The following is a 57,671-nucleotide window of genomic DNA, read 5'->3' as shown; positions in this document are numbered from 1 at the left end:
TGATGTCCAACATGTCACCGCGCTCCTTTAGAATAAAATGCAAAAAACGCCCTCGTCTTCATGGGACGAGAAGCGTTTTTTACTCGCGGTGCCACCCAAATTGACCGAACAGACAGCTCTGTCCGATCCTCTTTAGTTCCGCGATAACGAGCGGCTACGGTTAACTTAGGGAAGCTGCCCGGCTTAGCCGAACGACTTCCTTGACGGGAACGCCTCCGAGTTGGATGCTCTTCATAGGCATAATGTCGATCATTTAATTTGTTGTAGTATAACGTAATCCAGCCACTCATACAAGAGGAGCATGCTGTAAACTACTGGGTATTCACATTAAGAATCGCTTCGTACTTTATGCTCAATACACTACTTTACCCTACAATAGCTTACGTCTAACGGAGGTGGAAGCCGCTATTTTGCTAAAAAAGGTACTTTTCAAAATCTAACGGAGATGAGCGCTCTTATTCGAGTGTTTCCCCCAGAAAAAATGCCATCCGAGCCTAAATAGCGGCGTCCAGCGCCGTTAGAACTCAAAAACACTTGTTTTCGACTAAATAACGGCGTCCAGTTCCGTTTATAAAATAAGCCCGGGACAATTAATTAAAGCGTTACTCGGTTATGAAGCAAACTAATGCGATTACCCCGCAGCGAATACACCATTTTCCGCATAAAGCCATATCTTATTTCTGGCGGGCTATCGCCTAATCCCCCTTGTGCGAGGAATGACATTCTCATGACCCAGTCAACGATTGAAATCGTTGGAAGATACGATTCGAGAATCGGAGTCAAAGTATTGGCGATCGGAGCCGGTTCCTTTTTGACTTCGTTGGTTAAGGCATTGTTCGAATCCGGATTATCGGACAGCCATGTGACGTCTATGGACACGGAATTAATTGAATGGACTACGTCCCAAAATACCGTAAGCGCTTGGAGAGCAAGAGTTCAGCCGTTTGATTGGATTTTGTATTTCGGTCAGCAGATGAAAGTCGAACAAATCCAGGCTATTCAAGAAGCCAGCATCGCTGAAAAGAAATCTCTGCTCATCGCCGCCTGCATCGGGCAAACGGGCTTTGTGGGACCTTTGGTGAATTCCGACTCCTTGGGGAGTTGGGATTCTGCACGGAGGCGCCTCCATCGAGCCGCGATTCGTATCGACCCAATGGCTTCAAGAGTTAGCCTAGCGGCAACGGCAATGCTTGCCAACGTCATCGTATTTGACATGTATAGAACGATTACAACAACGTCGGAGTCGGAGTCGAAAAATAGATTTTTTTTGTTGGATTTGCGCACGCTTGAAGGTAGCTATCATTCCTTCTTGCCCCATCCGTTAATAACAAATGAAGTCACGATTGAACGTGTTCGAAATTGGGAGCAGCGACTCGGAAGTGATAGGGTAAGCAGTATGGATGATAACGAATTCCTATCGTTTACGAGTCGGTTAACATCTCCGCACTCCGGTATATTTCACCTTTGGGAGGAGGGAGACCTGAGCCAGCTTCCTCTCTCGCAATGCCGGATTCAGCCGGTTGATCCGTTGTCGGAAGGGCTTGCGGAAATGCTCCCGGTAATCACTAGCGCAGGTCTGACGCATATGGAAGCTCGCAACGAAGCGGGGTTAGCTGGAATAGAGGCCTACGTAACTAGATTAAGTCGATTGTCGTTTTCCCGATTCTTGACGGACCAGCAATCCGAATCCATTGATATCGGAGCGGGGGCAACTTTCGAAGAAGCCGTTTGTCGCGGATTGCAGAAGTGTTTAACGCAACTATGGAGGAAGCAAGGTGCTAAACGGATCTCGCCGAAAGTCGGGATACCGCTTAGTCATGTCGAGGATCCCCGCTCCCTCTATTACTTACGAGCACTAGAGACTTTGCATGGAGTACCGAAGATCCGATTGGGCGAAGACGTACACGGCTTTCCGGTCGTTTGGATCGGTATGGGCGAGAGCTGGTACAGCTGCGTCGGATTGAACAGGACATTGGCGCTCAGAACGGCTCTTCAACAGGCGCTTCTGAGCATACAAAATCAAATGGAGCCCGCCTTGCAGCGCGGAGATGAAATGCCGACTCCAGATTCGGAAATTGCCATGGCATCAGACTTGAGAATTAAAGACGTCGACGACACGACAAACGCCGAGTTGATACAACGCGCTATATCCGTCTTAAAACGTAATCAAAAGCAATTAATCGTATTCGATATCAAGGCGGAATTCTTTTTGAATGAACATCTGGGGGGCTTACTTGGCTTTATGCTTGGAGAGGAGGAGGTATCCGGGTGAATGATCTCGTTGCGATCGTCGGTGAAGGACTGTTGGCACAATCTGTTAGCGATTTATTATCCGAACAATATCAAGTCAATCGTCAAATTGATTTCAACCTGCCCATCCCGGAATCGGCGAAAATGGTATTGGTGCTATCCGATGAATGGCGACCTTCCGTATATGAGCTTGCCGAACAAGTATTGCATAGGACCGCCATTCCTTGGTTGAGGGGATTTATATGTCATGACGAAGGCGTGGTCGGACCGCTGATTCAACCGGGTAAACCGGGCTGTTCCCAATGTGCCGAGTTAAGGAGCTTTACGGCCGGGCAGGATCGAGAGAATAGTATTGAGTTACAAATGACTCTATTGTTGCATGGCGCAATTCCGCGTGATTCATCGATCTCGAGGTTTGGAATTATGCAGATGAGTTACTTGATCGCCGCGGAAACACGGAATTGGATTCAGGGATTACCTGCTCTAACGGATTGCGGGGTGTATTTCGTGGACTTGCAAACGTTGGAAAGTTCGCTGCATGCGTTTATACCAGACCCTCTGTGTCTTTATTGCGGCAATCCGCCTCTCGATACGCCGGAGAACGCGATCGTTTCATTGCAGCCAAGCCCTAAGATCAATGCCGATACGTATCGAAGCAAATCGGTGGATGACCTCGGGCGAGACTTAGTTAAACATTATTTAGACGAACGGACGGGCATTTTCAATAAAAAATCTATGGATCTGTTATCGCCATTTTCCAATATATACGTGAACCTACCATCAACGACAGGCAATGAAACTTCGGGAGGCCGTTCTCATTCTTATGAGAGAAGCGAACGAATAGCCATCTTGGAAGGCTTGGAGCGTTATTGCGGAATTTCGGCGCGCGGCAAGAGAGTCGTGATTCATGATTCTTATCAGAATCTGTCCAATAGAGCGCTCAATCCCATGGAGGTGGGGGTATACTCGGCTGATCAGTATGCGCAAGAGGATTTTCCGTTCAAACCCTTTGATCCCGAGTTCCCGATGAACTGGGTGTGGGGTTACTCCTTAACGGCGGAGCTGCCGATACTGGTTCCCGAACAGCTTGCTTACTATAGTTTAGGATTAGGAGACGGCTTTGTTATGGAGGGCTCGAACGGCTGCGCGTTAGGGGGGAGCTTGGAGGAAGCGATTTTCTACGGCATTATGGAGGTGGTCGAGCGCGATTCGTTTCTAATGACTTGGTATTCGCAAATCCCGGCCCCGCGACTAGATCTCTTTTCGTCCAACGACAAGGAATTACTGCTCATGGCAGATCGTTTACAGGCCGTATCAGGTTATGATTTATATTTGTTTAACGTGACCATGGAAACCGGAATTCCTAGTATTTGGACAATAGCCAAAAATAAGGGGAATAGCGGATTAAATCTCATTTGCGCGGGCGGAGCCCACCTGGATCCGATAAGAGCCGCCAAAAGCGCGGTTCATGAAGTGGCGGGCAACCTGATCTATCTTGGAGAAACGTTGCAACGGAACAAGGATGAGTATTATCGAATGCTGGATGATCCGTACTTAGTAAAGCGGATGGAGGATCATTCCTTGTTGTACGGCTTACCTGAAGCGGAGAAGCGTTTGTCTTTTATACTGGATCAGAATCGTCCTCTCCAAACTTTCGAACAAGGATTCGAACCTAGACAATGGAATAAGGATTTGACGGATGATCTCAAGGATATCCTTCTGAAATTCCGGTCATTAAATCTCGAAGTCATCGTGATCGACCAAACGACTCCCGAAACTTTAAGTAACGGACTACATTGCGTTAAAGTTCTGATCCCCGGGATGGTGCCCATGTCATTCGGTCACCGCCTTGTTCGTTTGACGGGGTTGGAGAGGATGCTTAACGTTCCGGCAATGCTTGGTTATACGAAGGAATCGCAAGGGGGACAAGGGATTAACCCTTATCCTCATCCTTTTTTATAGGCGAATCGGTAGTTATTCGCGGATATCTTAAAAATCTGTGCGAATGCACTGACGGTATAAGTATACCTGCATATTTTAGCAGGGTAATAAATAATCACAGACAAAAAGAATCAGGTGGTGATGAAGATGAGTTACGGTGGATCTTGTGCAGGTTATGGCGGTATGCAAGCTGCTGCATTTGTACTTGTACTTTTCATTCTGTTGGTTATCATTCTGAGAGCCGGTTACTAATCACGAATGAAAATAAACCACCATGCTGAAAAGCATGGTGGTTTTACTTATAACAGCAAAATGGGACTAGTTGTGCATTAGCGGATTTTTGCTTGGATCTGTGCGAATGTACTGACAATATGATTAACCATACATAATCTAACAGGGTGATAAACAGTCACAATAAAAAAACTGGTGGTGATACTATGGGTTATCCAGTTGGCGGTGTAGGTGCTGGTTCTTGTGCAGGTTATGGCGGAATGGGAGCTGCGGCATTCGCTCTTGTTCTCTTCATACTGTTGGTCATCATCTTGAGAGCCGGAATCGGGATCTACTAATCCGTATTACCCGTTAAGGTTTGCGTGCGTAACAACAAATCTATCCGGAAGCACCCCTCCTTACTCCGTTAATAAGATGGCGAAGCTAATACTAGCACAACCCCGCTCAGCCTCGCGGCTAGCCGGGGTTGATTTTTTTATGAAAAATGGCAAGCATAAGTCGATCTTCGGATTCGGAAATAATCCGAGATTGTTCTGTATAGTCACAGTTCTGCATAATCAAAGTTGACTTCCTGCGCCGCATCGTATACAGTGATTCAAACGAATAATTTAGCATTAGCGATGAAGGGGATCAGTAGCGTTCGTATCCCGTGTTTCAGAAAGCCGGCGGTCGATGCAAGCCGGTACACGAGCAAACGCGAATTACGTCCTGGAGCATCTTGACCTGAAACCGTACCGGTACGGAAAGGCAAGACGGTCGTCAACCGTTACGAGACAAGAGTGGAGAATGCGCCGGAGCGCATTTTCAATTAGGGTGGTACCGCGATGACTCGTCCCTGTCTATAGACAGGACGGGTCTTTTTTGTTTTTACATGAAAAATAGGAGGAACGATGACCATGACCGCAATCAATGAAGCCAAAGGCACCTACGATTTGCTGGAGGAACTCGAATACAGAGGATTAATTCATCAAATGACCAACCGCGAGGGCTTGCAAGAAAAGCTGGGCAAAGAGCGGGTCGTACTTTACTGCGGATTCGATCCGACTGCAGACAGTTTGCATATCGGTCATTTGCTGCCGATACTGATCCTTCGTCATTTTCAGCGTGCCGGACATAACCCGATCGCGCTAGTCGGAGGCGGTACCGGAATGATCGGAGATCCGAGTGGACGTTCGACGGAACGATCCCTCAATACGACCGATACGGTTGCGGGATGGACGAATCGGCTGAAGGATCAGCTCTCGAGGTTTCTGGATTTCACTCCGGATGCCAATTCGGCGAAACTCGTGAGCAACTACGAATGGTTAGGCCCGATGGATATCATTACGTTCCTGCGCGACATCGGCAAAAACTTTACCGTCAATTACATGCTGGCCAAGGACTCGGTCGATTCGAGACTCGCGAACGGTATTTCTTTTACCGAGTTCAGCTACATGATCCTTCAATCGTATGACTTCTACAAGCTGTTGACCGATCATAACTGTACGCTTCAAGTCGGTGGCAGCGATCAATGGGGCAACATTACGGCAGGACTTGATCTGATCGGAAAAATGGGCGGCGGCGACGCATACGGGATGACGGTTCCTCTCGTTACGAAGAGCGACGGCAAGAAGTTCGGTAAATCCGAGTCCGGAGCGATCTGGCTAGATCGCAGCAAAACGTCGGTATACGCCTTCTATCAGTTCTGGATTAATACGGACGACAATGACGTAATCAAGTTCTTGAAATACTTCACGTACCTTGATCGTGCGCAAATCGCGGAATTAGAAGCCGAACTTGCCGAGCGTCCAGAGAAACGCGTAGCTCAACGCGAGCTGGCTCGACAAGTTACCGGTCTCGTTCACGGCGAAGAAGCCGTCGTAAGCGCGGAGAAGATCACGCAAGCGTTGTTCTCCGGAGACGTTACGCAGCTTAGCGAGTCCGAACTCGTCGAAGCATTGCAGGATATGCCGACGACCGTTATTTCCGGGCATGAGGAAACCGCGCTTCTGGATCTTCTGATCGAGACGAAAGCTTCTCCTTCGAAGCGCCAAGCGAGAGAAGATATCGAAAAAGGCGCGGTGTATGTAAACGGCGAAAGACAGCAGAATGTTAATTTCGTCGTAACGAAGGAACAACGGCTGCATGACAAGTACACCGTCCTGCGTCGCGGCAAGAAAAATTACTACTTGGTGAAGTTCGAGTAGGGGTTGGCTTACGCGGATAAGCGTAATGTAGAAGGGATTGGGCATCTGCCCAATCCCTTCTTTTTGTTTTTCGCTGAAAGTACCTTATCCGCCGCAGGGTGGGTTACGAACCAAATAAAGCACTGAGTACCATATCTTAGCTGCTGGAAGGGCAGATCGCCGCCGGCGCATCCAATAGAGCACTGAGAGTACCTTATCTCCGCCGCAGGGTGGGTGACGAACCAAATAAAGCACTGAAAGTACCTTATCTTAACTGTTGGGAGACAGATCGGTTAGACCCCCTAAATCCGGAGTATTACTGATGAAATACGTTGCTGTCGTAAAAATACTTGGTTTACTAGCGTTTTCCTCAGGATTTCGATTCTTAAACGGCTCGAGTGTACTTTTCTAAAGAATCAGTCGTTTGCTCCACCCACTTCATGAAAGCCGTTGGGGACCGTTTTCCCAGGCTTCTGTGCATGCGGCGGTTGTTGTAAAAATCAATGTAATTCCGTACAGCTTCGTGTGCCTCCTGAAAAGATTCAAAGCTCTCTTTTCCAAGCAGATCTCGCTCAAGGGTGGCATGAAAGGACTCGATGTATGCATTCATATTAGGTGTCTTTGGAGGAATGCGCTCATGCATAATTCCCTCTGCTTCGCATAACTCTCCAAACGCCTTGCTGATAAATTGGGGGCCGTTATCGGTGCGAATGATCGGCTTGCTCTCTTCGGGCTTTAGACGTGACTGTAACGCCTTTTTCACAGCTTCGCATACGTGTTTGGCTTCGCAATTCGTACCGATATGGATGCCGACGATACTGCGATCGTAAACGTCGATCATATCTGCGATGTAGAAAAACTGATCATACCCCGCAACGTATCCATACTTAATATCGAGCTGCCAGACTTGGTTGGAACCTGTTATCGTGTGATTGCGTGCTAGGCGCCTTGGATAGTGAACCTTCTTACGTCGTTGCGGATGAAGAATACCGAGCTTCTTACAGAGGCGGTACACTTTTTTCTTATTGATGATGAGTTGGCGCTGTACGTGTAAGCATTCTGTTAACAACAGATAGCCGTAGCTATGCTCTTCGCCAGACACCAGCTCCATTAACCACTCTTCAATCTGTGCATTACTTATTACGTTTCCGCAAACCGTTAGAGAATGCTTAGTTACAGGGCGTCCTCGGAGTGGCATTTTTGTTTCTGTAGTTGTATCCTCACGTGATGCTTTCTTTCGTTCGTAGTACGTCGAAGACGCGGCCCCCACAATGCTTAAGATGTTAGCTACTGTATGTCCCTGCTCAATGAACGTCTGGGCAACGTCGAGTTTGTCATTGAGGCAGGGTTCGTCTTTTTTACGAGTTCGCGCAGCACCTCGATCTCTAACTCTTTTTGCCCTAACGCCTTTAATGCACGCTCGTACTTTTCTTCCAGATCTGCAAGTCGCTTGGACTCCATAACTCGTTCGTCGATCGTTGGCAATGAATCTGCCCCAAACGTCTCTTGATATTCCACTACCCATGCTCTAATTGTTTTCGGAGTCACGTCATACTTTCTGGCCAGCACGCCTGCTTTCATTCCCGCAAGAGCCTCTTGTGCTGCTTTGTAACGTACTTCCTTAAAGGCATTATTTCGCTGTCTCATTTCCGCTCGCCCCCCTAATGAAATACTACCTTATTTCCCTAGCCATTCTCCAATTCATTTAGGGGGCTTAATAGAGATCACCGCCGGCGCATCCAATAGAGCACTGAGTGTACCTTATCTCCCCCGCAGGGTGGGTGACGAACCAAATAAAGTACTGAGAGTACCTTATCTCCTATGCAATTGGAACACGCAACCTCATAGCGCACAGAAAGTAACTTACCGTCTAACCTTTAAGTACGCGAAGCCGACCGGGAGCGTAAAGCGCGGGTCGCCCAAATGCAAGTCATAAACAACAGCACGCCGGACAACACGAACAGTCCCTCGATGCCGATGAAACCCGATAACGCGCCGCCCATAATCGGACCCATCATGTTGCCGAGGCTGAGGGCGCTGCTATTGAAGCCGAAAGCCCGGCTTTCCATTCCGTCCGGCGTGTACCGGCGAACGAGGGAGTTGACGGTCGGGATAAGTCCGCCCATGAAGCAGCCGAGCAGAAACCGGAACACGAGCAGCTGGCCGACCGAGCCGACGAAAGCCTGCGGAATCAGCATGACCGCCGCGCCTGCCAACGATACGAGCAATATTCGGGTCGCCCCGATTCTATCGCTTAACTTTCCGAGAAGAGGCGCGCATATCATGTTGGATATTCCGGTTACCGAACCGACGAAGCCGGCATAAAAAGCCAGGTTCTCGGTCGTTCCGTGCAGATCCTGCACGTATAGCGGGATTAGCGGCATCGGGCTTAACATCGCGAATTGAATAAGGAAAGTCACGGTTAGCAGCACCGGCAACTGTCGGATTACCATCAAATCGCGCAACCCTTTGAAGACGCTCATTTGTTTCTTCAACGCCGCGGCAGCTCGGTCGAAGTTTTCTTGGACGAGCAGCCACGAGATAACGGAAGCAAGAAACATCAAGCTTCCCGTAATATAGAAAATCGGCCGGAATCCGAAATTATCGGCCAGCAACCCCCCGATAAACGGACCGAGGATCGTCCCCGCCGTGCCGCCGGACTGCAAAGTTCCCATCGCGAAGCCCATTCGGTCCTTCGGCGTAGTGGCCGATACGAGCGAAACCGCCGCGGGCGTATAACCGGAGATGACCCCGTTCAGCATCCTCAACGCCAACAAATGCCAAGGGGCGGTCGCGAACCCCATGAGCACCATAACGAGGGACATTCCGAAGCCCGATCGCAGCAGCATCATTTTACGGCCATACTTGTCCGATAATTTACCCCACAGCGGTTGAAAGATGAACGAGGTAATAAAGTTAGCCGCGAAAATAAATCCGGCCCATACCCCGATCTCGTGTCTATCGGTCAATCCTAGATCTTGTTGCAAATATAGGCTCAGGAAGGGCATGATCATCGTCATCCCCGCCATAACCAAGAAATTGCCGCCCATTAAGACGAACAAATTGATTTTCCAACGTTGCATGAGCTACTCCTTTCCCGAAGCTGCCTACGTACAGTCAGTATATCATAGGCTAAACGAGCGCCTAATAACAGCATTGTCAAACTATTGTCATACTCCGCGGGGAGTCCGAGGTTGTTCGGTCGGGATAAAAGGGGCATAATGAAAGCAACGAGAAAGACAATCCGATACATAAATGAGGCAAATAAAATGAAAAACGATCTTTTTTTGCGAGCAAGCCGGGGAGAAGCGGTTGAACGAATACCCGTATGGTATATGCGTCAAGCCGGTAGGTACGATCCCGATTACCGTAAAATCAAAGAGAAATATTCGCTGTTAGAGATTTGCAGACAGCCCGAGCTTGCGGCGGAAGTGACGTTAATGCCGATCAAGAAGCTAGGGGTCGATGCGGCTATCCTTTATTCCGATATTATGAATCCCGTAGCTTCGATCGGAATCGATTTCGATATCGTGAAGGATATCGGCCCCGTCATTCATAATCCGGTGCGCAGCGCGAGCGACGTAGAACGATTAACGCCGATCGATGTCGAACGCGATCTGTCCCATGTTCTCGAGACGATCAGAATATTGGACCGCGAGCTAGACGTTCCTTTAATTACGTTTGCCGGAGCGCCGTTTACGCTTGCCAGCTATATTATCGAAGGACGTCCGACCAAATCGTATATCCGGACGAAGACCCTCATGTACAGCGAGCCGCAAATCTGGCATCGCTTGATGGGCAAGCTGGCTGACATGGCAGCGACTTATTTGCGCGCGCATATTCAATCGGGCGCCAAAGCCGTGCAATTGTTCGATAGTTGGGTAGGCTCGCTTGCTCCCCATGACTTCAAAGCTTTCGTGCTTCCTCACGTGGAAAGCATTTTCGCGAGCCTGTCCGATCTGGACGTTCCGAAAATTTATTTTCCTGGCGTTAGTTCGGGAGAGTTGCTGCCACAGCTTACCGGCTTGAAGGCGAACGTCATCGGTTTGGATTGGCGGGTTCCGCTGTCGGAAGGAAGACGCCGTCTCGGCGGCAAGTTTGCCATCCAGGGCAACCTCGATCCTTACGTGCTTACGGCTCCGTCGGAAGTCATTCACGAACATGCCCGTATGATTCTAGACGACGGGATGAAAGAGCCCGGCTTTATTTTTAACCTTGGACACGGATTGTACCCGGAAGCTTCCTTGGATAAGCTGCGGGAATTAACGGAATATATTCATGCTTACAGCGAACAACAATTGTCGGCGGGGGCGAGATCATGAGCGTGACGGCCAAGAAAGCCATCGGAGTACTCGTCATGTCCTACGGGACTCCGGAAAGTTTAGATGGCGTGGAAGCTTATTACACCCATATTCGCAGAGGGCATCCGCCTTCGGCGGAACAATTGGAAGATCTCACGAGCCGATATCAAGCGATCGTCGGCGGCGTGTTCCCGCTTCGCGAGAATACGAACGGCCAAGTCGCTGCTTTGCAGCGTACGTTGGATAGCTTAGCCGGCGAAGGGACTTACGCCTGCTATCAGGGCTTAAAGCATGCTTCGCCTTACATAGAGGACGGAGTTGCGGCGATGGCGGCGGCAGGCATTACGGAGGCGATCGGCATCGTTCTGACGCCCCAGTACTCCGCGATGAGCGTCGGCGGCTACATGAAACGCGCGCAAGAGGAAGCGGACAAGCAAGGGATCGCCTTTAAGGCCGTTCAGGAATATCATCTGCACCCGCAATTGATCGATGCGTTAAGCAAACGAGTCAACGATGGATTAGAGCGGTTAGGCGATTCGCGTGAGGACTCATTGGTGTTGTTCAGCGCGCACAGCTTGCCTGCTAAGATTTTGGAAATGAACGATCCTTACGCGGATCAATTGCTTGCGACATCAGCGGCAGTGGCGAAAGCAGCAGGCGTCGAGAAGTGGCAGTTCACATGGCAAAGCGCTGGACAAACCGGACAGCCATGGCTTGGACCGGATATTCTCGAGACGTTGGAACGGCTAAGCGCCGAGGGCGTGAAATCGGTGCTCGTAACGCCCGTCGGGTTCGTATCGGATCACTTGGAAGTTTTGTACGATATCGATATCGAAGCCCGGAAGTTCGCGGATGCACGCGGAATACGTCTGGAAAGAATTCGCATGCTGAACGATGATCCTCAGTATATGAACGCTTTGGCGGATTCGGTCATCGGTGCGGCGAACGGGAGGACGAATTAATGGAACAGCGATTACGCCGGGTGGCGGTGCTAGGCGGCGGATTGACCGGCCTTAGCGCCGCTTTTTATTTACTGAAGCTATCGAAGGAACGCGGGGAGAACATCGAGGTAACCGTCATCGAAGGATCGAACAGGCTGGGCGGCAGAGTGAACACGTTAAGACGGGATGGCTACGTGATCGAACGGGGGCCGGATTCGTTTCTCGCGCGCAAACTTCCGATGATCGAGCTCGCCAGGGAACTCGGCATTGCGGTAGAGTTGACGGGGACGAATCCGTTAGCGAAGAAAACTTATATTTCCTTGGACGGCCGGCTCCATCCGATGCCGGAAGGGTTAACGCTCGGTATCCCATCCGATCAGGAGAAATTCATGCGGACGGATCTCGTTTCCGAGGAAGGCAAGCTTCGCGCTCTCGAAGATTTAAGCATGGCGCCGGAAGACGATCAAGGCGATGAAACGGTCGGAGATTTCCTTGAACGCAGAATGGGCAAGGAAATGGTAGAACGGATTTTCGAACCGTTGCTCGCGGGCATCCATGCCGGCGATCTGTATCGATTGGGACTTCAAGCGACCTTTCCTCAGTTTAAGCAAATGGTCAGGGAGCATGGCAGCTTGATCGCGGGTACGAAAGAAGCCCAACTGGATGCGGCGAGATTAAAGGCGGAAAAAGAAGCGAATTCGCCCGCTGCGGCGGCAACAAACGCGGACTCTGAGCCTTTGCCGTCATCCGTGTTCATGACTTTCCGCAACGGGCTATCAACCGTAATCGAAGCGCTTGAGGCTCGAATAAGAGCCGATGGTTGCTTAATTCGGATGGGGTCCGAGGTAGAATCCTTAGCACCCATACCGCAGCCGCAATCGAACGTGGCAGACCATGGGACTTATCGGCTTAACTTATCGGACGGCAGTGCTTTGGACGCAGACGAGGTATTGTTTACGTTGCCGGCTTATGCGACGTCCGAACTGCTCTCGCCCCATGTCGATGTGTCGGCGTTAACGAATATACGGTATATTTCCGTCGCGAACGTTGTATTAGCCTACGATGAAGCGGGTTTTAATCACGATTTGGACGGTTCGGGTTTCCTCGTACCGCGAGGGGAGCACAGACATATCACGGCAAGCACATGGACTTCCTCGAAATGGCTTCATACCGCGCCGAAAGGCAAACGGCTCATACGGTGTTACGTTGGACGAGCCGGCGCCGAGCAAGGCGTCGAGCTGAACGATGCGGTGTTGGCCGGGGTCGTTCAACGCGATCTGCAAGATCTGACGGGGCTAACGGCAACGCCTGAATTCGTCGAGATCACGAGGCTTCGCCATTCCATGCCACAATATCCGGTCGGTCATGTGGACGCGATCGCGAGTTTCCGAGATAACCTAAGCGCGAGTTTGCCGGGGGTGCTAGCGACCGGCGCCGCGTTCGGCGGAGTGGGCTTGCCGGATTGCGTCGAGCAAGGAAAGAAAGCGGCGGAGGCTTTACTAAACTATCGGAAAGCCTAAAATTCTACTTGGCTATCAAATTAGCTCGGAAAATTGAATGGCACGAGCTTTCAAATTGTGAGACGGTCAATTTGACCGTTACACACCATCGCTTGAGCAAATCTCCCCATCCAGGCGGTCATTTTGACCGCCTGGACACTTATCATAGGCGTATTTTCCCCAAAATGCTTATTGAGACGGTCTTTCCGACCGTCTCTCAAGTTGAGTAGGACAATATCCCGTATGAGACGGTCATTTTGACCGCTACAATAATGCATATGAATCAAACGATTATTCACTTGGCGATTAGACATATTCAAATTATTCGAGGGAAAATCTGCTCCGCACAAAATAACGCAATCTACGACGAGTTACTTCGCTGCATATTTTTATGCTAGGTGCCGAATCCGGCGATTTTGTATGCGAAAAATCATACACAATTTTACTGCAAGCGCCGAATCCGGCGATAGACGCCGCAATTAGATCGTCCTGCTTATACGCCTGTAAGCGATCGGGCCGTACCCGATCCGGGCTTTGAATAAGCGGGAGAAATAATGAACGGAGCCGAAGGCAAGCCTGTCCGCGATCTCGCCGACCGAATCGTCGGAATCGGCCAGCAGGCTCTTTGCCAGATCCAGCTTGCGTTCGAGAAAATACTCGTGCGGAGACATTCCGTATTGCTTCAGAAACAAAGACGAGGCATGATTTTCGTGATAATTCGTCCATTCCCGCAGCCATGCCCGATCGTAAGGCATGGCTGCTTTAACTTTCAACAGATCTTGCACTTTCCGCATCAGCCTGCCTTGCTCGGAGCCCGTCTCGGTTTGCCGGCGAACGACACGGCGCAGCTCCGAGAACAGGCGAACGACGTTCGCCTGATTCAGCAGATGATGATACGGGTCCGATTGCTGGAAGCAATGAACGGTACTTTCGAATAACCGCTCCGCGTCCGAGCCAGGAAATCGGACATATTCGGGAATTCGCAACGAATCCTGCTGCGAGCCGATAAGCCACTCGTTGCTCCGATTAAGACCGTAATCCTCGGCAACGGCCGTCGGCTGGAGATAAGCTACCGCGCCTTGCGCGGGAATGGTTCCTCCCGTCTTGAAATGCAGTCCGAAGAGCACGAACGGCTTAGCTTGGTCAGCCGTAAACCGATGGGGAACATCGGGGCCGTAATGAAATAAATCGCCGCTGGTTGCCGCGTATTTTCTCCCCTGGATTTCCGCTTCTCCGAAGCCCTCCGCAACCCAGATAAACTGGTGGTCATGAACGATCCTCGGACCGAATCGATAACCTGGCGAACAGACAAGCCGATTGGCATAGGACACGATCGGACTTAAGTTTTCCCAGCCTATTTCCCAGCTCATTTTTCGCGCCTCTCCTTCTTAAATTCTTCGTAAAGTACAAATCTTCTTCATGAACCCTAAATCAATCTTGAAATACATCCATTATAGTAAAAGGGAAGAATTTATGAAAGATAAAATCAACTCCGTAAGGGAGAGGAGAGGGACATCGGGATGACTCTGCCATCGAATACGCAACTCGCGGTATCGAACGAATTTCTGAATGACATTCCCGCATTACGGAAGAGGCTGCAGGAGGAAGGCTATTTATTTTTCAAGGGAATCTTGGACGTACATGAGCTGACCGGGATCAGAACCGATATGTTGGTGCTGGCCAGCGAATACGGATACGTGAAATCCGGCGTCCCGCTGGAAGACGGTATTTATTCGGGCAAACCGTTCCCGACGTCCGGTAAATTCGAGACTTCGCCGCTATATCGGCGCATACTGGATCTCCCCCGGTTTAATGCATTTGGCGGCAATGCGGTGCTCTCCTTATTGCTTTCGGGTTTGCTGGATTCCGAAATTCAAGAGCACCGCCGAAGGATCGGAAGAATTACGTTTCCCGGGAGCTTGAAGAACACGACTCCGCCGCATCAGGATTACTTTTACATTAAGGGAACTCCGGATACGTATACGTGCTGGATTCCGGCAGGCGATTGCCCGGAAGAGTTAGGCGGGCTCGCCGTCATGCCGGGTACGAATCATCTGGGCATGCTGGTTCATGAGCCGATGCAAGGGACGGGGGGACATGGGGTCACCCATGAAAGATGCAAACAACTCGGAAAGCCATGGCTAACGGCGGATTTCAAAGCGGGGGATTTGCTTCTCTTTCACGGGCATACGCTTCATAAGGCATTGGACAATCGGACGGAAGATCGGTTAAGAGTGTCGTTAGAATACCGGTTCCAACGCAAAACGGACGTCATAGATCCCGGCTCCATGCAGATTCATATGAACGGAGCTTTCGAGCAATAGAGACTTGCAAGCCGTTTTCCGAGTTATTAAGATATCGGGAAACGGCTTTTTTGCATCACGTTTAGGAATGCGGAAGTGTTAGAATAATAGGAAAACCGTATTGGGCAAGCTTGAAGGGGGATTCATATGAATAAAGGCAGAGCAGGGCTTTCGGGCCTATGGCGGAATATCCGGTTACCTTACAAGCTGATTCTGGTCTATACTCCCCTGATCCTGCTTCCGGCATTGGCGGGAATCTATTATTTAACGGATAGCTATACGACTTCCTCGAAAGCTAGAACAGCCGAATACGCGACCGACCTGCTTAGCTTGATGGGGCAGAAAATCGACGATCGAATGCGAAGCTACGAGCAATTAAGCAAACAAATCATGACGGACGGGGATCTTCTTAAGCTGGTGACGACGGAACCGGAATCGAAGTACGATCAATTCAGAATGGAAAGTATCATTAACGAAAAATTAAACGTGTTATGGCTCGGCGCCGATCAGAACAGCTATATTCGCTCGATCAAGATCGAAACGCCGACTTCGATGTATACCTACGGTAAAAATTCAATCGACCATTACGGCGTGCAGAATCCGGAGTACAGGCAAGAAATCCAAACGATGCGGGGCGGGGCGAGATGGTTTCCTCCCGAATCCTATAACGACGGGTATACGAGTTTTAAAGCGTTCCGATTGGGACGTACGATTCGCGACGAGAAACTGAACGAGCTCGGTACGTTGACGCTTGTCATCCGAACCGAGTCGATAACGGATATTTTCAAACAAACGAAATTTCAAGAGGATACGGCGCTTAAGCTAATGGACGCGAACGGGAAAGGTCTCGTCGATAACGGAATTTCCGTAGATCCGGGAGAGAAACAACTATTGTCCTATTCCGAAGATAAGATCCAGAACGGTTGGCAGCTATCCGTACAATTGCCGCTGAAACAGCTATACGAGCCGATCTATCATACCGTGCGGCAGGCGCTCTTCATCGTTCTCATTTGCATTTTGCTTGGTTTGGTCGTGACTCATCTGCTGGCCCTCGATTTGGTCATTCCGATTCGCCGGTTAATGATGAACATGAAGATGGGCATCAAGGGGGTACGTCCCGGCAAGCTGAAGAGGTTCGGCGGAGCGATTGAGGTCGTGGAGATGAACGATACTTTCATTTCCATCATGTACGAGATCGAACAGTTGATCGACGCCGTGGCGAAACAAGAAAAGAAGAAGAAGGACGCCGAAATTCGCGTTCTTCAGAATCAATTATCCCCGCACTTCTTGTATAACACGCTGAATTCCATTCGTTGGATGGCAATGATCCAGAAGCAGGATAATATCAAAGAAATGGTCGATTCGTTAAATACCTTGCTTACCTATGCCTTGAGAGGATCGGGAGATCCGGTCCCGCTTACCGATGAGATCGCGATTTTGCATAGTTATGTCACGATTCAGCAAGTCCGATATCAGCATTTCGAGTTTGCAACGGAAATCCCGCAGCATCTGGAGCAGGTTAGAGTGCTTAAATTTCTGCTCCAGCCGTTGATAGAGAACGCGCTTATTCACGGATTGGCTGCGTCCGATCATCCGGGCGAGATTAAGGTATCCGCATACGAAGAAGCAGATTCGTTGAAGGTAACGGTAAGCGATAACGGAGTCGGTATGTCCGCGGACAAAAGAACAGAGATCGTCAGCGGGCTCTCCGATCCGAGCCGACACTTCGGATTGCATAGCGTCAATGAACGAATTCAGCTTCATTACGGGCATCAATTCGGATTGTCCATACAGAGCGAACAGGGCAAAGGCACGGAGATTACCGTAAACGTGCCGCTACGGAAAACGGACGAAACGGACGAAACGGGGGAACGAAACGATGCGTAGAGTGATGATCGTCGACGACGAAGCGCTCGTCAGAATCGGCCTGCAATCGATTATCGATTGGGAAAGCCGGGGATACCGGATAACGGGAGTGTTCAAGAACGGGGAAGAAGCGATCGCCGCGGCCGGGAGGGATACGTTCGACATCGTGCTGACCGACATCAGAATGCCGGGGATGGACGGATTCGAGTTGATTCGCAACTTGAAACAGTTGGACAATGGCTTGAAGTTTATTATTCTAAGCAGTTATAGCGATTTCGAATATACCCGGCAAGCGATTCAAGCGGGCGTTACCGATTATATTTCCAAATACGAGATGGAACCCGTCGAGTTGTTGCGGGTATTGGATTCGCTCTCCTACGAGGAACGAAATTCCGTGTCGAAGCCGGATGCCGGTGCTCAGTATCGCCCGCATGATCGTTCGAATGTCAGGGCGGAAGAGAAGACGAGCATGTTGCAGCGGACGGCGGAAGGCAACGAAATTAGGCTTGAGGAAGATTATCCGGACTTATACGAAAGGCTGGAAGCGGAAGGTCGGACGCTGCGTTGGATATGCTTAAGACCGGTTCCTCGGGAATCGGGCTATTCCGCCACGGAGAAGAAGGCGATGTCCTTGCAGGCGGAAGAAATCTTCTCGCGAATGAAACGGCTTGAATATATCGGAGAAGATTCCGGACTTCTGCACGGTCTATGCATGCTCGGAGAAGACGAGACGGAAGCGGACGGATTGGTTCATCTGCATCAGAAAGCGGAAGAGTTGAAGGCGGCTTGGGCGAAAAACTTGAATATCGGCTTGATTGCGGGAATTAGCTCCAATACGGCGCTAGAGCGGATAGGGGAGTCCAGAAAGGAAGCGCAGCAGGCGATCCAGCTTTATTTCTATGAAGGCGCGGGCATTTATTTCAAAGAACAATCCGTACTCAGCTTGATCTCGGAGCAGGAATGGCTGGAAGGATACAAGCAGGCGAGAATCGAAATTCAGTATTTGCATTTCAAGAAGGTGGGCGAGGAGATCGACAGCCGATTGAACGATTCCCGGCGAAGACTCTATCCGAGCGAATGGCAGCGTTTCGGGGAAATGATCGCCACCCATCTCATGGACTTGCTGATCGAGCGTTACGACTTGGACATGGAGGGGATCAGAAAGAGATTCGGAGCTTTATGGCCTCTGAACGAAGCGCTTAAGAAAGTCACGAATCGAATGGAATATTCCGCCATCCTGAAGACGATGCTATCACGGACGGAAGAAGTCATCGCATCGATGCAACCGAGCCGGGGGTGGGTGCTGAGGGTTAAAGAATACGTAGAGAGCCGTTACAGCCATTCGATTCGATTGGAAGAGGCCGCAGAGATGGTCAACTTCAGCCCGAACCATTTCAGCCAGCGGTTTCGTCAAGAGACGGGGGAAGCATTCTCGGACTACGTGACCCGGATACGGATTCGCGAGGCGATCCGATTGTATAAGGAAACGAATTACTCGACGGAAGAGATCGCTTCCCGGGTCGGGTATTTAAATTCGAATTATTTTATTAAAGTGTTCAAAAAAACGACGGGCTTAACGGTAAAGCAGTTCAAACAACAAGGTTGACCCAAGAATATGGCATCTCGTTCGGATCATTTGGAACATTGTAACATCGTCGTTGCCCATAGTCCGTTCCAATTGGCATCTTCATTGGGGGTTACTGCATGGAGCGGGAATATGCAATCGCTTACAATTAGAAGAGATCGCGATCGCTTTATCGTACGCAAATGCGAATATCGGAGGGGTTCTAATTGAAGCTAAAAAGGTTGGTTATCGTAATTGCGTTCGTAGCCATGATCGGAGCTTTGCTGCAAGGCTGCGGCAACGGAAACAAAGAGGGCAATTCCAGTCCGTCGGCATCCGCGCCGGCAAGCCCGTCCGCGAGCGCTCCGGCGGAAAGCTCGGAACCGCCCAGCGAACAAAACGTAACCTTGAAAGTCTGGGGAGATTTAGGGAATCAAGCCGTGCTCGAGGAGCCGTTCAAAAAAATCAATGCGGCCTTCGCGGCGAAATACCCGAACATCAAGCTGGAGTATGATTTCGCCCAGAACGACCAAAGTTTGAACGTCGCCTTGCAAGCGAACGAACTGCCCGATCTCTTCTGGGTACAAGGCGACAAAACGTCGAAGATGGCAGAGATGGTCAAGAACGGTTTTCTCAAGGATCTGACGTCCTATAACTTGGATTTGTCTAGATTCGCGGATTCCGAGAAAACGTATTGCACCATCGATGGCAAAGTCTACTGCTCGTTGCCTTCCTTCTTCGATACGAACGTCGTGTATTACAATAAGGATCTTTACGAGAAAAACGGGATTAAATCGCCGACGAACTGGGATGAATTCGTTCAAGGCCTGGAAACTTTGAAGGCAGCCGGAGTAACGCCGATCGCGTTGGCCGGCAAGAGCGAGTGGGATCGCGCATGGCCGGTGTTCGCATTAGCGCCCGCATTCGCAAATGCGCAATTGAAGGCAGCGCAATCCGGAGATGGCAAGATGACTGACCCGGCAATCGCCGACATGCTGCAATCGTTCCGCGACTTCGCGGACAAAGGCTACTTCGGTAAAGATTTCCTTGCCCAAGATTATGCGGCCGCCCAATTCGCCTTCACGAACGGCAAAGCGGCTGGAATTATCGACGGTACGTGGGCTAACGCGACTTACGTCGATTCCGGAATGAATTTGGGTCGGTTCTCGATTCCGAACAAGGATGGCAAGAAAATCGTACAGTCCAGCTATAGCAACTTCATGACTTATGCGGTTTCCGCTAACTCCAAGTATCCTGACCAAGCGGTAAAATACATCGAATTCTTGAATTCGCTGGAAGCCCAGCAAATTCTGGAAGACGCGATCGGACTTGTCCCTACGCTTAAAGACATCGTTGCGAAGGACGAAGGAGTCAAAGAGCTTGCCGTATTCGACGAAGCCGGAGTGAACATCTATTCCGTTCTCACCGCGTTGTCGACACCGGAATCTAACGCGGCGGACGTCCTCATGAAAGACGTTATTCCGAAGCTTATGACTTCGGCGATAACGGGAGCAGAGGGAGCAGCCACGCTGGATAAGGCGGCTAAGTACCCGACGAAATAAAAGCTTGCATAGAATTCGGGAGGCGGTCAATCGGCGTCGGGGACGCCGCTTGGCCGCTTGTCCTAGCAAAGAGGGTGTTTCGGTTGACTTGGTTCAAGAAGCGACCGTTCTTATGGTTTATTTTACCGGGATTCCTATTGTACAGCTTATTCTCGGTCTATCCGATTTTCTCGGCGTTCCAGATCAGCCTGAACCAATGGGACGGGATCGGGGCGAAAACGTTCGTCGGCTTGGACAATTACGGGGAGCTGTTCGGCAATAAAGAGTTGTTCTCCCAACTGACGGGAGCGTTCCGCAACAGTGTCGTGCTGTTCCTTCTTAACGCTTTTGCCGTGTTGCCTGCCCAGCTCTATATGGCTTATCTGCTATATAGCGGTATCAGGGGACATCGCTTTTTTCAAGCCATGATCTTCTCCCCCCAATTTATCGCGACGCCGGTCATCGTATTCATGGGGACGTTAATTTTCGACGGGAATATCGGCGTATTCAACAAGCTGCTAGAAGCGGTGGGTTTAGGAGAATGGACTCGTCCATGGATCGGGCTGCCGGAGCTCGGCATCTTCATCGTTTGGATTATGGTCGCTTGGTCTGGTATCGGCGTGGGGATGATCTTCTTCCTCGGGGCGATGAAAATGATTTCCAGCGAAGTGATGGAAGCCGCGTTACTCGAAGGAGCTTCTTATTGGAGAAGGTTTTTCAGCATCGTGCTTCCCCAGATCAAGACGACGGTGCTTAACATGCTCATTCTAACTTATATTTTCGCGATGACGATGTTCGATTTCAGCTTTATTCTAGGCGGCGTTTCTGGCGGAATTAACCGCAGCGTCGACGTGATGGCGTTATTCTTCTACCGGATCGCATTCGGAGACAACAGCGCGGTAGGCGGCACGATGAACGTGAACGCGATGGGTATGGGCACGACGATCGCCTGCGTCATGTTCGCCGTCATTTTTATCGTCGCGGTCGTACAGGTGATTCTCACCTATCGCCGAACGGAGGATTAAACATGAACAACTTGCGTCCGACAAGAACGTATGTCAGCTCTGCCATTCTATGGCTTTATTCGTCCTTCACGCTATTCGTCCTGGGATATATGACTTACCAATCCTTCAGGTCCAAGAAAGAGCTATTGTCCAATACGTTCGGATGGCCGGACGTGTTCGGTTTCGCTAATCTCAAAAAGCTGTTCGCGGAAGCGGACTTTCTTCGATATTTATTTAACAGCGCTTGGATATTAATCGCGACGCTTGCCGCAATCATTATGCTGTCGTCCATGGTCGCTTACGGCATCGGCAAGTACCGGTTCCGGCTCAAGGGAGCGGTTCTTATTTACTTCCTGATCGGACTCATGTTTCCGGTTCAACTGGGTATCGTCCCGATTTTCCTGCTCATTCGCGACATGGGATTGTTGAACTCGCAATGGGGCGTGGCGCTTGTGCTGGCTTCGGGTCTGTCCATGCCGGTGTTCCTGCTGACGACTTTCTTCGAGAAGCTGCCCAACGATCTGTACGAATCCGCCAAGATCGACGGCGCGGGCGAGTGGACGACGTTCATCCGGGTTATGTTTCCGCTGGCTAGTCCGGTTATATTCAGCATCTGCATCATCATGTCGGTGCAAATCTGGAATCAATTTTTCGTGCCGCTAATTATGCTGCAGAGCGAGGACAATAAGACGATTCCGCTCATGATCATGAAATTCACGAACAACCTGATGTACAACATCGATCTGGCGATGGTGGGCTCGGTTATGGCGACGGTACCGATCCTGATCTTGTTCTTCTTGTTCTCAGGCAAAGTGCTGGAAGGAGTCGCTTCCGGGGGAGTCAAGGGCTAGCGTGACGAAGGCATCTAAGGGTAAAGGTTCATGCAGAAATGGAGGGGATCGATAATGGAAGTTATACGTGCGGAACGGCTGCGCGTGGAGTATTTGGACAATCCGTTAGGAATCGACGTCATCGCTCCCCGGTTGGGCTGGATCGTCACGTCCGAGCGCCGGGGAGCCCGGCAGACGGGATATCGTGTACTAGTTGCCGGCTCGATGGAGTTGCTAGAGACCGGGCAAGGCGACCTATGGGATAGCGGGAAAAAGGATTCATCCGAAACGCAACATATCGTATACGGGGGCAAAGAGCTGAGCTCCGGGCAAGCGGCTTATTGGAAAGTTCGGGTTTGGGACGAAAACGACAAGGTTAGCGATTGGAGCGAGCCCGGAAAGTGGACGATGGGGCTGCTCGGGAGAGAGCAATGGCATGGCCAGTGGATCGGTTGGAAGAACGATCGGAAACCGACGAAGGAAACGCCGAAGCCGAACGTTTATTTGCGCCGGGATTTTCGGATCGGAGCGGGCTTGAAGAGGGCGACCGTCTACGCGACGGCGCTGGGCTTATACAGGCTATTCCTTAACGGCGAGCGCGTCGGCAACGACGTGTTCTCGCCGGAATGGACCGATTATCACGTGCGGGTGCAATACCAGACTTATGACGTGACCGCCCTTCTGAGGGAAGGGGATAACGCCGCGGGCGCTATTCTCGGTCAAGGCTGGTATGCCGGCTATATCGGCATGTACGGCTATCAGAGATACGGCATGGATCCTTCGTTCTTGATGCAACTGAACTTGGAATACGAGGACGGAACGACAACAAGCATCATAACGGATTCCGAATGGAAGGCGTCTTTCGGCGAGATCGTTTCCTCGGATTTGCAGATGGGGGAGACGATCGACGCGAGATTAAAGATGCCCGGTTGGAACGAGGCGGATTTTAACGGGGCCGACAAGTGGACGAACGTCGATATCATGTACGACTATCGCGGATGGATCGTAGCTCAGATGTCGAGGAAGATTCGGGCCACGGAAGAACGCAATCCGGAGCTTATTCGTTTTCTGCCCGACGGTAGAACCATTATCGATCTCGGGCAAAATTGCGCGGGGTGGCTCCGCGTTAGCTTAACGGGAAAAGAAGGGGCTCGCCTCCTCTTTCGGTTCGGAGAAGTGCTCGACGCGAACGGGGAGCTGTATACGGAAAATTTGCGGTTTGCGAGGCAAACCGATAAGTATATTTGCCAAGGCGGCAGTCAGGAAACATTCGAGCCGGCGTTCACATACCATGGCTATCGTTACGTCGAAATAAGCGGAGATACCGAGTCGGTCGAGCTCGGAGAGATAACCGGCATCGTGGTCCATTCCGATCTGCCCGAAACGGGTCGCCTCGTTACGTCTCGCCCGCTCGTTAACCGTCTTGTCCAGAATATTAGATGGACGCAAAAAGCGAATTTTATGGGCGTTCCGACGGATTGCCCGCAGCGCGACGAACGGCATGGTTGGACCGGGGATGCGCAGATCTTCGCGGGAACGGCCGCATACAATATGGATGTCGCCGCTTTTTTCGCAAAATGGATGGTCGATCTTGAAGACGCGCAACAGCCGACGGGGGCTTATACCGATTTTGCGCCGTTTATATTCGGTCCGAAAACGGAGTTCGATAATGACTTTACTTACACGCACACTGCTTCGGCCGGATGGGCGGACGCTCCGATTATCGTCGCATGGGGATTGTACGAAACATACGGAGACAAGAGGCTGTTAGAGAAGCATTACGATTCGATGAAAAAATGGGTCGAATTCAATCGCAAGCAGCATCCCGACGGTATTCGGAGAGATGTTCCGCAATACGGCGATTGGCTTTCGGTGAACGAGAGGCCGTTCGAGGAAGCGATCGCGGAATTCGGCCGCATGGTCAGCCATCATTCTACGACGCCTTACGATATTTTCTCTACCGCGTATATGGCCTACAATGCTAAGCTTCTGGCGGATATCGCTGGCGTGTTGGGGGAAATGGAGGATCGCGAAAGCTATTCGAAGCTGTTCAATCGAATTCGGGACGCGTTCGCAGAGCAGTTCGTCGACGGAAATGGCAAGATTAAGGGAGATACGCAGACGGCTTACGCGATGGCATTGCGGATGGATCTGCTTCCCGAGAATTTGCGGCCTGCCACGATCGGGCGACTTGTCGGGAAAATCGAGCAAGCCGGAGGGATGGCGACGACGGGCTTTCACGGGACGAAGTTTTTGATGGACGCACTTACGCAGGCAGGATACGCTGATGTAGCTTATCGCTTGTTGCTGAGGGAGGAGTACCCTTCCTGGCTTTATTCGGTTAATCAAGGCGCGACGACGATCTGGGAACGATGGGACGGCTGGACCGAAGAGAACGGATTCCAAGATCCCGGCATGAACTCGCTCTGCCATTATGCATTCGGTTCGATCGGCGAATGGATGTATCGGAATATCGGGGGCATCGATCGGGATGTCGAAGCGCCGGGTTACCGTAAGCTGCTCATTCGTCCAAGGCCTCTCGGAGGTTTGACATCCGCGAGTTGCAGCTATGATTCTTTGCAAGGACTTATCGAAACGAAATGGGAAGTCGCGAACGGACGGTTCATTCTAGAGGTGACCGTGCCGGCGAACGTGACGGCGAGGGTCGTTATTCCTTCCGCTGCAGGGACAAACGTGCTTGAAGGAAATACGGAACTCAGCGCGGCTGAGGGAGTATTGGGGACTAGCAGGGAAGGTAACGATTGCGTTTCTGTGGAGATAAGCTCGGGAAAATATCGTTTTGCTTCGGAATTGAATGCATAAAAAAATCCGCCATGCAGATATCAAGAGGTTTTCCTGCCTCCGGATATTCTGCTTGGCGGATTTTTACATCACCTTATTCCGTAACTCGGCGTAGCCGATTTGACAGGAGTAGCGTTGCTTTCAGAACCGCTGCCATTCACTGCCGTAACTTTGTAATAGTAAGTTGTATTAATTATGGCCGTCGTGTCTTTGAAAGTCGTGCCGCTAACTTTGGCGCCTATGGTCTGGAATGTACCGTTCGCAGCGTCCGAGCGCATCACGTTATAGCCTGCTGCGCCTTCGACCGCGTTCCAACTGAGGACGACCTTCCCGCTGTTTAAGTCCGTGTTTGCATTGAAATTCCCGGGAGGAGCTATTCGAACAAGTATTGGTTTAATAGGTATTACCGGAATTATAGGCGTTACTTCTATATCTTTCAGATCAATAACCAACATCGGTTTAGCCTCTTGAATAGAGGAGTCTTTGCTTTCATTGCCAGCACTATTCACAGCAGTGATCTTGTAGTAGTACGTTTTACCGTTTTCAACCGTCGTATCTGTAAAAGTCGTTTGGCTAACCTTGGAACCTATTGTTTCATAGGTACCGTCGGAAGCATTCGAGCGTTTCACATTGTAGCTTGTTACGTTGTTAACGGGGCTCCAACTTAAATTGACCTTCCCGCTGTGCGGCTCAACGATGAAGTTGTCGGGAGCAGGCGGAATGATCGCTCGGTCTATGGGCACTTGCGGAGTTATTGGCGTGATATCAACGATTTCTGCCCTTGAAACATATGCCATATTGCTGCTTTCGCTTTCTCCATCATTCACTGCCGTGACGATGTAACTATATCCTTTAAGAAAACCAGCCGATGTATCCGTGAACGTAGTCCCGCTAACTTTAGAAGCAATCGTCACATAGGCATTGCTGGAGCCTTCAGCTCGCTTCACGTTGTACGTCGTGAAGCCTCCAACTTTATCCCAGTTGAGAATGACCGATCCTCCGCTCCTTGCTGCGGTTAAATTCTGAGGCGCCGGCGGCGGCTGGTTCACTATCGGAACCGGTAAAGTACGTGAAGGCGCGCTTTCGCCATAATCATTCACTGCCGTGACCTGATAATAGTACGTATTACCAATGCGAGCCGTTGTATCCGTAAACGAAGTAGTTTTAAGGTTGGAGCGTTTGGCCTTAAACGGACCGCTAGGAACATCCGAGCGCTTCACAATATAGCTTGTTGCATCGTTAACCGTGTCCCAACTCAGTTGGACATCGTTTCGGTTTAGTATAATTTCATTGTACTTACCGGTTTCACCTATAACCCGTATTAATTTGGCATTCAAGTTATTAGGCGCCGGCGGTGGCGAACAATTGATTTCTTGCTCATATAACGGATAATTCAAGTTGATCAAATTTTTCGAGACTCGACCTTTTGCTACCAACACATTATAGCCCGCGTACACATCCAATTTGAGAAAAGCGTCAACACGTATAGTATCACAGGGCTCCAATTCGTAAAATCCCGCTCGAATTCCGGGATAAAGTTCAAGTCCGGCATCTGCGATTTCTAATAATGTTAGCCCCACTTTAAAGGACGGACCCGCAGCAAGACTGGCATCAACCTTAGAATTTACCGTTAACGTTGCAGTGTTCGTTGTTTTATTAATCGATTGGAAACCTTTACTAGAAGAATAGGCGAAGCCTTGTTCAAGATGGAATTCATCCACGAAATTGATTTCTAATGAAGCTCTAAAATCAGGATCGATTCTCAAACTCAGCTCACCTTTAACGAATATGCCTGGAAAGACGGGCACATAAAATAGCTTCGTTAACGGAATATATATGGGCTTGGTTAATGCCCCTTTTCCTGTATCGGCATTCACTTTTACTTTAGTCGTAATATCTCCGGTCATTACCAGCTTTGAATAGAAATCGATGTCCACATCAAACCAATCCACATCGACATCAAGACCAATATCTGCAATTACCCCTACGTTACAGAAGTTCATGCTAGCATTGAGAACAACGCCTTCGTAATTTTTATTATTTAAAGCAATTCCGAAACAGGGCACGGTGAAGGACTTATCCAGTTTGCTTACTTCGTTCTTCGTAATCTGGATCGAAGGATCGGCCGGGACGAGCATTTTGGGATTTATCGGCTCTGTGGCATGTATGTCGAGCTTGGAAAAAACCTCGCTAACCTTGGGAATTGATGTTTTTACGACTAGAGCGCCCTTCTCCTGGCTGATGGATACCACTTTTCTCGCAATACCGCCGTAATATTGGTCATTCGGAGGCATGACGAACACATCGCCAACCTCTAATTTCAAATTCGGATCGTCAATTACCCACGTAACGTCATCTCGTTTCGAATAACTCGCGCTCTTGCTTTGTTTCACTTCAGGTTTGTATTCGACGATTTTGCGAGGAGCTTCAGTCGTTGATGTCGGCAATTGCCCTGGTGAATAATGGAGGGCGCGTACTAACATAACCGCTGCTTCCGCTCGGGTGGAATTATTTCCGCCTTTGAACGAACCATCCGGATTTCCGCGAATAATTCCCGTTCCTAACGCCGCTTCGATCAAGTCTCGATTGCTCTTTATATCCGCTTGATCTTTCACTTTTCCAAGTAATTTCTCTTCCTTCTGCGGCGGAAGCTGCAACGCTCTTACAATCCATATCGCCATTTCATAACGCGTAATGGGCTGGTTCGGCTTAAATCCGTCCGGAAAATCGGCGGGAAACAAAATGCCGCTCTTCAATCCTGCGGCTATATAAGGTGCAGACCAGCTCTCCGGTTTAACGTCTTTGAACGGAACTTGGCTTGAATCTTTCGGAAGCTTCTTAAGCTCTACGAGCATCTTCAGAAATTGCTCCCGCGTTACATTGCCATTAGGCTTAAACGTTCCATCTTTGAAACCGGCCACGATGTTCGTCGCCGAAAGTTCCATAATATCTTTGTACGCCCAGTGAGACTTAATATCGCTGAATTTAGCAGGCTGCGCTCCTCCTTTGGCATCGTTTTCCGCTGCGGCGGCAAGATACGGAGCGATGATGCTGAACAGCATCAGAAAAATGGATGAAACGATCAATGATTTATAGCTTCTTCTAATAATAAAAACACCTCCCATTTAATAAAAGCAAGCAACCCTCGGTCTAATTGGCGATCAGTTATGAAATAAATGGATTTATTTTCTAATTAGTTCATGATACTACATTTCAAAAAAGACTAATATTATCCTAAAGTTGTAGAATGGAACGTTTTTTACTGTTCGGCAACCTCAAGCGCCTTGTCACGAACGTCGGATGGGGGATACAATTGAATGAACGTCACGCAATGCCCGTGATGACAAGGAGGTCGCATGATGAATATGATGGCCATATCGGTTGCGATCTTAGCGGGCGGTCAAGGTCGCAGAATGGGCGGCCTGAACAAAGCCTTATTGTCCGTTCGAGGCGATACGATCATCGAGCGTCAGCTTCGGGAAGCACGAAAGGTTTCGGACGATATTATCGTCGTATGTCAGAATGAAGACATGACGCGTTACTTATCGGCGTTCGAGACGGTGAGATCGATTCCGGATCAATACATCGGCGAAGGGCCTTTAGCTGGAGTACATGCAGGATTGAGCGCGGCAACTCATCCGTTCGTTTGGGTATTGGGATGCGACATGCCCTATCCCGATTTTAAGGTCGTTAGGTATTTGATAGAGCGGATGCAAAAAGGTGCTTATGATGCGGTGATCCCTTACATAGGAGGAAGACCGCAACCTTTGCACGCGATCTATCGGAAGGAGTTCGGAGCCGTCGCGGGGCAAAAGCTTCGAGCGGGCGAGCGGAAGCTTATGGCTCTGTTCGATCAGGCGAATTGGCTTGGGATCGAGGAACAGGAGTTGACGGCGAACGGATTCTCTTCGATTTTCTCCGATGACATCGATACTCCCGAGCAATATGCGAACGCGAATTCTCCTATGACGGATGATCGCTAAAGGAGTCATTTCCGACATGCAGTCTTTAGATAAACAGGACCGATTTCACCGTAAGGCGATAAAGCCGGAAGAAGCGCGAGAGCTCCTCATGAATCATATCCGTACGCTTCCAATGGAATGGATTCCTTTGGACGAATCGTGGGGGAGGCGGCTCGGCGAAAATGTTTACGCGCCTCATCCTTTTCCGCCGTTTCGTCGATCCGGAATGGATGGATACGCGGTAAGGACCGAAGATTTGCTGCAAGCGACACCGGATAATCCTGCTAGGTTAACGGTTCTGGAGTCTTTACCGGGCGGGGTTGTGCCACGGTATCCCCTCGGTTCAGGACAAGCAACCCGGATCATGACGGGCGGAATGGTTCCCGATGGCGCGGATGCCGTCGTGATGCTGGAGATGACAGCCGACGATGAGCGGGACGGGATGCCAACCGTACTCATCGGCAAGAACGCGCGAGCGGGTCTGAACATTGCCGAGATCGGGTGCGAGATTGAGCAAGGCGAGCTGCTGCTGAGCGAAGGCCAACCGATAGGGCCGGGCGAGACCGCTCTTCTGGCCGCTTGCGGTTATACGCAAGTCCCCGTATTCCGCAGACCGAGAGTGGCTATCTTCTCTACCGGTTCGGAGTTGTTGGAAGTTGACGAGCCGTTGAGTCCCGCCAAAATCCGCAACAGTAACGCTTCGATGTTATCGGCATTAGTCAAACAATTCGGGGGAGCGCCGATTCTGCTCGGCAAAGTTCCCGATGACGTAAAGGCGGCTCGGGAGTTAGTGAATCATGGGTTGCGCGACTGCGATCTCCTGCTGACTTCAGGCGGCGTGTCCGTTGGCGACTACGACGTCATGGTCGAAGTGCTTGCCGATCCGGAAGCGGAGCTACTGTATAATAAAATCGCGATGCGTCCCGGCAGCCCGACTACGGCGGCGCTCTATAACGATAAACCGATCGTCGCGCTGTCCGGCAATCCCGGAGCGTGTTTCGTCGGTTTTCATTTATTTGTCGCTCCTTCGCTGAAGGCGATGCAAGGCGAGCCTCAGCCTGTAACGCCAAGTTTCAAGGCTTTTCTAGGCGCGGACTTTCCAAAGGTGAATGCTTATCGCAGATACATCCGCGCCAGAACCGAGATCCGGGAAGGCACGATATGGGTCATTCCGAACGGAGACGACAAGTCGAGTCTGATGTCGACGATCGTCGGTGCGGATTGCCTGATCGAAATTCCTCCGCTGAAAGCCGCGCTAGAGCAAGGGCATCTGGTCACGGCATGGAAGTTGGAGTAACAGTCTCATCGAGACAGACTGCACGAGCGGGGGAGCAATCATGCGCATTATTCAGATCGTTGGTTATAAAAATAGCGGAAAAACAACGCTGACGTGCGAATTAGTACGAGAACTCGGTAAGCAGGGACGACGTGTCGGCACATTGAAACACGATGCCCATGACTTCGAGCCGGACGTCCCGGGCAAAGATTCGTGGAAACATCGACAGGCGGGAGCTCACATTACGGCGATAACGTCGCCCTCTCGCACGGCTTGGGTTCAAGAACAATCGACGCCCATTGAAAAGCTAGTGTCCCGAATGGAATCCCAATCCGTAGATTTTCTAATTATCGAAGGGTTTAAGACTGCTTCATATCCTAAGATCGTATTGCTTAGAAGCGAAGAGGATGAGGAGTTGCTGGCTCTTCCGAATATAGTTGCCGTTGTCGTTCGCGAGTCGAACGCGAGCATCGAGGAAATGACGAACAATCGGAGTGTCCCGTTGTTTGTTCAACCGGACACTCTGAGTTTTGGACCTTTGATCGAATACGTTACGAATAGGAGCTAATTTGGTAGCTCATCATTTAGATTTTATTGTCCTATCCGGCAAGTGAAAGGAATCGCAAGAAATGAACCCACAATCGCAATCTCATCAGCACCTAGATTATTTCAAGCGTAAAGAAACCGAAACCGGAGTTTTCTTAAACGAAGTTCAGCGGCAGGCCGCTTCCCACACGGAAGGCGCGTTGTTGCTTCTTGCTTCGCCGGGCTCCGGCAAAACGACGACGATCATCATGCGAATCGGTTACTTAATGGAAGCAAAGGGAGTACGGGCATCGCGCATTAAGGCGGTTACCTTCAGCAAAGCATCGGCGACGGACATGAAGGAGCGATTTCATCGTTTTTTCCCGGAGCTGCGCCAAGAGATTCCTGATTTCTCTACGATCCACAGCCTTGCTTTCGAAGTCGTCAGGGAGCATTTGCGCAAGCAAAAGATCGCCTATCGAATGATCGAAGGCAGTTCCGACGGGGACAATGAGCAGGCGAACAAAACAAGAATCTTAAGAGACATCTATAAGAATATTAACGGCGATTTTATTACGGATGACCAAATGGAAGAACTGACGAGTTACATTAGCTTTATTAAAAACAAGCTGATTCCGATGGATCGACTGTCGGCGGCGAAATGCGACGTTCCGAAGGCGGAGGACATTTTCAAGAAATACGAATGGTTCAAGCAATCGGGAACGGCGAAGCTATTGGTCGACTATGACGACATGCTGACGATCGCGAATACGGCGTTGGCGGAACAACCCGCGCTCCTTCGTCAGTTTCAGCTTCGGTACGATTACGTTCTGACGGATGAAAGCCAGGATACGTCGCTTGTCCAGCATTCGATCGTCGAGAAGCTCGTTCGGGAGCATGGGAATTTGTGCGTCGTAGCGGACGACGATCAGAGCATCTACACATGGCGGGCGGCCGAACCCCAATATTTGCTCGATTTTAAGCAAGTCTATCCGAATGCGTCCATTCTGAAAATGGAACAAAACTACCGGTCCTCCCCTAACATCGTGGACGTGGCTAATCGGTTTATTAAGCGCAACAAAAACCGCTACGATAAAAACATGTTCACGAGTAATCCCGAGCACGCGCCGGTTACGTTAACGGAGCTTCCCGACTACAAATACCAGGCGAAATACGTCGTCGAGAAAATCGCGGATCGGGTTCATTTGAACGAAGTAGCGGTGCTTTACCGGAATAATTCCTCATCTATTATGCTTATGAACGCGTTGGACCGAGCCGAAATTCCCTTTTACATGAAGGATGGGGATAACCGCTTTTTCTCCCATTGGGTCGTCGAAGATATTTTGAATTTCATGCGTATGACCTTCAACGACAAACGGCCGGATCTATTGGAAAAAGTTCATACGAAGTTCAACGGCTACATTACGAAACAGCAAATGACGGCGCTGTTGGAACTCGATGCGGACGCAGACGAATCCGTCTTTGACCGGTTGCTCAAGTACGTTCCTTTGCAGGATTACCAGCACAAGCAACTGGAAGCGGGCAAAGCAACGTTATTAGAGATGCAAGGAGCGCCGCCCTTAACGGCTATTCGAACGATTCGAGACAAACTCGGTTACGATAAAGCGATCGAGAAGATGTGCGATCGCCTCGGTTTTCGCAAGGATTACTTGGTCGGAATACTGAATACGCTGGAGGAAATCGCGGAGCCTCTGGACACGATGGAAGCCTTCGCTAAACGATTGAAATTTCTTGAAAAAAGGATGAAAGAATCCAAGTCGAAAAAGAATAGCGGCGCGGTAACGCTGTCTACCCTTCATAGCGCCAAGGGCTTGGAATTCGGTTGCGTGTATTTGATCGACTTGGTAGAGGGCATTCTTCCTTCGAACGAAGACATCAAGAAATTCGAGAAAGACGAGACCGAAGGGATGGAAGAGGCGGTACGTTTGTTTTACGTCGGGATGACCCGGGCGAAGCAAGAGCTGGAGCTGCTGACGTACAAAACGAAGGATGGGGAGCCGGTAAAGCCCTCGCAATTCGTCGCGGACGTTCGCAACATTCAGAATCCTCCGGTTGAAATCCAGAGTAAGAAGGCGTTGAAGACCTCCGCCCAAGCTCGTCCGGCGATCCCGCTTAATCCTAATGCGATAACCGACCGAGATCGGATTGTCGTCGGCCGAAAGGTTCGGCATGTTAAGTTCGGCAACGGCGAGATCATCCTGATCGTCGGGGATAGCGTAGAAATCCGATTTCCATCGGAGACGAAACGGTTATCGATTAATATTTGCATGGAGATGGGGTTACTGGAACCCGAAGCTCACGATCCGGTCGAACGGTAATGACGAACGCCGAATCGCCAGAGCAAGAGACATGGAACGAGGAAAACGCAGCCTGCAAGAGGCGCCATCATGTAGATGATCGGGGACCCTCCGTCCGTTTTACCGAGAATGTACAATAATGGGAAGTAGTTCACGCAACCGAACGGGATGACGTACGTGAAGAAGCGGGTTACCCATTTCTGATAGATGTTCAGCGGATATTGCGCCATTTCCCTGCCGCCGTCCGTAAATATATTCGCAATCTCCAAGCCTTGTATCGTCCAGAAGCACATCGTTGCCATCAATATGAATATCCCCGTGAAAATAAACACGCCGCTGACGGTCATGAAGAGAAGCGTCATTGCTTTTAACAATGTCCATTCGGCTTGAACTTGACTGATCGCCCACGCGAGTACGAGGGAACTCTGCAACAATCGCCCGATTCGTGTGAATTCGAATTTGGAGCCGAGCACCTGCAGGATCGTACTCCGGGGACGCACCAGCAAGCGATCGAACTCCCCGTTCACGACAAGGCTCGAGAACATATCGAAACCTCGCGCCAAGCACTCGCTAATCGAGAAAGCCATATGGATAACCCCGAAGACGAGCGCGACCTCGTAGAATTCCCATCCCCTGATTTGTCCGAATCGTTCGAACATGAAATATAACCCCGCGAAGACGGAGAACGGAATGAAGAACTGGCCGAACGACAGCAGCCAGAAAGAAGTACGGTACTGCATCTGGGATTTGAACAAAACGAGCATATATTTGCCGAACAGTTTCATTGCGCTAGCCTCCTTGTACGACGACTCTGCGAAGCGCTTTGCCCATCGTGAACTTGCCGACGGCTACTAGCGCGGCCAACCATGCAAGCTGCAACGGAAGTAACTCTAACGCTTCGGAGACGGGAATATGACCGGAATAAACCCGGAAAGGGAAATCGGCGGTAAACCGGAAAGGCAAGTAGTTCACGATAGCTTGAAGCCAATCGGGCATAAGCGGAATCGGGATGATCATCCCGGCCAGAAATTCGCCGATGACTCCGAACATTAGCAGCGAACCGGCGGATGACATCGTGATAAAAGTCGAAATGTAGATGAGCATGGAAATGGCTACGACGATAAACAAGCCGAGGAGCAACGTTAAAATAAATAACGCGGCAGCGGTTAGGTCGGCAGGCCACTCAAGTCGGTAGGGCCGCGGCAGAAAAACGGCGACGATCAGAATCGGAGAACAGCGCAGCACGGCGCTCGATAGTCTTTGAGCGAGCAGCTTGGCGTACCAGAAACCGTAAATGCCGGTAGGACGGCATAGTTCATAGGCGATGTTGCCCGACGTAATGAGTTGGAAGAGTTCGTTGTCTCTGAACCATAACATGATAAAGGCGAGAAAGGCTTGTTGAAGCCAAACATAGGTGACGACTTGCGACAGAGAGAGGGGCGGGGTTACGACGGTTTGGCTGTAAAATGCTTCAAACACCATAATGATGATGAAGCCCCAGAAAAACTGCGTGGCGATTCCCGCGAGCGCCGCGGAACGGTACTGAAGGCCATTGGCGAGCCGAAGTCGGAAAACGGATAAGTAACCCTTCATGTGATCTGATACTCCTTATACATCCTAACGATAATTTCATCGATGGAAGGAGTCGTCTCGGCGGAATCGCCGATGTATTTATCGCGTAACGTTTGCAAGTCTCCGTCGAAGAGCAGGGAGCCTTTCCCGATCATAATGATTCTGCGCGCAAGCGCCTCGATGTCGTTCATATCGTGGGTGGTCAGAATGATGGTAACGCCTTTTTCCTTGTTGATTCGGGTGATGAATTCCCTTACGGCGATTTTGGAAACGGCGTCGAGTCCGATCGTCGGTTCATCGAGAAAAAGGATGCTCGGGCTGTGCAGAAGCGATGCCGCGATCTCGCAACGCATCCGTTGACCGAGGCTTAATTGACGGACGGGAGTGCGGAGAATGTCCTCGAGGTCCAGCGTCTCCGTAAGCAGCAGGAGGTTGCTGCGATATTCGGCGTCCGGTACATCGTAGATGTCCCTTAACAACTCGAAGGAATCGATGACCGGAACGTCCCACCACAGCTGGGAACGCTGTCCGAATACGACGCCGATGTTTTTCACGTACGCGACCCTATCCAACCAAGGCGTGTAGCCCATGATCTTGCACGTTCCGGAGTCCGGGACGAGAATGCCGCTCATCACCTTGATCGTCGTCGATTTACCGGCCCCGTTCGGTCCGATATAACCGACGATTTCCCCGGGGGCGATAGAGAAGGAAATGTCGTTAAGCGCCTCGACCTCCGTATACTCTCTGCGAAACAACGCTTTAACCGCATTTTTCACCCCGGATGACCTCTTCGCCACCCTAAAGCTCTTGCTAATTCCGCTGACCGTTATCAATGATTTATCCTCCTGTATGGAATAAAAGCGAAAGGAAGAAAATGTTATCACTCGATTGCAAACGTTGTCAATGGGAAATTTGAAAACAGGGGAAATTTGTAAACTTGGAAAAATTGAAAACATGGCGCATATATCGGAAATTCGTTAACGACTCCAATATTTGACTGAAGGTAGTCAGAAAATTTCCGCCGAGGTGTGGATTTTCAGCGTGTTGCTCGAAATAATCGATTAATTCCGGTGTGGTGAGGAGTTTCAGCGAGAGTTGTTCGAAAAAATCGACTAATTCCGGCGAGGTGAGGAGTTTCAGCGAGAGTAACTCGATAAAATCGACTAATTCCGGCGAGGTGAGGAGTTTCGGCGAAAGTAACTCGAAAAAATCGATTAATTCCGGCGTGGTGACTAGTTTCAGCGAGAGTAACTCGATAAAATCGACTAATTCCGGCGTGGTGAGGAGTTTCGGCGAAAGTAACTCGATAAAATCGATTAATTCCAGGTGTGTTAAGCAAAAATAGGCGGAAAACCGGCGTAACTCGGTGGCACAAAGGGGTTAGTGAGCAAAAATAGGCGGAAAACCGGCGTAACTCGGTGGCACGAAGGGGTTAGTGAGCAAAAATAGACGGAAAACCGGCGTAACTCTGAGGTTTGAAGCGGTTAGTGAGTATTGATAGACGGAAAACTGGCGCAACTTGGAGGTACGAATGGGTTAGTGGCCAAAGAAAGCCTGGAAATCGGTGTAACTCGGGGATACTTAGGGCCTAGTGGCTAGTAATGGTGTGCGAAATAGAGGAGTCCGAACCCCTCAGCCGAATGGTTTTGCAATGTACAATTACGGGGAGCCAGTAGGCAGGGAGCGGGCATAGGTCTCGGAAGAGCGGAGCGTCCGCCTCTGTAAACCCATTGCCACCTTGTCGTCAATCATCCATCAGGCAATGGGTTTGCAGGAAGCGGCTGGAGAGACCTATGCCCGCGGACTGCCCCTGCAGCTCCCCGCTCCGGTTTGGCTAGTCCCGCCCCGACTCTGCCGCCCTTCCTTTGAGCATCATGCCAGGCTCCACCCACCTCCCCAGGCTCCACGCCAACTCGCCCGCTCCCCCATGAGCACCGCGCCAGCTCCCCAAACCACTGTCCATTTTTATCCCCCCATAATGGGAATAATAACTTATCTCGCCCGGCATCCCACTTTATAATGGGGGATAGCGGGAAGTTTACACTAAGCAATCCTTTCAACTCCTCCTCCTGATATAATTAGATCACATTACCCGAGAGGACGGACGCTTTCAGATGAGTTTGAGCAAACGCATTTTCGCCGCATTTTTCGCGTTTATCATCGTTCCATTAATCGTGCTGGGCAGCGTATCCTATCTTGTTTTTCAGAAGGTTACCCAGGAGAAATACGCCGAACAGACCGAATTGACGCTGAAGGCAATCGGCAGAAATATCAATAATATGTTCAAGGAAGCCAACTACTTCTCCGATTTCTGGGTAACGACGGAGGACAGCGTGGAATCCGTAGAGCAGTCGATCGACTCTAACGGAGGAAGTCTCGAAATTCCAGGCGATTCTAGCCTTACGCCGGATTACGTTCAGCTGCTAGAGAAGGAAAGGCTACGCCAGCGAGTCCTTCTCACCTATCCCGGCATTAAATCCGTAACGCTATATCGCAACGACAATCAGCAAGTATCCGTCAATTTTACGAAAGATACCCCTCTTGCCCGCGAAGAGTTGGAGAGCAACCCTATCTACAAGGAAGTATTGAGAAAAAACGGAGCGCCGGTATGGGTCGGACCGAATGAAGACGTTAAACTGACCGGAGAAAACAATCTGTTCACGCAAATCCGGGTGCTGCTGGACATCGACTCGTTGACGAGCAAGGGCATTCTGGTCACGCGTTTTCATTTAAGCGAGCTTACCCGGATATTCAGTTTCTATAGCAGCCAAGGGAAAGTCGACCGGCGATTTCTCATCGTTGCGGGGAACGGCAATATCGTCTTCGATAACGCAACGGTCGCAGAAGGCGAGAAAATCGAGAAATTCGTCGATACGGTCAAGGGAATTGACTTGAAGAGCGATATGCCGCAAAGTAAAACTTTATCCTTTGACGGTCGCAAAAGCCTTGTTTCCGTTCAAGACCTGCAGCTCGAGCGGCTCGGCGTAGGCGATTGGAAATTGGTGATGGTCACTTCGTGGCAATATTTATCCGGCGACATGGCGATGGTGCTTAGGTGGATGGTCGTCATAACGTCGATTTCCTTGGTGCTGGCGCTCGCCTTCAATTTGATGTTCATACGAAGGACGGTTAGGTTCATCGTGAGAGTCGTCAGAGCAATGCGCCAAGTGGAGCGCGGAGACCTTTCGACACGGGTAACCGTAGTCGGGAATGACGAGACGACGACGTTGGCCAGGGGTTTTAACAGTCTGGTTACGAGAGTGTCGGAGCTTCTAGACGACGTTAAGCAGGAGCAATCCCGCAAGCGCAAAGCAGAGATGATGTTATTGCAAGCGCAAATTAAGCCGCATTTTCTGTTTAACGCGCTCGAGTCGATTAATATTCTCGCGGTGCAGAACGAAGGACGCAAAGTCAGCAAAATGGTGCAGAGGCTGGCGAACATTTTCCGGATCAGCATTCAACAGAAGGAAGAAATTACGATCGAACAAGAGCTGGAACATCTTACGAGCTATTTGGAAATTCAAAAATACCGGTTCGAGGAGCTGTTCGAGTATACGATCGACGTTCCGAGAGAGCTGATGGCGAATTCCATCCTGAAATTGACGTTGCAGCCCTTGGTCGAGAACAGCATACAGCATGGATTCGAAGGGATAGATTACATGGGGCGCATTCACGTATACGCCCGGGAAGAAGGCCGTAACATCGCCTTTTACGTGGAAGACAACGGGATCGGCATCGACGAGGAGCAATTGGCAAGGTTCGCGACGAGCGGAATGAAAACCCTTCAGGAAATGTACGAGGAGTCTCCGGAAACGGGAGAACGCCGCGGTCTTGGCGTCGGCAACGTCGCCGATCGCCTTCGCATTCACTACGGGAATCGATACGGCATCATTTTGTGCAGCGCGCCAGGTCAAGGTACGGTAATTAAATGCCTTATACCGCAAAACCCGGGGGAGTGACGCCTAATGAGACTTAAAGCGTTATTGGTAGACGACGAGATCAACATTTTGAAAAACTTAAAAGCGGTAATCCCGTGGGACGCTCTCGATATCGAATTGATCGGCACGGCCCGTAATGGCGAACTAGCGCTGGAACTTGCGAAGGAAAAACGTCCGCAGCTTATTCTTTGCGATATTCGGATGCCCGTTATGGACGGAATCGAATTCCTCGGGGCGTTGCGCGAGTTCGACACGGAAGCCGAAGTCATCATGATGACCGGTTATCAGGATTTCAGCTACGTACGTTCGGTAATCCGTTACGAAGTGAAGGACTACATTCTGAAGCCGATCGATTACGAAGAGCTCGTGGCAACGATCAAACGGTTGGCGGAAGGCGTACGCGAAAGAAGCATCGAGCAGTATTCCATGCAACAGGAATGGAAGCAGGTATTTCATCTGGCTTACGAGAAAGTGCTATACGATCGAATCATCGACCTCGGAGGTACGACTAGCCGGCCGTTCCTGAAGTTTAACGAGATGGACGGAGAAAATTTGGCTTTCGCGATGATGCTCGTGGACGTTGCGGACTACTCCAAGCGGGAGAGATCATGGGACGAGAAGGAACGGAAGCTGTGGAATTTCGCCATTCACAATATTTTGCAGGAAAATTTAGCGTCCTTCGGGGTTCCGCATTCCGTTCTGCAGGTTCGCAGCGGGGAATGGTGCGTCCTGATCGAGCGAATCCCGCCCGATATCTACAACAGAGAGCAAAGCATGGAATGGGCGGAGAAGCTGCGTTTAGCGGTGGAGAGTTACTTGAAATTGTGCATTCGGATTGCTCTGCATCCAACCGAAGTGACCTTGCAGCAACTAGCCAAGACATATAAGAGCTTGCAGCGCTCGCTTAACCTATCGCCCGAATCGAATAAGAGCGTAATTCTTTCGGAGAAGGTTAGGGGAACCGCGGATACGTCCCAATTGTTATGGGATCGCATCGAAGAGATGGTAACCGGTTTGAAAAGATGCGATCGTCGCAGAACCGAAACCGCGCTTAAGGAGCTCAACGATAGCTTTAAATTATTGCCTGAAACCTCTTTCGAGCGAGTTGCTCCGATCGTTCATTATTTGTGCATCCATCTGCTAAGGGAGATGAGGGCGATGGACGTAATCGGCAAAGAAGAGGAGCTCGCCATCTGGGGCCAGATCGATCAGCATCATGGCATTCGCGAGACGTTGCTCGTCATTAACCGGTTGGTGGACCAATCGATCGAGAGCGTCATGAAGAAAAAAACGAGCGACGTTCTTATGATATCGGCCAGGGATTATATCGAACGAAACCTGTCGTCGGAACTAAGCATCGACATGATCGCGGAATATTTAGGCATCAGCGGCAGCTACTTCAGCTTGTTGTTCAAGCAGCACTTCGGAGAAACCTTCGTCGAGTACGTGACGAAACAAAGAATGGAAATGGCCAAATCCCTGCTCGCCTTAAGCGACAAGAGCGTTACGCTAGTCGGCCAGATGGTCGGGTATATCGAGCGGCGATATTTCACGCGGGTATTCAGTAAATATACGGGAATGCTTCCTTCGGAATATCGGGAACGGCAACAAAATCATACCGGAGCAGAACCTCCGGCATGGGCGAATCCCAAGGGATAAGTAGAGGAGAGAGCATAGTGACTAACAATCGAAGCTTTGAACAACTCGATCTTAAAGAGAAGATCGGACAGCTCTTCATGTGCGGTTTCAACGGATTTGAACCGACGGAAGAGATCATAGGCTTAATCAAAGAGTACGGGATAGGCGGAATAATCTACTTCAGACGAAATCTGCGCGATGCGGCACAGGTCGCCGAACTATCGGCCAAGCTTCAAGATGCGTCTTCGGATCCATTGTTCATCGCGATCGATCAGGAAGGCGGTATGGTCGTGCGTTTAGAGGAAGGCGTAACGGTCATGCCCGGGGCGATGGCTCAAGGAGCGGCGGCTAACGCGGAATTGACTTATGAAGCCGCGAGATGGTCGGGATCGGAAATGCGGGAGATCGGCATTAACATGAACTTCGCTCCTTGCCTTGACGTGAACAATAATCCGCATAACCCGGTCATAGGCGTTCGTTCCTACGGAGAAGATCCGAAGCGAGTCGGCGAGCTGGGATTGGCGGCTATACTTGGGTACGGCGAGGGCGGAATCTCGGCCGTAGCCAAACATTTTCCGGGTCACGGCGACACCGCCGTGGATTCCCATCATGCGCTACCGGTAGTTCCGCACGATATCAAGCGTTTAAACGAAGTAGAGCTGCTGCCTTTCCGCCAAGCGATAGAACGGCGGGTCGACGCGATCATGACTGCGCACGTCGTATTTCCTGCGTTCGAGCCGGACGATATTCCGGCCACGCTATCGGAACGGATCATAAACGGATTATTACGCAATGAGCTCGGGTTCGAAGGGGTTATCGTAACGGATTGTTTGGAGATGAACGCCATAGCCGAAACAATCGGAGTCGCCCGCGGCGCAGTGGAAGCCATTAAAGCGGGTGCGGATCTTATTCTGGTCAGCCATCGTTCGGATCGCCAGAAGGCCGCACTGGAAGCCGTATTGGAGGCTGTCATGACGGGTGAAATCGCCGAGTCCCGCATCGAAGAAGCGGCCCGGAGAAACTGGGAGCTGAAGCTGGCGAGAGGATTGTTCCAGTCCGGTATTCCATCCACTAACCGAGACAAAGCGGAAGAGGTTCAACGGAAGCTTAGCGAAGCTTCCGTGACGGTAGTGAAAGGCGAGGCCAATCTTCCTCTGCCTCGAGCAGGCAAGACCGTCGTCGTATGGACGGAAGCCCGCGTAGGTACGGAAGTCATCGAAGTGATTAAGCAGGAGTGGACGTTAGGCGCCGCGCTCGCGCAAGCGGGTTACGATATCAAGGAGGTACGGATCGGAATTCAACCGAAGTCCGATGAAATTGCCGCGGTGCGAGCAGCGACGGTAGGGTGCAAGACGGTCGTATTCGCTTCATACGATGCGGGTTTCTCGGCTGGACAAACCGAATTGATTCGCGAGCTAACCGCTAACGAAAGCTTCGCGTTCGTGTGGGTGGCAACGAGAACGCCATACGATCTGTTGGTCGCTCCCGAGGCGCCGACATACTTGTGCGCTTACGAGAATAAACCGGCGATGATGACGGCTCTTGCGGGCGTATTGTCCGGAAGGCTTCCCGTTAAGGCGAAGCAGCCCGTGACGATCGGCAATTACCCGAGGGTTGCCGCGGAGGAGTAAGAATGGGATACCGGATCGGGATAGACGTCGGAGGAACGAATATCGTTGCCGGACTATTCGATGAGGATGGTAATCTGCTAGGTAAAAGCAAAGCAAGCACGATTAAGACGAGCTCGGCCGAATTGCTTGGACAATTGGCTAGTCTATGCGGGGAGTTGCTAGAGGAGCAACAGATATCCGGACGGTTACTAGCTGCGGTCGGAGTCGGTCTTCCCGGATTCATCAATAGCGAAACGGGTCTGGTTACGGCGGCTAATTTGCCTCTTCAAGATAATCCGGTAGCCGAGCGTCTTCGCCGTTTGCTCGACGTTCCCGTCACGGTAGAGAACGATGTGAAGATGATCGTATACGGCGAATCCTTAAGGGGATCGGGGCAGGGCCTCTCGCATGTGTTAGGGGTTACTTTGGGGACGGGAATGGCCTCGGCCTGGGTAAGCGAAGGACGCCTTCACGGCGGATCCGGCGGACTGGCAGGAGAAATCGGACATATCGCGTTCACGGATATTCCTTACGTGTGCGGTTGCGGCATGAGAGGCTGCTTGGAAACGGTAGTCTCCGCATCGGGAGTCGCAAGGCAAGCAAGAGACGGATTATCTTCCGGATGGGTCGGACTGCTGGCGGATCGATTCCCGCCCGAGCAACGCGAAGAACTGACGTCGAAAGACGTGTGGCAGGCTTACCAAGACGGGGACGCATTCGCTGGGCAAGTATTCCAGCGCACGGCATACTGGTTGTCGCGCGTCCTCGTTCCCTCGGTTGCGTTGCTTAGTCCGGACGTCATCATCGTAGGCGGGGGCGTCGCGTCTGCGGGCGAAGTATTCTTCGAGCCGTTGAGGGCTTATGTCGCGGAAAGCTTGCATCCGCTCTATCGGGAGCGCCTGATGATCGTTCCTCCGTCATTGGGCGAAGACTCCGGCCTTTACGGCAGCGCGGAGTACGCGGCGAAACGACTTATCGTGTAAGAAAAAGGCGATAAATAGACGATTTCCTCATCTTTTGGACGAGGGGAAATCGTTTTTTTCGTTTCCTTGAGGTATAATAACGGGCAGGAGAGACAGAGGGACGGTGGTCGGTATGACTTATTCGCGATCGCGAACGCATCAACAGCAAAAAACGAAGAGACGCAGTAAAACGCGCTTGTTGCTTATCGTTAACGGCGTTTTGTTAAGCTGTATCGTCGCGGTTGCCGTGATTGTATGGAAATCGAACGACGATCAAGACGGGCAAGGCCCCGCAGGAAGCCTGCCGCCGACAGAAGGAGTTGCCTCTCCGTCGGAGCCGTCTTCGACGCAGTTATCGTCGCCCGACCCTGAGTCGACAATGGAACCTGTCGATTCGGGTACGGCGACGCCGGAAGGAGGATATACCGAACCCGTGGGCGATGCCGAGACGGTAAGTTTAGCATTAGTCGGCGACATTTTGCCTGCGGCAAGAGTGCTGGAGCTGATGAAAATCAACGGCTTCGATTATCCTTTTCGCGAAGCTAAGGCAATACTAGAGGCAGCGGACATCACGGCCGGAAATTTAGAGGCTCCGATTACGACGAGGGGGACGCCGGCCAAGGACAAGCAGTATGTTTTTCGCGGCAGCTCGGATGCCGTTCCCGCGCTGAAAGAAGCGGGCTTCGATTTCTTATCGCTAGCGAACAATCATACTTTGGATTATGGATGGCAAGGGTTAAGCGACACGATGGACGTCCTGGATGACGCCGAACTGCAGCATGCGGGCTCGGGCAACGACGATCGCGAAGCTTTCACGCCAGCGTACATAGAAAGCAAAGGAATCACGGTCGGATTCGTTAGCGTCACGAGAGTCGTGCCGGATGTTTCGTGGAAAGCGGATCGAACCCATCCAGGCGTCGCGGAGGCTTATTCGCCTGAACGAACGGTAGCCGCAATCAAGGAAGCGAAACAGAACGCCGATATCGTCGTCGTTATGGTTCATTGGGGCGTAGAGCGCGCGGATCGCCCGGTGGAGCATCAGACGGATTTGAGCCACCGCTTCGTCGATGCGGGCGCCGATCTGGTTGTCGGAAGCCATCCGCACGTGCTGCAAGGCTTCGAGGCTTACAAGGGCAAATGGATCGCTTATAGCCTAGGCAACTTCGTGTTCTCGACGACCGGAACCAAAACGTCTGAAACCGGCGTTTTAAATGCCGAATGCAGTAAGGACGGGGCGTGCTCGTTGTCGTTCGCTCCAATGTTCGCCACGAATTCACAACCTGCGCCAATGGCTGAAGTCGAAGGCAAAGCGCTGCTGGCGCGCCTGTCGGAATTATCCTATGGTGCCTCCGTGGAGGAGGATGGATCCATTGTGGTACGGAATCAATAGTTTCTTGCGAGGGCTTAAGAACGTTCCATTCCGATATCCGTTCATGAAACCGAACTTAACGGACGCGAATGCGAGAGCGGCTAGGCACCCATGCGTCGCTCATCGAGGGTTTTCGGGGAAAGCCCCCGAAAATACGTTAGCTGCGTTTAGAATGGCGATCGGCCTATCCCAAGTGTCATGGATCGAGATGGACGTTCATCTGTCGCGGGATGACGTCCCCGTCGTCATTCACGACGGCACGTTAGAACGGACGACGAACGGCGCAGGGCGCGTCGTCGATTATACGGCCGAAGAGCTCGGCCGTTTGGACGCGGGCAGTTGGTTTGATCCTGCTTTTGCCGGTGAAGGGGTGCCTTCGCTTGAAGAGGTTCTTGTTATGACGGCCGGGAAGTGCCGTCTTAACGTAGAGCTCAAAGGCGACGACGCCGATCATGCTCATCTTGCCAAGCGGGCCGTCGAGGTTATAAGCTCTCTTCGTCTAGAAGATGAGATCATCGTAACCTCCTTCCACGCGGATATTCTAATGGCCGTGCGTAAATACTCCCCTCGCTTGCGGACCGGGCTCATTATCGACGCTTGCCCGGCGGATTTGGTCGAGAAGCTGATCTCGTTGGATGCATCGCTTTTATCTATCGGATTCAGGCATATCAACGAAAGGCTTCTGAAGCAGGCCGAAGCGGCTTCGATCGAAGTCATGGCGTGGACGTTAAACTCGGTTTCCGAATTGCGGAGACTTGCCGGACGTCCCGAATCCTTTCAATTGTGCACGAACTATCCTGACCGCTGGTTGACGGCCGTTAAAGGGGTGTAAACAATCTGTGAACGATCAAGATCAAATCGAATTATCCAACTTGAGAAACCTATATTGCGTAGGGCGAAATTATCGTCTTCACGCGGCGGAATTGGGCAATGAAGTGCCTTCCTCTCCGATGATTTTCACGAAGCCGACCCATGCCGCAATCGAAATGAGGGGCGGTAGTCTCGAGCTCCCGGGAACGCAAGGAAGCGTACATTACGAAGCGGAGCTCGTATTCGCGGTTAATCGCGCTTACGAGCCGGGCATCCGATGCGATGACCTCGTCTCCGCTTTTACGGTAGGCTTGGATCTTACGCTCCGGGACGTTCAGGACAAATTGAAGGCGAAGGGTCATCCTTGGCTGCCGGCCAAAGGCTTTCGGAACTCGGCTACGTTCGGTCGTTGGCTGCCGTTCCCCGGAATAGCCTCGCTATCGGAATACGATTTCGGCTTGCGAATTAACGGCAACGAAGTGCAACGGGGAAATGCGGTCGATATGGTGTTCGACTTGCAACAAATCGTCGATTTCGTGGGACAACATTACGGTCTTGGAGCCGGCGATATCCTATTTACGGGCACGCCTGAAGGGGTGGGTTCCCTGAACGAAGGGGATCAACTGGACGTTTGGTGGAATGAGATCAGTCTAGGGATCCTGACGACGAGACTGAGTGAAGTATGAATGCAAAAAGGAGCTACTCCGGGTTAAATACGCCGGATAGCTCCTTTTGCTTTGATACGCCTCATCTTCCACCCGACGATAAGTCGGATTGTTCATCGTCCGGCAGCTTGCGCCGGATTTCCAACAGCTTCGGCAGTTTGGCGAAGAAAACGTCGACAACGGCCGGATCGAAGTGGCGCCCGCGTTCTTCCCGGAACAGATTTTCGATTTTATCGAGAGGCCATGCGGCTTTATATACTCGTTCCGCGCTAAGCGCGTCGAATACGTCAGCGACCGCGGTAATCCTGCCGAAGATATGGATTTCTTCGCCCTTCTTGCCTTCGGGGTATCCGCTCCCGTCCCATTTCTCGTGATGCTGCTCCGCTACGATGGATGCGGTGCGCAGCAGCTCCCGTTTGGATCCGCGAAGCAATTGATGGCCGATTCTCGTATGCGATTTAATGATTTCGAATTCCTCGTCGGTTAATTTTCCCGGCTTGTTCAACACCGCATCCGGAATCGCGACCTTGCCGATATCATGCATCGGGGAAATCGTACGCAGCAAGTCGGCTTGGTCGACATCGAGGCCATATCCGAGGGCAAGAACATAAGAATATTCGGCTACGCGCTTGACATGGTTTCCGGTTTCCTTGGAGCGGATTTCCCCGATCTCGCCCATCGCGGAGATGATCTCGCGCTGCGTGTCGATGATTTCTTGGTGAAGCATGACGGATTCGAGGGACTTTCCGGCGTAGGAAGCGGCCAAAGAAAGCAATTCCAAATCTCGCGTAGTAAAATAGCCGATTTCGGTCAATTTGTTGATCGCTTGATAGGCTCCGATAATTTCGCCGTCGTTGTTGCGGAAAGGAACGGTGATGATCGATTTGGTATGATATCCGGTTCTCAGATCATTCTCGGCATTATGTCTCGGATCGTTGTAAGCATCTTCGATGATGATCGCTTCACCGGTAATGATCGCGCTGCCGACGAGGCCCGTGCCGTAGGGAATGCGGATTTCGTCTACGCCATGCGCGACCGTCGTGTAGAGTTGCTGATTGATTTCATCTATTAGCCATACCGTGCATCTGTCGGATAAGATCATTTCCCGGCCCATGTTGGCCATATGGATCAGAACGGATTTCAAATTCCGTTCGCTTGCGATTCTTGCCGTATATTCGAAGATGATTCGCAATAAATCTTCGGAAGTTAGCTCTATTTTATACATCGGATTCACTCCTTAAAGCATTCCTTTCTTTTATTCGCGAGAATATTGTCGAATCCTGCAAATAAACGAAAAACAACATTTCCGCTTAGGAAATGTTGCATCGCATGCTTGGAGATAACGTCAGCTTCTATTAGGTTTTAGCGCTTAAGCCGTCGATATAGTAGGTGATCGATTTGGATAAGCTATCGAACAAGTCTTCCGGCATTTGAAATCCGCCCATCGACTCTAGCGAAGCGAAGCCGTGAACCATGCTGCGCAATCCTCGTATCGCATGGACCGATTCCTCTTGCGGGATGCCGAGAGGCTGCATTAACCGGCCGAACAATCGCAAAATGGTTTCCGAGGCTTGTTCGAATCGCGCGGGCTTTGGCTCAGGTATCCGATTAATGGCATCATAAAGTCCGGGATGCGATCTGACGAACGCGACATACGATTTGCCCACTCCGATGAGAGCTTCTTTGCCGGATTGTCCGATCGCCGCATCGTTTAGCAGATCCCTTAGCAATTCGGCTGCATACGTGGCGACCTTCTGGCGCAAATCGGGTAAGCCATCGACATGATTGTAGAGGGAAGGGGTCTTGATGCCCAATTGTCCGGCAACGTTCGCTAGAGTAATTTGTTCCCAACCGTTGCGATCGGCAATGTCCGCAGCAACGGCGATGACCGTCTCGGGTTTAATGCCTGCCCTCATCCGCTTTTCCTCCCGTCTAATCTCCGCTGAGCTTCTTCGATCGCATGTTGAACGGTGCGGGCGGGTTGAATCAGTGCCGGGCCGTGTCCGACAAGGAGAACGGATGGATTAAGCTCCAGCAGTTTCCGAGCGCTGTCGATTGCCGTTGGCGCGTGCCATGTCGCTAATGCCGGGAAGGGGAATTTCCATTTCAAGTGCCCGGACACCGCAAAGCCGCCTTTGGCTTGAAATGCGTCTCCTGCGATCAACGTATTGCTAACCGTCTCGAGGAATGCGAGATGACCGGGAGAGTGGCCGGGTGACGAGACGGCGATGAGCGAGCCTATACGATCGTTGTCCGATATGAGAAAATCGGGAATGAAGAGAGCTTTCTTAGGAACTCCGCCTTTAAGCGGGGTTTGCGGCTCGTGAGGCAGGAGCGTGCGATCTCCTTGTAATATAGCAGCTTCGCGACCTGAAATCCCGATCTTAGCATTCGGATATTTCAGCTTCAAGAAGGGAACGGCGCCTAGATGATCCTCATGCGCATGCGTGAGCAGGATGCGGGTAAGCGTCTTGCCTGTCGATTGGATCGCTTCGTGAATTCCTTTGGCAACGAACGGCATGCAGGCATCGATCAATGTGATGCTGTCCTCGTCCTCTATCAAATAACAGTTCAACGGGAAAAGTTTGGGCATGAAGCTGAGTTGCGTAACGGGACCCCAACTATTTTTAATCATCGCATAATACCTCCTGACTACTAATTGTATTATTACAATAACTAATCACATTAGTTTTTGCAATAGGGATTTGCGCCATAGTTCGGCATTCTTCATGAATAGGCGCAATTAAAGGGGGATAATTCGCGTCGCAAATGCAAGATGATCTTATCCCTTCGTTAGGAGTTTGACTCCCTTACTTTGCAATTATTTGCCCGTACAATAAAGAAGCAACAAACAAACATAACTTTTTGGGAGGTCTACCAAATGAAAAAGAACGTAACGACTACGCTTACCCTCATTCTCGCGATGTCGACAGTATTAGCGGCTTGCGGAGGCAAAGACAACAATGAAGCTTCCCCGTCCGCGTCCAGCGCGGCTCCAAGCGCAAGCGCACCGGCTTCCGAGCCTGCCGCTCCTAGCGAAGAGACGGTCGAGCCTTTCACGATGTCCCTTCGCCACATTCAAATCGGCGAACCGCAAAAATTCCGTAAAGCGATCCTCGACGACGTCGTGAAAGCGACGGAAGCCGAAGTTCCGGGATTGAAATTTGAGCTGGACGGCATCGAAGACGCGGTAAACCGCTTCACGAAATTGCCTGCCGAAATGGCAGCCGGCAATCCTCCGAAAATCTTCGACTTGTTCGGCGGTAACGCGGACGCGTTGAAATACGCTAAAGCAGGACGATTGCTCGACCTGACTCCGATCCTGGACGAACTGGGCATCAGAGATAAGTTCCTGAACGTGTTCGGACAGTTCGAACTGGACGGCAAAATCTACGGATTGCCGATCGGCGGGAACATGGAAGGCGTATTCTACAACAAAGAAATTTTCGAAGCTAACGGCTTGACCGCTCCGGCTACTTGGGACGATCTAGTGAAAGCTGCCGACACTCTTAAAGCAAAAGGCATTACGCCGTTCGCTATCGGTTCCCAAGCAGGTTGGGTACCTAACATGTTAGTGAACACGGTTATCGGTCGTCACGTCACTTCCGGATTCCCGAACGGATTGACCGACGGAACGGTGAAGTGGAACCAACCGGAAGTCGTTGCCGGATACGCGATCTATCAAGATTGGGTAACGAAAGGGTATTTCACTAAAGGCGAGCTTGGCAAAACTTACGACGATATGCTGAATGATTTCGCTGCGGGCAAAGCAGGCATGATCTTCGACGGCAGCTGGCGTTCGTCCGCTTTCAAAGCGGGCGCGGTAGCGGCTAACCTGGAAGGCAAAGTAGGCTTCATCGCGTTGCCTGCGATTAATGGCGCTCAAGGCGACCAAACTTCGATCAACGCTAACTTCAGCAACGGATACGGCTTCTCTTCCGACCTGAACGAGAACGAACTGAAAGCCGTTAAATCTTTCATCAAAAACCTGTACAACGACGAAATGCAGCTTCGCGGCTTGCTCGAAGACGGAGTTCTTCCTTCCATGAAACTGTCCGACGAAGCGTTGGCTAAGCTTACGGATCCAATCGTGAAACAAGTTATCGAGACGATGGGCAAAGCGGGAACTTCCTTCGTTCACTTCGACTCGGTCGTGCAAAAAGCGGTGAATACGGAGTCCGAAGTCCAATTGCAAAAACTGATCGCCGGTAAAGCGACGGCTCAACAAGTCGGCGATGCGATGCAAAAAGTGCAAGACGCGGAAAACGCCAAACAGTAAATCGTTACAAGATTGGTGGGGAGGCTCGGCCTGCTTAAGTCGGGCGAGTCTCCTTATCCATTAGTGGGGAGGAACTATGAAAAATACACTCAAAAATCCCGCTGTTTACCTCATGTTCGTTATTCCAACGATCGTTCTGTACGGGTTATTTTTCCTGTACCCCATGTTCTCGTCCGCATTTTACGCGTTCACGAATTGGAACGGATTAGAAGACACCCGGTTCATCGGTTTGGATAATTTCAAGACGGCATTCGGTGATTCGAGTTTTCGCAGCGCTATATTAAACAATATGTACTTCATTATTTTCTCTGTAGGTCTTCAAGTACCCGTTATTGTAGTGTTCGCTTTATTGATCAGCAACGTGAAGAAGTTGCAAGGTTTCTACAAAACGACGGTGTTTATGCCGTCCATCCTATCCACATCCGTAATCGGTATTTTGTGGGGCTTCATTTACGATCCGGACATTGGACCGATCGCGGCGTTCCTAGGCTTCTTCGGCATCGATCCGATCTATTGGTTGGCTGAGTCGGATTGGGCAATGATCGCTATTCTGATCACGAACGCCTGGCAGTGGGTCGGCTTTTATATTGTATTGATATTGGCGGCCATTCTGGCCATACCGAAGGATATCGAAGAGGCCGCGAGCATCGACGGAGCGACGGCTCCCCAGCGCGCTTGGTACTTGACCGTTCCTTTGATTAAACCGATCATTTCTGTTGTCGTCATGCTTTCCATCGCGGGCGCGATGAGGGTTGTCGATATCGTTCTCGTTATGACGAACGGCGGTCCGGCGGGATCGACGGAAGTTATGGCTTCCTTCATGGTGCATAGGGCGATAAATTACGGCGAATACGGATACGGCATGGCTTTGTCCATCATTATTTTCGCGTTCGCGCTCGTGTTTACCGCTATTTATCAGCTTACGTTCGGTAAGTCGGAAAGGATTGACTACTGATGCCGGCATCGCTCAAAAAAACAATTCCCCATATCGTTTTGATGGCGTACGTGGTCATCATATTGTTTCCATTCGTATTCGTTCTTTTCTCGTCCTTGAAGGCGGACAACGTCGAGATTTCGCAAGCCCCGTTCGCATTTCCTAAGTCTTTGTATTTTCAAAACTATGTCGATGCATGGGTTCAGGCCAAAATAGACGTCTACTTCTGGAACAGTACGTACATCGGTATTTCTTCTGCCGTCATCGGCGTTCTCATCGCGGCAGGTACATCGTTTGCCCTAACGCGCATGAAATTCAGACTGCCCAGCAAACTTATTTATCAAGTGATACTGTTAGGCATGCTCATTCCGGGCAACGTTCTGTTCATCGCTCAGTATATCCTGATGATGGATTTGCACATTCTGAACGAGCACTGGGCGCTGTTCTGGCCGTATACGGCCGGCGCGCTTCCATTCAGCGTATTGCTGATCTCCGCGTTCATGAAGTCCATCCCGAACGAGCTTGAAGAAGCGGCGATCATTGACGGTCTAAGCGCGCCGGGACTGTTCGCGAGAATCGTTCTTCCGCTTACGATGCCCGCTCTGGTCACGGTATTCATTATCAACTTCCTCGGCAACTGGAACGAGTATTTGCTGGCGAGTTTCTTCATCAGCAAAGACGCTCTCCGCACGTTGCCTACCGGGATGGTCGGCTTCCGGGACGCTTATCAGACGAACTATGCGCTCATCTGTACGGGGATCGTGTTTAGCGTCACTCCGGTATTGCTCTTGTATGCCTTTTTGCAGAAGCAGATCATCGAAGGCATTACGGCCGGTAGCGTTAAAGGATGATTCGAATAGCGGCAAGGATACGAACAAGCGCTTTCTCCTCATGGGGGAAGGTGCTTTTTTGTTTTTTCGTCGCTTCGTGAGAAAATAAGGAGAACAACGCGAAAGGACGTGATGGAAGTTGAACGTACATTCGTTTCCGCCGATTGTCGATGCGGACTCGCGATATTTGATTCTTGGGAGCATGCCCGGAGTGGCTTCTTTACGAGCGCAGCGGTATTACTGGAACGAGCGTAACTTTATGTGGCGGATTCTATATGGTTTGTTCAGTCCGGGCAGCGCGCCTTCCGAACGATACGAAGACCGGGTTGCGTTCGCGCTGAATCACGGCGTTGCCTTATGGGACGTGATCGAGAGCTGCGAACGGCCGGGGAGCTTGGACAGCAATATTAAACAAGTGATTCCCAACGATATTCCGGGTTTGCTTGCCCGGTTTCCGAAGATCGGAATCCTCGTCTGCAACGGGACGAAATCCCATTCCGAGTTGAACAAGCACTTCGGTACGGATCCCGAGGTAGTCAAAAGGAGGATAATCCGCATGCCTTCGACGAGTCCGATTCCGACGCGGGATTACCGCGGTCTCGACGATCGGCTTGCGGCGTGGAGAGCATTGTTAGAGGTATAAAAAAGGTTAGAGGAGATAAATCTCCTCTAACCTTTTTGTATGTTTCTCTACTACCAGCCTTCGCGCAGGCGGAGAGACGTGATGTGAGCCGTGTGGTGCTTGCCATGCCAAGCAAAGTAAGCTAATAGCTTATCCAACGAGTTGAGGCCGCTAACGGGGTGCCGGAAGGCGAGCGAGAACGATTCCGGAGGCAGGGACCGCAATAGGGCGTCCATTCGCTCGTGAATGCCTTCGAGCATCCGAAGAGACGGCTCGATCGGAAGCCGGTTCGAATCGTGCAGCTTCACCCATTCGTTCTCTTCGAACGTTTTGACGAGCGGCTGATTTTCCGTCAAAGCCAGCTTAGCGCGGATGAAGCCGTTCATCGAGGCGTCCGCCATATGGTGGGCGACCTGCCTAGCTGTCCACCCATCGGGACGGTAAGGGGTATCCAATTGCTCGTCGGATAATCCTTCGACCGCTTGACGAAGCCTAACGACCGTTGCCGCTAGCTCCTCGATCCGCGATAGCCGTAATTCCCCGGCGGTCGATTCGTCGAATTGAAATTTGCCAATCGGGTATTTCAGTTGCTCCAAGTCGGACATCGTTTCTCCCCCAATCGTAATCCCACGGATCGCAACGCTTTAGCCTTTTATTTCGTCAACTGCTCCATTTCCTTAATCAAGCCTTCGAACACGCTCATCGCTTGACGAATCGGCTCGGGTGTGGACATATCGACTCCGGCTTCCTTGAGGATGTTGATGGAATAATCTTTGCCGCCGCTCTTCAGGAAACCGAGGTAGCGCTGGACCGCAGGCTCGCCTTCGTCCAGAATTTGCTTCGCGAAGCTAGTCGCGGCCGAGAAACCGGTAGCGTATTTGTATACGTAGAAGCTGTTATAGAAGTGGGGAATTCTCGCCCATTCCATCTCGATATCCTTATCCACGACCATGCCTTTGCCGTAATATTGCAGGTTTAAGTCATAATAGATCGAGCTAAGTTCTTGAGGCGTTAAAGCCTCGCCGCTTTCGGCTCTTTCGTGGATGATCTTCTCGAATTCCGCGAACATCGTCTGCCGGAACACCGTCGTCCTGAATTGGTCGGCGTAATAGGTGAGAAGGTACATTTTCTCCTTCGCGTCCGTCGATTTCCCCAGCAAGTTATTCATGAGCAACGCTTCGTTAAGCGTAGACGCGACTTCGGCAAGGAATATCGTGTATTGCGCGTCGCGGTATTCGTTATTGTTGTCGGAATAATAGGAATGGAGCGCATGGCCCATCTCGTGCGTCAACGTGAACATGCTGTTCAGGTTGTCATTGTGGTTCAAGAGCACGTACGGATGCGTGCCGAACGCACCCCAACTGTAGGCTCCGCTGCGCTTACCCTCATTCTCGTAGATGTCGATCCAGCCGCCGTCGAAGCCTTCTTGGAGCACTTTGCGGTAGTCGTCTCCAAGGGGAGCGAGGCTTTCGTATACTTTCTTCTTCGCGTCCTCGTATGAGATTTCCATATCGAATTCCTCGACGAGGGGAGCGAATAAGTCGTACATATGCAACTCGTCCAGCTTGAGCAGCTTTTTGCGCAGCTCCATGTAACGGTGCATGAGAGGCAAATACTCATGGATCGTGGAGATCAGGTTATCGTACACGGATTGCGGAATGTTATCGCCGAATAACGACATTTCCAGAGCCGAAGGATAGTGGCGCGCTTTCGAATAGAAAATGTTTTTGGTCACGTTGGCGTTAAGCGTCGAAGCCAGCGTGTTCCGCCATTTGCCGTACGTATCGTACATGGCTTTGAACGCGTCGCGGCGGACTTCCTGGTTTTTGCTTTCCAAGAACTGTATGTAACGGCCGTGCGTAAGCTCGACTTCTTCGCCTTGCTCGTTTTTCACTTTCGGGAACTTGAGGTCGGCGTTGTTCAGCATGCTGAAGATCGTACCCGGCGCCTGCGATACGTTGCCTACTTGAGCGAGAAGGGATTCTTCGTTTTTCGACAAAATATGAGGTTTCTGGCGGAGCATCTCTTCCAAAGTTCGTTTGTACTTTGCTAGGGAAGGATCCGCGATAAGAGCGGTCAACTGTTGTTCGGACAGGCTAAGAATCTCGGGCGTGATGAAGGACGTAGCCTCGCTCACTTCCACGCTGATTTTCTTCGATTTATCGGACAGGGCTTGATAAGAAGCTTCGGCCGTATCCTCATGATGACGCATGTTCGCATAGACGTATAACCGTTCGGTTAAGAGCGAAATCTCGTCGTCTAACTCGAAGACGCGCGCGATGGAGGCGGCATCTTGAAGCTTGCCCTGATAGGCCGCGATTTCTCCGATTTGTTTCTTCACCTTGCCGAATTCGGAGTCCCATGCGGCTTGGTTCGGATAGAGATCCTCTAACTTCCAACGGTGTTCCTGCGGGATATCGTTTCTTTTGGCGACTTGATTCATGGGCGAGTTCAACCTCCTAAATAAATGATCAGAGTGATTAATGTCCTTCGCGCCCGCGCTGCTTGCCGCAACGGATGCGGGAAGGGGAGAAGAAGCGGTGCATAGGAAAGACATGGCAACCAAAGAAACGGCAAACGGATAGGCATACGATTTCATGGAACGCCTCCGGAAACGGGATAAGTTACCGGAATAGTATGTCCTTACCTTAACGCTTTATCAGCGCTCGCCGAAGTTACGTGCCCATTCTGAAGAAACTGTACACGATGAGGAAAAAAGCGAATAACACGAACAAGATCGATAGAATCGCCATGGAACGGCGCATCTGCTCTGGAATTCGCTCTCGCGACAGGATGAGAATTAACGCCAAGCTAAATGATGCAATGATAAAAATAATATTCGCTTCCGACTCCATTAAGCGATAACTCCCTCCCTGAAGATCAAATTTAGATGCTCTTCAGCTTTTCCATCGTCTGTTGCAGACCTTCGCTGCCATCCGGAAAGTCTTCCGGCAGAAATCTTTTTTCAGCCCAGTCCATCAATTCCGGACGGCTTAGGAACTTATGGCAGATTTCTCCCCATTGGTCGGAGATTTCCCTTACGACGAGCGTTTTTCCTTGAACCTCTACAGTCAGCATATTGTAGTTGTCGTGCTTATAGACGGTATGTTTAGTGAACATGGGCTTCTCCTGATCTGGGCAATCTGTGCCGTTTTTTTCATCATAGAAGAGATCAACGTAGAAATCAACGTAGCGATGGAAATATTAGGTTGACAGATGCCGCCGGATATGGGATTCTACTCGAAATCCACATTGTCGTGGATGGAGAAAAGAAGACGAGATGAGCCGAGACGAGTTTGATGAGCCGAGAGGAGAAGAGGAGTATGGAAAACAAGCCAGTACCGCAAGCTTACCCGCAAGTCGGAGTCGCGTCGACCTGCCGTTCGTTCGAGGAATATCGCGCGATGTTTCAATTGACGGAAACGATTTGGAACAAAGGGCCGGTGCTCGACGTCGCGGGAGGTGCTTCCTCCTTTGTCGCGGAATTGAACGCGATGGGGATTGCCGCATTCGCGGCCGATCCTTTTTACGAAGGGGAGACGGAGGCTATTATCGCCGCCGGGTTCAAGGAAATCGAAGTGTCTTCCGCTAAGCTGGAGAACATGGCGGACAATTACGATTGGAGCTACTACGGATCTCCGAAGCAACATCGTACGCTCAGGGAGGATTCCTGGGCGCGTTTCGCGGCTGATTTCCGCAAAACGGATGCCGGCTCCAGGTACTATGCCGCATCGCTTCCGAATTTGCCGTTCGAGAAGGACACTTTCGAATTGGTCGTTTGCAGTCACTTTTTATTTTTGTACGCGGACACCTTCGGAGAGGCATTTCATGCCGATGCGTTAGCGGAGCTGATTCGCGTGCTGCGTCCGGGCGGGGAACTGCGAATCTATCCGATTATTACCTTGAAATGGGAGGAATGTTCATTCCTTTCGGAGATTTTGAGAGAGCTGAAGCATGTTGAGCATTTCGAATATTTACCAACCGGATTACCCTTCATGCCAGTCCCGAGTCCCTTGCTGCGCTTGGTTAAAACGCATCATACACAGAACTGATTATATTGCAAATATGGGTAAATTCGGTTATAATTATCGTATTCGCCGACTTGACGGCGAGATTTTAGGAGGTTTTTCATTTGAGAGGAACAGTAAAGTGGTTTAACGCGGAGAAAGGCTACGGTTTTATCTCCATCGAGGACGGCAACGACGTATTCGTTCACTTCTCCGCAATCCAAGGCGACGGCTTCAAAACTTTGGATGAAGGCCAAGCGGTTGAATTCGAAATCACTCAAGGCAATCGTGGTCCCCAAGCATCTAACGTGGTTAAACTGTAAGTCGCGCGATGCGTTGACTTATTCTCATATCACGAAATTTTTGAACCGACAAGGAGAGCCCCTAGCTGCCGCTGGGGGTTTTTCTTGTCAATTCCTTTGACCTTGTCGGCGGCAAAATGGTACACTATTTCTGGGTTTTATTGATACTGATGTCTCTCGGGGGTAAACGGTTATGCCAAAATTCAAGCTTTTTGCTGGTCGCAAAGGGAAAGCGGACCAAGCCAAAAACAATCAATTCGTTAAGCTGGGTCGCGAAATCTATGTGCAAGCTCGCAGGGGCGGGACGAACCCGGAGGCCAACTACGGCCTCAAATCCGCCATCGCCAGCGCGCGCGCGATTCAAATGCCTGCTGACAATATTGAAAGAGCGATCAAGAAAGCGGCCGGCGGAGCCGACAGCGTGGATTACGAGGATGTATTGTACGAAGGCTACGGTCCGGGCGGAGTTGCCGTTATGGTAAAATGCCTGACCGATAACCGTAATCGTACTGCGGCAGACGTTCGTTCCATTTTCGGTAAACGCGGCGGTAACTTGGGTGAATCGGGATGCGTCGCTTACATGTTCGACCAGAAGGGTCTGCTTGTCGTTGCCCGCGATGATGACGATAATCGGGATGAAGATAGTTTCATTATGGAAGCTTTGGAAGCCGGAGCGGAAGACGTCGTTATCAACGAAGAGAGTTACGAGATAATAACCGCGCCTGAAGATTTCGATACGGTGAAAGGGAATCTGGAAACGGCCGGATACGCTTTCGAAACGGCAGGAGTTCGCTGGTTGCCCCAAAATACGGTA

50 protein-coding genes and 1 other annotated feature (2 of these 51 running past the window's edge) are annotated in these 57,671 nt (G+C 50.8%); of the genes, 33 read left to right on the top strand and 17 right to left on the bottom strand.

The window, feature by feature from the left end; genetic code table 11:
* Positions 1-13 carry the 5' portion of a serine--tRNA ligase gene (gene serS, locus HH215_RS11715; protein WP_169280066.1) on the bottom strand. 1,277 nt of this gene lie to the left of the window's left edge, so the window shows 13 of its 1,290 coding nt (coding positions 1-13); the start codon lies at positions 11-13; its stop codon lies beyond the left edge, outside the window.
* A gap of 714 nt (positions 14-727) precedes the next feature.
* Between serS and HH215_RS11710 the strand changes: the two genes are divergently transcribed.
* The 5 genes from HH215_RS11710 (at position 728) to tyrS (ending at position 6,608) form a co-directional block, all read left to right on the top strand.
* Positions 728-2,272: a bacteriocin maturation protein gene (locus tag HH215_RS11710; protein WP_169280065.1), complete on the top strand. Its 1,545-nt coding sequence runs from the start codon at positions 728-730 to the stop codon at positions 2,270-2,272.
* Positions 2,269-4,212: a TOMM precursor leader peptide-binding protein gene (locus HH215_RS11705; protein WP_169280064.1), complete on the top strand. Its 1,944-nt coding sequence runs from the start codon at positions 2,269-2,271 to the stop codon at positions 4,210-4,212. The genes HH215_RS11710 and HH215_RS11705 overlap by 4 nt, the downstream gene beginning before the upstream one ends.
* Before the next feature lie 126 nt (positions 4,213-4,338).
* Complete coding sequence (gene yjcZ / locus HH215_RS11700) at positions 4,339-4,443, top strand: sporulation protein YjcZ (protein ID WP_169280063.1); 105 nt, start codon at positions 4,339-4,341, stop codon at positions 4,441-4,443.
* A 185-nt stretch (positions 4,444-4,628) separates the two neighbouring features.
* Positions 4,629-4,760, top strand: a complete 132-nt coding sequence (locus HH215_RS11695; RefSeq protein ID WP_169280062.1) for a sporulation protein YjcZ — start codon at positions 4,629-4,631, stop codon at positions 4,758-4,760.
* A gap of 273 nt (positions 4,761-5,033) precedes the next feature.
* Positions 5,034-5,262: a binding site (T-box leader), on the top strand.
* A 56-nt stretch (positions 5,263-5,318) separates the two neighbouring features.
* A complete protein-coding gene (tyrS, locus tag HH215_RS11690) occupies positions 5,319-6,608 on the top strand; it encodes a tyrosine--tRNA ligase (RefSeq protein WP_169280061.1) in 1,290 nt (429 codons plus the stop codon).
* Between the two features lie 364 nt (positions 6,609-6,972).
* On the opposite strand, the gene HH215_RS11685 is transcribed toward tyrS, so the two are convergent.
* The 3 genes from HH215_RS11685 to HH215_RS11675 form a co-directional block, all read right to left on the bottom strand.
* Positions 6,973-7,857, bottom strand: a complete 885-nt coding sequence (locus HH215_RS11685; RefSeq protein ID WP_169278256.1) for an IS3 family transposase — start codon at positions 7,855-7,857, stop codon at positions 6,973-6,975.
* Positions 7,858-7,874: 17 nt separating this feature from the next.
* On the bottom strand, positions 7,875-8,234 hold the full coding sequence (locus HH215_RS11680) for a helix-turn-helix domain-containing protein (protein WP_169278257.1): 360 nt from the start codon (positions 8,232-8,234) through the stop codon (positions 7,875-7,877).
* Positions 8,235-8,464: 230 nt separating this feature from the next.
* The gene (locus tag HH215_RS11675) at positions 8,465-9,670 is read right to left on the bottom strand and encodes an MFS transporter (protein ID WP_169280060.1); all 1,206 of its coding nucleotides are present in this window, start codon (positions 9,668-9,670) and stop codon (positions 8,465-8,467) included.
* A gap of 186 nt (positions 9,671-9,856) precedes the next feature.
* Here HH215_RS11675 and hemE point away from each other — a divergent pair, with 186 nt between their 5' ends.
* From hemE to hemG, 3 genes are read left to right on the top strand one after another with little or no spacing between them, the layout of a single operon-like run.
* Positions 9,857-10,909, top strand: a complete 1,053-nt coding sequence (gene hemE, locus HH215_RS11670; protein WP_169280059.1) for a uroporphyrinogen decarboxylase — start codon at positions 9,857-9,859, stop codon at positions 10,907-10,909.
* Complete coding sequence (gene hemH, locus HH215_RS11665) at positions 10,906-11,850, top strand: ferrochelatase (RefSeq protein WP_169280058.1); 945 nt, start codon at positions 10,906-10,908, stop codon at positions 11,848-11,850. The genes hemE and hemH overlap by 4 nt, the downstream gene beginning before the upstream one ends.
* Positions 11,850-13,349 (top strand): protoporphyrinogen oxidase, encoded by a 1,500-nt coding sequence (gene hemG / locus HH215_RS11660; RefSeq protein ID WP_169280057.1) that lies wholly within the window; start codon positions 11,850-11,852, stop codon positions 13,347-13,349. Before hemH ends, hemG begins: the two co-directional genes overlap by 1 nt.
* Before the next feature lie 458 nt (positions 13,350-13,807).
* Here the strand turns inward: hemG and HH215_RS11655 are convergent, their stop codons facing one another.
* Positions 13,808-14,698 carry an AraC family transcriptional regulator gene (locus HH215_RS11655; RefSeq protein WP_169280056.1) on the bottom strand — a complete coding sequence of 297 codons (891 nt, stop codon included), beginning with the start codon at positions 14,696-14,698 and terminating at the stop codon, positions 13,808-13,810.
* A 150-nt stretch (positions 14,699-14,848) separates the two neighbouring features.
* On the opposite strand from HH215_RS11655, the gene HH215_RS11650 reads away from it, so the two are divergent.
* The 7 genes from HH215_RS11650 to HH215_RS11620 all read left to right on the top strand — a co-directional run bounded on the left by HH215_RS11650 (position 14,849) and on the right by HH215_RS11620 (position 25,259).
* Entirely contained in the window at positions 14,849-15,652 is an 804-nt protein-coding gene (locus tag HH215_RS11650; RefSeq protein ID WP_169280055.1) for a phytanoyl-CoA dioxygenase family protein, read from the top strand.
* Between the two features lie 126 nt (positions 15,653-15,778).
* Positions 15,779-17,518, top strand: a complete 1,740-nt coding sequence (locus tag HH215_RS11645) for a sensor histidine kinase (protein ID WP_169280054.1) — start codon at positions 15,779-15,781, stop codon at positions 17,516-17,518.
* Positions 17,511-19,103 carry a response regulator transcription factor gene (locus HH215_RS11640; protein ID WP_169280053.1) on the top strand — a complete coding sequence of 531 codons (1,593 nt, stop codon included), beginning with the start codon at positions 17,511-17,513 and terminating at the stop codon, positions 19,101-19,103. The genes HH215_RS11645 and HH215_RS11640 overlap by 8 nt, the downstream gene beginning before the upstream one ends.
* 185 nt (positions 19,104-19,288) lie before the next feature.
* The gene (locus HH215_RS11635) at positions 19,289-20,623 is read left to right on the top strand and encodes an ABC transporter substrate-binding protein (RefSeq protein ID WP_169280052.1); all 1,335 of its coding nucleotides are present in this window, start codon (positions 19,289-19,291) and stop codon (positions 20,621-20,623) included.
* 83 nt (positions 20,624-20,706) lie between these two features.
* Complete coding sequence (locus HH215_RS11630) at positions 20,707-21,627, top strand: carbohydrate ABC transporter permease (protein WP_169280051.1); 921 nt, start codon at positions 20,707-20,709, stop codon at positions 21,625-21,627.
* 2 nt (positions 21,628-21,629) lie between these two features.
* On the top strand, positions 21,630-22,457 hold the full coding sequence (locus tag HH215_RS11625) for a carbohydrate ABC transporter permease (protein ID WP_169280050.1): 828 nt from the start codon (positions 21,630-21,632) through the stop codon (positions 22,455-22,457).
* Positions 22,458-22,511: 54 nt separating this feature from the next.
* Positions 22,512-25,259 carry a glycoside hydrolase family 78 protein gene (locus HH215_RS11620; RefSeq protein WP_169280049.1) on the top strand — a complete coding sequence of 916 codons (2,748 nt, stop codon included), beginning with the start codon at positions 22,512-22,514 and terminating at the stop codon, positions 25,257-25,259.
* A 68-nt stretch (positions 25,260-25,327) separates the two neighbouring features.
* On the opposite strand, the gene HH215_RS11615 is transcribed toward HH215_RS11620, so the two are convergent.
* Positions 25,328-28,324 carry an S-layer homology domain-containing protein gene (locus tag HH215_RS11615; RefSeq protein WP_169280048.1) on the bottom strand — a complete coding sequence of 999 codons (2,997 nt, stop codon included), beginning with the start codon at positions 28,322-28,324 and terminating at the stop codon, positions 25,328-25,330.
* A 270-nt stretch (positions 28,325-28,594) separates the two neighbouring features.
* Here HH215_RS11615 and mobA point away from each other — a divergent pair, with 270 nt between their 5' ends.
* The 4 genes from mobA to HH215_RS11595 all read left to right on the top strand — a co-directional run bounded on the left by mobA (position 28,595) and on the right by HH215_RS11595 (position 33,340).
* A complete protein-coding gene (mobA, locus tag HH215_RS11610) occupies positions 28,595-29,221 on the top strand; it encodes a molybdenum cofactor guanylyltransferase (protein ID WP_169280047.1) in 627 nt (208 codons plus the stop codon).
* Between the two features lie 16 nt (positions 29,222-29,237).
* Positions 29,238-30,497 carry a molybdopterin molybdotransferase MoeA gene (locus HH215_RS11605; RefSeq protein WP_169280046.1) on the top strand — a complete coding sequence of 420 codons (1,260 nt, stop codon included), beginning with the start codon at positions 29,238-29,240 and terminating at the stop codon, positions 30,495-30,497.
* Positions 30,498-30,537: 40 nt separating this feature from the next.
* Positions 30,538-31,044: a molybdopterin-guanine dinucleotide biosynthesis protein B gene (mobB, locus tag HH215_RS11600; RefSeq protein WP_169280045.1), complete on the top strand. Its 507-nt coding sequence runs from the start codon at positions 30,538-30,540 to the stop codon at positions 31,042-31,044.
* 61 nt (positions 31,045-31,105) lie between these two features.
* A complete protein-coding gene (locus tag HH215_RS11595; RefSeq protein WP_169280044.1) occupies positions 31,106-33,340 on the top strand; it encodes an ATP-dependent helicase in 2,235 nt (744 codons plus the stop codon).
* On the opposite strand, the gene HH215_RS11590 is transcribed toward HH215_RS11595, so the two are convergent.
* The 4 genes from HH215_RS11590 to HH215_RS36715 form a co-directional block, all read right to left on the bottom strand.
* Positions 33,319-34,104: an ABC transporter permease gene (locus tag HH215_RS11590; protein WP_169280043.1), complete on the bottom strand. Its 786-nt coding sequence runs from the start codon at positions 34,102-34,104 to the stop codon at positions 33,319-33,321. The two genes, HH215_RS11595 and HH215_RS11590, sit on opposite strands and share 22 nt — an antisense overlap.
* A gap of 4 nt (positions 34,105-34,108) precedes the next feature.
* Positions 34,109-34,912 (bottom strand): ABC transporter permease, encoded by an 804-nt coding sequence (locus tag HH215_RS11585; RefSeq protein WP_169280042.1) that lies wholly within the window; start codon positions 34,910-34,912, stop codon positions 34,109-34,111.
* On the bottom strand, positions 34,909-35,724 hold the full coding sequence (locus tag HH215_RS11580) for an ABC transporter ATP-binding protein (RefSeq protein WP_174887613.1): 816 nt from the start codon (positions 35,722-35,724) through the stop codon (positions 34,909-34,911). Before HH215_RS11580 ends, HH215_RS11585 begins: the two co-directional genes overlap by 4 nt.
* A gap of 1,001 nt (positions 35,725-36,725) precedes the next feature.
* Entirely contained in the window at positions 36,726-36,854 is a 129-nt protein-coding gene (locus HH215_RS36715; protein WP_256376722.1) for a hypothetical protein, read from the bottom strand.
* 151 nt (positions 36,855-37,005) lie between these two features.
* Between HH215_RS36715 and HH215_RS11575 the strand changes: the two genes are divergently transcribed.
* The 7 genes from HH215_RS11575 to HH215_RS11545 all read left to right on the top strand — a co-directional run bounded on the left by HH215_RS11575 (position 37,006) and on the right by HH215_RS11545 (position 45,904).
* Positions 37,006-38,850, top strand: a complete 1,845-nt coding sequence (locus HH215_RS11575) for a cache domain-containing sensor histidine kinase (protein ID WP_169280040.1) — start codon at positions 37,006-37,008, stop codon at positions 38,848-38,850.
* 6 nt (positions 38,851-38,856) lie between these two features.
* Positions 38,857-40,488, top strand: a complete 1,632-nt coding sequence (locus HH215_RS11570) for a response regulator (protein WP_169280039.1) — start codon at positions 38,857-38,859, stop codon at positions 40,486-40,488.
* Between the two features lie 17 nt (positions 40,489-40,505).
* A complete protein-coding gene (gene nagZ / locus HH215_RS11565) occupies positions 40,506-42,098 on the top strand; it encodes a beta-N-acetylhexosaminidase (RefSeq protein WP_256376721.1) in 1,593 nt (530 codons plus the stop codon).
* A gap of 2 nt (positions 42,099-42,100) precedes the next feature.
* Positions 42,101-43,060 carry an ROK family protein gene (locus HH215_RS11560; protein WP_169280037.1) on the top strand — a complete coding sequence of 320 codons (960 nt, stop codon included), beginning with the start codon at positions 42,101-42,103 and terminating at the stop codon, positions 43,058-43,060.
* Between the two features lie 112 nt (positions 43,061-43,172).
* Entirely contained in the window at positions 43,173-44,429 is a 1,257-nt protein-coding gene (locus HH215_RS11555) for a CapA family protein (RefSeq protein ID WP_169280036.1), read from the top strand.
* A complete protein-coding gene (locus HH215_RS11550; protein ID WP_254450450.1) occupies positions 44,401-45,240 on the top strand; it encodes a glycerophosphodiester phosphodiesterase in 840 nt (279 codons plus the stop codon). The genes HH215_RS11555 and HH215_RS11550 overlap by 29 nt, the downstream gene beginning before the upstream one ends.
* A 7-nt stretch (positions 45,241-45,247) precedes the next feature.
* Positions 45,248-45,904, top strand: coding sequence for a fumarylacetoacetate hydrolase family protein (locus tag HH215_RS11545; RefSeq protein WP_254450449.1), 657 nt, complete (start codon positions 45,248-45,250; stop codon positions 45,902-45,904).
* 61 nt (positions 45,905-45,965) lie between these two features.
* Here the strand turns inward: HH215_RS11545 and HH215_RS11540 are convergent, their stop codons facing one another.
* The 3 genes from HH215_RS11540 to HH215_RS11530 all read right to left on the bottom strand — a co-directional run bounded on the left by HH215_RS11540 (position 45,966) and on the right by HH215_RS11530 (position 48,518).
* A complete protein-coding gene (locus HH215_RS11540; RefSeq protein ID WP_169280034.1) occupies positions 45,966-47,108 on the bottom strand; it encodes an HD domain-containing phosphohydrolase in 1,143 nt (380 codons plus the stop codon).
* A gap of 130 nt (positions 47,109-47,238) precedes the next feature.
* Positions 47,239-47,799, bottom strand: coding sequence for a TetR-like C-terminal domain-containing protein (locus HH215_RS11535; protein ID WP_169280033.1), 561 nt, complete (start codon positions 47,797-47,799; stop codon positions 47,239-47,241).
* Positions 47,796-48,518 carry an MBL fold metallo-hydrolase gene (locus HH215_RS11530; protein ID WP_169280032.1) on the bottom strand — a complete coding sequence of 241 codons (723 nt, stop codon included), beginning with the start codon at positions 48,516-48,518 and terminating at the stop codon, positions 47,796-47,798. The genes HH215_RS11535 and HH215_RS11530 overlap by 4 nt, the downstream gene beginning before the upstream one ends.
* A gap of 246 nt (positions 48,519-48,764) precedes the next feature.
* Here HH215_RS11530 and HH215_RS11525 point away from each other — a divergent pair, with 246 nt between their 5' ends.
* The 4 genes from HH215_RS11525 to HH215_RS11510 all read left to right on the top strand — a co-directional run bounded on the left by HH215_RS11525 (position 48,765) and on the right by HH215_RS11510 (position 52,569).
* Positions 48,765-50,162 (top strand): extracellular solute-binding protein, encoded by a 1,398-nt coding sequence (locus HH215_RS11525; RefSeq protein WP_169280031.1) that lies wholly within the window; start codon positions 48,765-48,767, stop codon positions 50,160-50,162.
* Between the two features lie 76 nt (positions 50,163-50,238).
* The gene (locus HH215_RS11520; RefSeq protein ID WP_169280030.1) at positions 50,239-51,117 is read left to right on the top strand and encodes a carbohydrate ABC transporter permease; all 879 of its coding nucleotides are present in this window, start codon (positions 50,239-50,241) and stop codon (positions 51,115-51,117) included.
* Positions 51,117-51,947, top strand: coding sequence for a carbohydrate ABC transporter permease (locus HH215_RS11515; RefSeq protein WP_169280029.1), 831 nt, complete (start codon positions 51,117-51,119; stop codon positions 51,945-51,947). Before HH215_RS11520 ends, HH215_RS11515 begins: the two co-directional genes overlap by 1 nt.
* Positions 51,948-52,065: 118 nt before the next feature.
* On the top strand, positions 52,066-52,569 hold the full coding sequence (locus HH215_RS11510; protein WP_169280028.1) for a DNA-deoxyinosine glycosylase: 504 nt from the start codon (positions 52,066-52,068) through the stop codon (positions 52,567-52,569).
* A 50-nt stretch (positions 52,570-52,619) separates the two neighbouring features.
* On the opposite strand, the gene HH215_RS11505 is transcribed toward HH215_RS11510, so the two are convergent.
* The 4 genes from HH215_RS11505 to HH215_RS11490 form a co-directional block, all read right to left on the bottom strand.
* On the bottom strand, positions 52,620-53,153 hold the full coding sequence (locus HH215_RS11505) for a YfiT family bacillithiol transferase (protein WP_174887612.1): 534 nt from the start codon (positions 53,151-53,153) through the stop codon (positions 52,620-52,622).
* A gap of 47 nt (positions 53,154-53,200) precedes the next feature.
* On the bottom strand, positions 53,201-54,991 hold the full coding sequence (gene pepF / locus HH215_RS11500) for an oligoendopeptidase F (RefSeq protein ID WP_169284348.1): 1,791 nt from the start codon (positions 54,989-54,991) through the stop codon (positions 53,201-53,203).
* A 232-nt stretch (positions 54,992-55,223) separates the two neighbouring features.
* Positions 55,224-55,403, bottom strand: coding sequence for a hypothetical protein (locus HH215_RS11495; RefSeq protein WP_169280027.1), 180 nt, complete (start codon positions 55,401-55,403; stop codon positions 55,224-55,226).
* A gap of 31 nt (positions 55,404-55,434) precedes the next feature.
* Positions 55,435-55,668, bottom strand: coding sequence for a hypothetical protein (locus tag HH215_RS11490; RefSeq protein ID WP_169280026.1), 234 nt, complete (start codon positions 55,666-55,668; stop codon positions 55,435-55,437).
* 203 nt (positions 55,669-55,871) lie between these two features.
* Between HH215_RS11490 and HH215_RS11485 the strand changes: the two genes are divergently transcribed.
* The 3 genes from HH215_RS11485 to HH215_RS11475 all read left to right on the top strand — a co-directional run.
* Positions 55,872-56,600 (top strand): class I SAM-dependent methyltransferase, encoded by a 729-nt coding sequence (locus HH215_RS11485; protein ID WP_169280025.1) that lies wholly within the window; start codon positions 55,872-55,874, stop codon positions 56,598-56,600.
* 80 nt (positions 56,601-56,680) lie between these two features.
* A complete protein-coding gene (locus HH215_RS11480) occupies positions 56,681-56,878 on the top strand; it encodes a cold shock domain-containing protein (RefSeq protein ID WP_169280024.1) in 198 nt (65 codons plus the stop codon).
* A gap of 172 nt (positions 56,879-57,050) precedes the next feature.
* Positions 57,051-57,671: the 5' portion of a YebC/PmpR family DNA-binding transcriptional regulator gene (locus tag HH215_RS11475; protein ID WP_169280023.1), read on the top strand. The gene runs 126 nt beyond the window's last position; the window shows 621 of its 747 coding nt (coding positions 1-621); it begins with the start codon at positions 57,051-57,053; the stop codon falls past the right edge of the window.

This window comes from Cohnella herbarum (assembly GCF_012849095.1).
GTDB classification, from domain to species: domain Bacteria; phylum Bacillota; class Bacilli; order Paenibacillales; family Paenibacillaceae; genus Cohnella; species Cohnella herbarum.
Note: the sequence above shows the minus strand (reverse complement) of the source record. Positions and strands in the feature narration are given on the sequence as shown.

Bases quoted from the DNA above. Each gene is read 5' to 3' on its own strand.
- yjcZ (WP_169280063.1), top strand. From the start codon at position 4,339: ATGAGTTACGGTGGATCTTGTGCAGGTTATGGCGGTATGCAAGCTGCT.
- hemH (WP_169280058.1), top strand. From the start codon at position 10,906: ATGAGCGTGACGGCCAAGAAAGCCATCGGAGTACTCGTCATGTCCTAC.
- mobB (WP_169280045.1), top strand. From the start codon at position 30,538: ATGCGCATTATTCAGATCGTTGGTTATAAAAATAGCGGAAAAACAACG.
- HH215_RS11595 (WP_169280044.1), top strand. From the start codon at position 31,106: ATGAACCCACAATCGCAATCTCATCAGCACCTAGATTATTTCAAGCGT.
- HH215_RS11590 (WP_169280043.1), bottom strand. From the start codon at position 34,104: ATGAAACTGTTCGGCAAATATATGCTCGTTTTGTTCAAATCCCAGATG.
- HH215_RS11515 (WP_169280029.1), top strand. From the start codon at position 51,117: ATGCCGGCATCGCTCAAAAAAACAATTCCCCATATCGTTTTGATGGCG.
- HH215_RS11550 (WP_254450450.1), top strand. From the start codon at position 44,401: ATGGATCCATTGTGGTACGGAATCAATAGTTTCTTGCGAGGGCTTAAG.
- HH215_RS11620 (WP_169280049.1), top strand. From the start codon at position 22,512: ATGGAAGTTATACGTGCGGAACGGCTGCGCGTGGAGTATTTGGACAAT.
- HH215_RS11695 (WP_169280062.1), top strand. From the start codon at position 4,629: ATGGGTTATCCAGTTGGCGGTGTAGGTGCTGGTTCTTGTGCAGGTTAT.
- HH215_RS11525 (WP_169280031.1), top strand. From the start codon at position 48,765: ATGAAAAAGAACGTAACGACTACGCTTACCCTCATTCTCGCGATGTCG.
- HH215_RS11495 (WP_169280027.1), bottom strand. From the start codon at position 55,403: ATGGAGTCGGAAGCGAATATTATTTTTATCATTGCATCATTTAGCTTG.
- HH215_RS11560 (WP_169280037.1), top strand. From the start codon at position 42,101: ATGGGATACCGGATCGGGATAGACGTCGGAGGAACGAATATCGTTGCC.
- HH215_RS11625 (WP_169280050.1), top strand. From the start codon at position 21,630: ATGAACAACTTGCGTCCGACAAGAACGTATGTCAGCTCTGCCATTCTA.
- HH215_RS11490 (WP_169280026.1), bottom strand. From the start codon at position 55,668: ATGTTCACTAAACATACCGTCTATAAGCACGACAACTACAATATGCTG.
- HH215_RS11505 (WP_174887612.1), bottom strand. From the start codon at position 53,153: ATGTCCGACTTGGAGCAACTGAAATACCCGATTGGCAAATTTCAATTC.
- HH215_RS11645 (WP_169280054.1), top strand. From the start codon at position 15,779: ATGAATAAAGGCAGAGCAGGGCTTTCGGGCCTATGGCGGAATATCCGG.
- hemG (WP_169280057.1), top strand. From the start codon at position 11,850: ATGGAACAGCGATTACGCCGGGTGGCGGTGCTAGGCGGCGGATTGACC.
- HH215_RS11575 (WP_169280040.1), top strand. From the start codon at position 37,006: ATGAGTTTGAGCAAACGCATTTTCGCCGCATTTTTCGCGTTTATCATC.
- HH215_RS11540 (WP_169280034.1), bottom strand. From the start codon at position 47,108: ATGTATAAAATAGAGCTAACTTCCGAAGATTTATTGCGAATCATCTTC.
- HH215_RS11535 (WP_169280033.1), bottom strand. From the start codon at position 47,799: ATGAGGGCAGGCATTAAACCCGAGACGGTCATCGCCGTTGCTGCGGAC.
- pepF (WP_169284348.1), bottom strand. From the start codon at position 54,991: ATGAATCAAGTCGCCAAAAGAAACGATATCCCGCAGGAACACCGTTGG.
- HH215_RS11485 (WP_169280025.1), top strand. From the start codon at position 55,872: ATGGAAAACAAGCCAGTACCGCAAGCTTACCCGCAAGTCGGAGTCGCG.
- HH215_RS11710 (WP_169280065.1), top strand. From the start codon at position 728: ATGACCCAGTCAACGATTGAAATCGTTGGAAGATACGATTCGAGAATC.
- hemE (WP_169280059.1), top strand. From the start codon at position 9,857: ATGAAAAACGATCTTTTTTTGCGAGCAAGCCGGGGAGAAGCGGTTGAA.
- HH215_RS11650 (WP_169280055.1), top strand. From the start codon at position 14,849: ATGACTCTGCCATCGAATACGCAACTCGCGGTATCGAACGAATTTCTG.
- HH215_RS11655 (WP_169280056.1), bottom strand. From the start codon at position 14,698: ATGAGCTGGGAAATAGGCTGGGAAAACTTAAGTCCGATCGTGTCCTAT.
- HH215_RS11530 (WP_169280032.1), bottom strand. From the start codon at position 48,518: ATGATTAAAAATAGTTGGGGTCCCGTTACGCAACTCAGCTTCATGCCC.
- HH215_RS11585 (WP_169280042.1), bottom strand. From the start codon at position 34,912: ATGAAGGGTTACTTATCCGTTTTCCGACTTCGGCTCGCCAATGGCCTT.
- HH215_RS11520 (WP_169280030.1), top strand. From the start codon at position 50,239: ATGAAAAATACACTCAAAAATCCCGCTGTTTACCTCATGTTCGTTATT.
- HH215_RS11555 (WP_169280036.1), top strand. From the start codon at position 43,173: ATGACTTATTCGCGATCGCGAACGCATCAACAGCAAAAAACGAAGAGA.
- HH215_RS11570 (WP_169280039.1), top strand. From the start codon at position 38,857: ATGAGACTTAAAGCGTTATTGGTAGACGACGAGATCAACATTTTGAAA.
- HH215_RS11675 (WP_169280060.1), bottom strand. From the start codon at position 9,670: ATGCAACGTTGGAAAATCAATTTGTTCGTCTTAATGGGCGGCAATTTC.
- tyrS (WP_169280061.1), top strand. From the start codon at position 5,319: ATGACCGCAATCAATGAAGCCAAAGGCACCTACGATTTGCTGGAGGAA.
- HH215_RS11640 (WP_169280053.1), top strand. From the start codon at position 17,511: ATGCGTAGAGTGATGATCGTCGACGACGAAGCGCTCGTCAGAATCGGC.
- HH215_RS11605 (WP_169280046.1), top strand. From the start codon at position 29,238: ATGCAGTCTTTAGATAAACAGGACCGATTTCACCGTAAGGCGATAAAG.
- mobA (WP_169280047.1), top strand. From the start codon at position 28,595: ATGATGAATATGATGGCCATATCGGTTGCGATCTTAGCGGGCGGTCAA.
- HH215_RS11680 (WP_169278257.1), bottom strand. From the start codon at position 8,234: ATGAGACAGCGAAATAATGCCTTTAAGGAAGTACGTTACAAAGCAGCA.
- HH215_RS36715 (WP_256376722.1), bottom strand. From the start codon at position 36,854: ATGGACAGTGGTTTGGGGAGCTGGCGCGGTGCTCATGGGGGAGCGGGC.